Annotated in this window: 51 protein-coding genes and 1 riboswitch; of the genes, 15 read left to right on the forward strand and 36 right to left on the reverse strand. The window is 31.8% G+C overall.

Annotation, left to right across the window (positions count from 1 at the left end; genetic code table 11):
* Nucleotides 1-151: 151 nt before the first annotated feature.
* Nucleotides 152-511 carry a tetratricopeptide repeat protein gene (locus tag AB8U03_RS14830; RefSeq protein ID WP_369705342.1) on the forward strand — a complete coding sequence of 120 codons (360 nt, stop codon included), beginning with the start codon at nt 152-154 and terminating at the stop codon, nt 509-511.
* Between the two features lie 44 nt (nt 512-555).
* Here the strand turns inward: AB8U03_RS14830 and AB8U03_RS14835 are convergent, their stop codons facing one another.
* The 3 genes from AB8U03_RS14835 to AB8U03_RS14845 are packed head-to-tail and all read right to left on the reverse strand — an operon-like array spanning nt 556 to nt 3881.
* Complete coding sequence (locus tag AB8U03_RS14835) at nt 556-1743, reverse strand: transglutaminase-like domain-containing protein (protein WP_369705343.1); 1188 nt, start codon at nt 1741-1743, stop codon at nt 556-558.
* 14 nt (nt 1744-1757) lie between these two features.
* Nucleotides 1758-2597 (reverse strand): recombination regulator RecX, encoded by an 840-nt coding sequence (gene recX, locus AB8U03_RS14840; protein ID WP_369705344.1) that lies wholly within the window; start codon nt 2595-2597, stop codon nt 1758-1760.
* A gap of 51 nt (nt 2598-2648) precedes the next feature.
* Entirely contained in the window at nt 2649-3881 is a 1233-nt protein-coding gene (locus AB8U03_RS14845; RefSeq protein WP_369705345.1) for a M16 family metallopeptidase, read from the reverse strand.
* A 153-nt stretch (nt 3882-4034) separates the two neighbouring features.
* On the opposite strand from AB8U03_RS14845, the gene AB8U03_RS14850 reads away from it, so the two are divergent.
* Both AB8U03_RS14850 and AB8U03_RS14855 read left to right on the forward strand, forming a co-directional pair.
* Nucleotides 4035-5615 carry a DEAD/DEAH box helicase gene (locus AB8U03_RS14850; RefSeq protein ID WP_369705346.1) on the forward strand — a complete coding sequence of 527 codons (1581 nt, stop codon included), beginning with the start codon at nt 4035-4037 and terminating at the stop codon, nt 5613-5615.
* 201 nt (nt 5616-5816) lie between these two features.
* The gene (locus tag AB8U03_RS14855) at nt 5817-6398 is read left to right on the forward strand and encodes a flavin reductase family protein (protein ID WP_369705347.1); all 582 of its coding nucleotides are present in this window, start codon (nt 5817-5819) and stop codon (nt 6396-6398) included.
* Nucleotides 6399-6466: 68 nt separating this feature from the next.
* On the opposite strand, the gene AB8U03_RS14860 is transcribed toward AB8U03_RS14855, so the two are convergent.
* The 4 genes from AB8U03_RS14860 to greA all read right to left on the reverse strand — a co-directional run bounded on the left by AB8U03_RS14860 (nt 6467) and on the right by greA (nt 10618).
* Nucleotides 6467-7168, reverse strand: coding sequence for a TMEM165/GDT1 family protein (locus tag AB8U03_RS14860; RefSeq protein WP_369705348.1), 702 nt, complete (start codon nt 7166-7168; stop codon nt 6467-6469).
* 363 nt (nt 7169-7531) lie between these two features.
* Complete coding sequence (locus AB8U03_RS14865) at nt 7532-7993, reverse strand: YbaK/EbsC family protein (RefSeq protein WP_369705349.1); 462 nt, start codon at nt 7991-7993, stop codon at nt 7532-7534.
* Nucleotides 7994-8067: 74 nt separating this feature from the next.
* Nucleotides 8068-8169: riboswitch (SAM riboswitch) on the reverse strand.
* Between the two features lie 79 nt (nt 8170-8248).
* Nucleotides 8249-9985: a phosphoenolpyruvate carboxykinase (ATP) gene (locus tag AB8U03_RS14870; RefSeq protein WP_369705350.1), complete on the reverse strand. Its 1737-nt coding sequence runs from the start codon at nt 9983-9985 to the stop codon at nt 8249-8251.
* A gap of 168 nt (nt 9986-10153) precedes the next feature.
* Nucleotides 10154-10618, reverse strand: coding sequence for a transcription elongation factor GreA (gene greA / locus AB8U03_RS14875; RefSeq protein WP_369705351.1), 465 nt, complete (start codon nt 10616-10618; stop codon nt 10154-10156).
* 406 nt (nt 10619-11024) lie between these two features.
* On the opposite strand from greA, the gene AB8U03_RS14880 reads away from it, so the two are divergent.
* The 3 genes from AB8U03_RS14880 to AB8U03_RS14890 all read left to right on the forward strand — a co-directional run bounded on the left by AB8U03_RS14880 (nt 11025) and on the right by AB8U03_RS14890 (nt 12945).
* The gene (locus AB8U03_RS14880; RefSeq protein WP_369705352.1) at nt 11025-11873 is read left to right on the forward strand and encodes a YitT family protein; all 849 of its coding nucleotides are present in this window, start codon (nt 11025-11027) and stop codon (nt 11871-11873) included.
* Between the two features lie 138 nt (nt 11874-12011).
* Complete coding sequence (locus AB8U03_RS14885; RefSeq protein WP_369705353.1) at nt 12012-12656, forward strand: undecaprenyl diphosphate synthase family protein; 645 nt, start codon at nt 12012-12014, stop codon at nt 12654-12656.
* A gap of 127 nt (nt 12657-12783) precedes the next feature.
* Nucleotides 12784-12945, forward strand: coding sequence for a CDIF630_02480 family spore surface protein (locus AB8U03_RS14890; RefSeq protein WP_369705354.1), 162 nt, complete (start codon nt 12784-12786; stop codon nt 12943-12945).
* Between the two features lie 86 nt (nt 12946-13031).
* Here the strand turns inward: AB8U03_RS14890 and nifJ are convergent, their stop codons facing one another.
* Complete coding sequence (gene nifJ / locus AB8U03_RS14895; protein ID WP_369705355.1) at nt 13032-16556, reverse strand: pyruvate:ferredoxin (flavodoxin) oxidoreductase; 3525 nt, start codon at nt 16554-16556, stop codon at nt 13032-13034.
* 410 nt (nt 16557-16966) lie between these two features.
* Between nifJ and AB8U03_RS14900 the strand changes: the two genes are divergently transcribed.
* Nucleotides 16967-17875: a cation diffusion facilitator family transporter gene (locus AB8U03_RS14900; protein WP_369705356.1), complete on the forward strand. Its 909-nt coding sequence runs from the start codon at nt 16967-16969 to the stop codon at nt 17873-17875.
* Nucleotides 17876-17909: 34 nt separating this feature from the next.
* Here the strand turns inward: AB8U03_RS14900 and AB8U03_RS14905 are convergent, their stop codons facing one another.
* The 6 genes from AB8U03_RS14905 to cobC all read right to left on the reverse strand — a co-directional run bounded on the left by AB8U03_RS14905 (nt 17910) and on the right by cobC (nt 21628).
* Nucleotides 17910-18104: a DUF1858 domain-containing protein gene (locus AB8U03_RS14905; RefSeq protein WP_369705357.1), complete on the reverse strand. Its 195-nt coding sequence runs from the start codon at nt 18102-18104 to the stop codon at nt 17910-17912.
* A 45-nt stretch (nt 18105-18149) separates the two neighbouring features.
* Entirely contained in the window at nt 18150-18344 is a 195-nt protein-coding gene (locus tag AB8U03_RS14910; RefSeq protein WP_369705358.1) for a DUF1858 domain-containing protein, read from the reverse strand.
* 143 nt (nt 18345-18487) lie between these two features.
* On the reverse strand, nt 18488-19555 hold the full coding sequence (locus tag AB8U03_RS14915) for an FAD:protein FMN transferase (protein WP_369705359.1): 1068 nt from the start codon (nt 19553-19555) through the stop codon (nt 18488-18490).
* Nucleotides 19556-19596: 41 nt separating this feature from the next.
* Complete coding sequence (cobU, locus tag AB8U03_RS14920) at nt 19597-20145, reverse strand: bifunctional adenosylcobinamide kinase/adenosylcobinamide-phosphate guanylyltransferase (protein WP_369705360.1); 549 nt, start codon at nt 20143-20145, stop codon at nt 19597-19599.
* Between the two features lie 31 nt (nt 20146-20176).
* Complete coding sequence (gene cobS, locus AB8U03_RS14925) at nt 20177-20938, reverse strand: adenosylcobinamide-GDP ribazoletransferase (protein ID WP_369705361.1); 762 nt, start codon at nt 20936-20938, stop codon at nt 20177-20179.
* Between the two features lie 96 nt (nt 20939-21034).
* A complete protein-coding gene (gene cobC, locus AB8U03_RS14930; RefSeq protein WP_369705362.1) occupies nt 21035-21628 on the reverse strand; it encodes an alpha-ribazole phosphatase in 594 nt (197 codons plus the stop codon).
* A gap of 188 nt (nt 21629-21816) precedes the next feature.
* On the opposite strand from cobC, the gene AB8U03_RS14935 reads away from it, so the two are divergent.
* Nucleotides 21817-22236: a Fur family transcriptional regulator gene (locus AB8U03_RS14935; RefSeq protein ID WP_369705363.1), complete on the forward strand. Its 420-nt coding sequence runs from the start codon at nt 21817-21819 to the stop codon at nt 22234-22236.
* A 61-nt stretch (nt 22237-22297) separates the two neighbouring features.
* Here the strand turns inward: AB8U03_RS14935 and AB8U03_RS14940 are convergent, their stop codons facing one another.
* A complete protein-coding gene (locus AB8U03_RS14940; protein WP_369705364.1) occupies nt 22298-23521 on the reverse strand; it encodes an ABC transporter substrate-binding protein in 1224 nt (407 codons plus the stop codon).
* 165 nt (nt 23522-23686) lie between these two features.
* Here AB8U03_RS14940 and AB8U03_RS14945 point away from each other — a divergent pair, with 165 nt between their 5' ends.
* The gene (locus AB8U03_RS14945; protein ID WP_369705365.1) at nt 23687-24628 is read left to right on the forward strand and encodes a VCBS repeat-containing protein; all 942 of its coding nucleotides are present in this window, start codon (nt 23687-23689) and stop codon (nt 24626-24628) included.
* A 170-nt stretch (nt 24629-24798) separates the two neighbouring features.
* Here AB8U03_RS14945 and AB8U03_RS14950 read toward each other — a convergent pair whose 3' ends face one another.
* Nucleotides 24799-25752, reverse strand: a complete 954-nt coding sequence (locus AB8U03_RS14950) for a helix-turn-helix transcriptional regulator (RefSeq protein ID WP_369705366.1) — start codon at nt 25750-25752, stop codon at nt 24799-24801.
* Nucleotides 25753-26002: 250 nt separating this feature from the next.
* Between AB8U03_RS14950 and AB8U03_RS14955 the strand changes: the two genes are divergently transcribed.
* The gene (locus AB8U03_RS14955) at nt 26003-26386 is read left to right on the forward strand and encodes a hypothetical protein (protein WP_369705367.1); all 384 of its coding nucleotides are present in this window, start codon (nt 26003-26005) and stop codon (nt 26384-26386) included.
* A 79-nt stretch (nt 26387-26465) separates the two neighbouring features.
* Here the strand turns inward: AB8U03_RS14955 and AB8U03_RS14960 are convergent, their stop codons facing one another.
* The 19 genes from AB8U03_RS14960 to AB8U03_RS15050 all read right to left on the reverse strand — a co-directional run bounded on the left by AB8U03_RS14960 (nt 26466) and on the right by AB8U03_RS15050 (nt 45417).
* Nucleotides 26466-27161: a CPBP family intramembrane glutamic endopeptidase gene (locus AB8U03_RS14960; protein WP_369705368.1), complete on the reverse strand. Its 696-nt coding sequence runs from the start codon at nt 27159-27161 to the stop codon at nt 26466-26468.
* Between the two features lie 24 nt (nt 27162-27185).
* Nucleotides 27186-27785: a ribosome biogenesis GTP-binding protein YihA/YsxC gene (yihA, locus tag AB8U03_RS14965; protein ID WP_369705369.1), complete on the reverse strand. Its 600-nt coding sequence runs from the start codon at nt 27783-27785 to the stop codon at nt 27186-27188.
* An 11-nt stretch (nt 27786-27796) separates the two neighbouring features.
* Nucleotides 27797-30118, reverse strand: a complete 2322-nt coding sequence (lon, locus tag AB8U03_RS14970; protein ID WP_369705370.1) for an endopeptidase La — start codon at nt 30116-30118, stop codon at nt 27797-27799.
* 198 nt (nt 30119-30316) lie between these two features.
* Nucleotides 30317-31606, reverse strand: coding sequence for an ATP-dependent Clp protease ATP-binding subunit ClpX (gene clpX / locus AB8U03_RS14975; protein ID WP_369705371.1), 1290 nt, complete (start codon nt 31604-31606; stop codon nt 30317-30319).
* A 19-nt stretch (nt 31607-31625) separates the two neighbouring features.
* The gene (clpP, locus tag AB8U03_RS14980) at nt 31626-32210 is read right to left on the reverse strand and encodes an ATP-dependent Clp endopeptidase proteolytic subunit ClpP (protein WP_106008376.1); all 585 of its coding nucleotides are present in this window, start codon (nt 32208-32210) and stop codon (nt 31626-31628) included.
* Nucleotides 32211-32327: 117 nt separating this feature from the next.
* A complete protein-coding gene (tig, locus tag AB8U03_RS14985; RefSeq protein ID WP_369705372.1) occupies nt 32328-33620 on the reverse strand; it encodes a trigger factor in 1293 nt (430 codons plus the stop codon).
* 266 nt (nt 33621-33886) lie between these two features.
* Nucleotides 33887-34675 (reverse strand): sugar phosphate isomerase/epimerase family protein, encoded by a 789-nt coding sequence (locus AB8U03_RS14990; RefSeq protein WP_369705373.1) that lies wholly within the window; start codon nt 34673-34675, stop codon nt 33887-33889.
* A 201-nt stretch (nt 34676-34876) separates the two neighbouring features.
* Nucleotides 34877-35674 carry a hypothetical protein gene (locus tag AB8U03_RS14995; protein WP_369705374.1) on the reverse strand — a complete coding sequence of 266 codons (798 nt, stop codon included), beginning with the start codon at nt 35672-35674 and terminating at the stop codon, nt 34877-34879.
* 209 nt (nt 35675-35883) lie between these two features.
* Entirely contained in the window at nt 35884-36456 is a 573-nt protein-coding gene (gene pyrE, locus AB8U03_RS15000; protein ID WP_369705375.1) for an orotate phosphoribosyltransferase, read from the reverse strand.
* A gap of 10 nt (nt 36457-36466) precedes the next feature.
* Nucleotides 36467-37357, reverse strand: coding sequence for a dihydroorotate dehydrogenase (locus AB8U03_RS15005; protein WP_369705376.1), 891 nt, complete (start codon nt 37355-37357; stop codon nt 36467-36469).
* Between the two features lie 36 nt (nt 37358-37393).
* Entirely contained in the window at nt 37394-38167 is a 774-nt protein-coding gene (locus AB8U03_RS15010) for a dihydroorotate dehydrogenase electron transfer subunit (RefSeq protein ID WP_369705377.1), read from the reverse strand.
* Between the two features lie 28 nt (nt 38168-38195).
* Nucleotides 38196-39056: an orotidine-5'-phosphate decarboxylase gene (pyrF, locus tag AB8U03_RS15015; RefSeq protein WP_369705378.1), complete on the reverse strand. Its 861-nt coding sequence runs from the start codon at nt 39054-39056 to the stop codon at nt 38196-38198.
* Between the two features lie 25 nt (nt 39057-39081).
* Nucleotides 39082-40269, reverse strand: coding sequence for a dihydroorotase (locus AB8U03_RS15020; RefSeq protein ID WP_369705379.1), 1188 nt, complete (start codon nt 40267-40269; stop codon nt 39082-39084).
* A gap of 36 nt (nt 40270-40305) precedes the next feature.
* Nucleotides 40306-40737 carry an aspartate carbamoyltransferase regulatory subunit gene (locus AB8U03_RS15025; RefSeq protein ID WP_369705380.1) on the reverse strand — a complete coding sequence of 144 codons (432 nt, stop codon included), beginning with the start codon at nt 40735-40737 and terminating at the stop codon, nt 40306-40308.
* Between the two features lie 12 nt (nt 40738-40749).
* Complete coding sequence (pyrB, locus tag AB8U03_RS15030) at nt 40750-41670, reverse strand: aspartate carbamoyltransferase (protein ID WP_369705381.1); 921 nt, start codon at nt 41668-41670, stop codon at nt 40750-40752.
* A 242-nt stretch (nt 41671-41912) separates the two neighbouring features.
* Nucleotides 41913-42812: an SDR family oxidoreductase gene (locus tag AB8U03_RS15035; protein WP_369705382.1), complete on the reverse strand. Its 900-nt coding sequence runs from the start codon at nt 42810-42812 to the stop codon at nt 41913-41915.
* A gap of 152 nt (nt 42813-42964) precedes the next feature.
* Nucleotides 42965-43741, reverse strand: coding sequence for a hypothetical protein (locus AB8U03_RS15040; protein WP_369705383.1), 777 nt, complete (start codon nt 43739-43741; stop codon nt 42965-42967).
* Nucleotides 43742-44036: 295 nt separating this feature from the next.
* On the reverse strand, nt 44037-44360 hold the full coding sequence (locus AB8U03_RS15045) for a FlxA-like family protein (RefSeq protein WP_369705384.1): 324 nt from the start codon (nt 44358-44360) through the stop codon (nt 44037-44039).
* Nucleotides 44361-44466: 106 nt separating this feature from the next.
* Nucleotides 44467-45417 (reverse strand): 4Fe-4S double cluster binding domain-containing protein, encoded by a 951-nt coding sequence (locus AB8U03_RS15050; protein WP_369705385.1) that lies wholly within the window; start codon nt 45415-45417, stop codon nt 44467-44469.
* Nucleotides 45418-45545: 128 nt separating this feature from the next.
* Here AB8U03_RS15050 and AB8U03_RS15055 point away from each other — a divergent pair, with 128 nt between their 5' ends.
* Entirely contained in the window at nt 45546-46100 is a 555-nt protein-coding gene (locus AB8U03_RS15055) for a CGNR zinc finger domain-containing protein (RefSeq protein WP_369705386.1), read from the forward strand.
* A 5-nt stretch (nt 46101-46105) separates the two neighbouring features.
* Here the strand turns inward: AB8U03_RS15055 and AB8U03_RS15060 are convergent, their stop codons facing one another.
* Nucleotides 46106-46633, reverse strand: coding sequence for a cysteine hydrolase family protein (locus tag AB8U03_RS15060; RefSeq protein WP_369705387.1), 528 nt, complete (start codon nt 46631-46633; stop codon nt 46106-46108).
* A 179-nt stretch (nt 46634-46812) separates the two neighbouring features.
* Between AB8U03_RS15060 and AB8U03_RS15065 the strand changes: the two genes are divergently transcribed.
* The 4 genes from AB8U03_RS15065 (at nt 46813) to AB8U03_RS15080 (ending at nt 52229) form a co-directional block, all read left to right on the forward strand.
* Complete coding sequence (locus tag AB8U03_RS15065; protein ID WP_369705388.1) at nt 46813-47550, forward strand: hypothetical protein; 738 nt, start codon at nt 46813-46815, stop codon at nt 47548-47550.
* 280 nt (nt 47551-47830) lie between these two features.
* The gene (locus AB8U03_RS15070) at nt 47831-49276 is read left to right on the forward strand and encodes an anion permease (protein WP_369705389.1); all 1446 of its coding nucleotides are present in this window, start codon (nt 47831-47833) and stop codon (nt 49274-49276) included.
* Between the two features lie 23 nt (nt 49277-49299).
* On the forward strand, nt 49300-50553 hold the full coding sequence (locus tag AB8U03_RS15075) for a nickel-dependent lactate racemase family protein (RefSeq protein ID WP_369705390.1): 1254 nt from the start codon (nt 49300-49302) through the stop codon (nt 50551-50553).
* 35 nt (nt 50554-50588) lie between these two features.
* Nucleotides 50589-52229, forward strand: coding sequence for an NAD-dependent malic enzyme (locus AB8U03_RS15080; protein WP_369705391.1), 1641 nt, complete (start codon nt 50589-50591; stop codon nt 52227-52229).
* Nucleotides 52230-52464: the final 235 nt, after the last annotated feature.

The raw sequence follows: 52464 nt of genomic DNA on the forward strand, positions 1-52464 counted from the left end.
TAGGGCTTAGGAAAAACCACCAGCTAAGCTGGTGGATATTTATTAATTCAAAAAATAATTTGCCCTGAAATCCTTTGGAATATTTTCTCTAAAAGTGGATATAAATCTATTAAGGGACTATAAAATATCATATAATCTGAGGAGGAGTAAAATGAGCTACTTTCAAAAAGCCAATGAGTATTATAATTCCAAGAATTATAAAAGAGCTATTGATATGTATGAAAAAGCAATAAGAATAAAAGATAATGAGTCATCTTCGTTATATAATTCAGCCGTATGTTTTATAAAACTGAAAGAATACCAAAAAGCAATTGTCTTATTAAATTCTGCAATTAAATTAAAGAGGGAAAGTAAATATTTTTTTAATCTTGGATATTGTTATACTATGTTGAAAGATAATAAAAAAGCTCTAATATATTTTAATAATGCATGGTGCTTAAATAATGAAGACTCAGATTGTGAAAAAGCTATAAATACTATACTTAAAAATTACATAGCAAAATCAAAATAGATAAATACCACTCTCATTAAACCAGAGTGGTATTTATCTTATTTCTACCATTCCCCTACTATCTGGGCATTTTTATGATCAACTAGGAATCTCTTACTGTTAAAATAGTTTCCTCCTTTGTAAAAGGTGGTATCTACATTTATCCACTTATTTTCATCTGGAATATAAACTTGATTCCAGGCATGACTTACCCAACTTATACCATTAAATCCTTCACCTGTTATTAATCTCACCTTTATGTTATTTGCTCTGGCCATAGCTACATATAAACAGGAATAATCAAAACAAATTCCCTTTTTAGAATAAAATGTTGGAATAGCCCCTGACTGTACATTAAAATCGTTATTTAATACCTTGTTGGCTTTTTGATTATCATAATCTATATTGGTCCCTATCCAATTATACAACATCTCTGCCCTCTCAGTGGTATTGCTCCCTTCTGAAGCAAGATCTCTGGCAAAACTATTAATTTCTCCATTTGATTTAACCCCTTCATCCAACGTAACTCCATTATAATATACTATGGTGTTTCCATTATTCTTTACCCTGTTTAAGTCATTTACTTCTTTTACTTCATTTGAATTTGGTTCTCTTATAACTACTTTGAAAGAATTGTCTATTACATTGGGTAATTGTTTTGCAATAGTTGAATTGGTAACTGGGATTATTATCTCCTTGCAAATAGCATTATATGGTTTTGAACCTTCCATGTACTTATTTAATTTTGAATTTATATTAAATATGGACATTATATTCAATATAAATGCAATTAAAAGTACATAACATATTGCCTTGGGCAGCTGAAAAATCATTCCCAATGCTCTTTTAAACCCATTGCTTTTAGATCTTAACAATCTGTCTATACTGTCAAGTATAGGATAAAAAGTAAAGTAATTAAATAAATCAAGAAGTAATTTTATAATTTTGTAGCATATAAATACAAAAAATGGAATTACAGCTGCATATATTATAAAATTATTACTCTCAAAATATTGTGAAAAATTTTCAGGTATTAAATTGTATATGTTCCTATATATTCCATTATCATGCTGTATAAATATTTTTTTACCTAAATATGTGCCCATTATTAAAGATATTATAAATGAAATACTTCTACTCACATCATTTATATCTAATTTTAAAGCATTAGAAGAGAACTTAAATAGAAATCCCTTTATAAGGGGATATAAAAATATTAATCCTATCATCAATGTTATAGGATTTACATTCATAATCATACTCACCTCTAAACAATAAAAAGTTTTAAAACTTTCTTTATATCATCCCATAAATATCCTTTCCGCAATAGATATGACCCCAGTTTTCTATATATCTTATTTTTATCTTTTTCCGACTTTATTATTATCTTATACCTTTTTTCTGCAATATTGTACAACTCGCCTTTATCATTTTCTTTTAAATACATACTCTCTTTTTTTTCATTGCAGTCATCACATTTTTTCAGTATCTTTTCAAGTACGCTTTTAACTATACTAAAGTCATATCCTCTATTTATCAAATAATCTCCTAATCTTTTATATATCTTTTTTACATTATTTTCACTTTTTACAATAACAGAATACTTTTTTTGCGCAATATTTAAAGCAGCCTTTTCTTCAAAAGAACTATCTATTAAATTCAATTTCTCATCTAAAAAGCTTTCATCTATTCCTTTTTTTATTAAAGAATATTTAATTTTATTTTTACCTTGAGAATTAATTTTTTCTTTTACATAGAGTTCCACAAATTTATTATCATCTATAAACTTGTATTTTTTCAAAAAATCCATAACTTTTTCAATAACATCTTCATCATATTGTTTTTGAACCAGTTTATCCTTCATTTGTTTTTCCGTCTTATAGGTTTTCTCTAATATTTTAAGAGCAGAGTTTTTACATTTCATATAATTGTTTTCATTTATTACACTTTTCAAATACTCTATATCTAAAACTTTTCCCTTCACTATATTAAATTTATATACAAGTTCCAAATCACAGGAAAAAGCAAATTTATTATCTATATATATATTAACTCTTTCTTTATTTTTCTTCTGAATTTCAATTTTAGTGACTATATGTTTATCCACAATCTTCTCCCTAAATTTATATAAATAATTGATGAAAATCAGCAGTACCCATTAAGGTTTTCTTTTCAATATATGGATAGTGGGATTTTTAAAGACAATTCTAGCTACTCCATATATATCCTCTTTCTTTATATCTTCAATTTTCTCTATGTCATAAATGAATCTATATATATTATCTTTCTTCATAGATTGATGTAAAACATAATTTCCTATATCTGTTGGATCTTCTAGTGTAAATACTACTGCAGTCTTTAATACTTTTTTCATTAAACCAATTGTATTATCATCAAAAGCTATCTTTTCATTCTTAACCTTGTTTATACAATCTTCAATAACACGGATGGCATCTTCTATATTTTCTTCTTTTACAGAAGTATATATGTATAAAGTTTTCACCAAATCCGACAAGTCCAAATCGGTATATATATCATAAGCAAGTCCTTTTTCTTCTCTCAATTTCCTGAATAGAATAGAATTACTGCTTTCTCCAAATTTATGGTTCAATATTCTAAGAGCCATTTCCTCTTTTTTACTCAATCCATAAAAGGTAAACAAGTATATTATTGTGCTCTGTTCTATATCTTTTTTATAAGAAACCTTTTTGCAGGAAAGGTTTTTTTCAATTATAACATCATTTCTGTTAAATTCTCTATATTTCCATGTTCCAAAATATTTTAGGATCAAATTATAGATCTCCTCATGCTTATAAGAGGAAACTACTGATATAAAACAATTATTGGGTACATAATATCTATTATAAAATTTAATTAAATCATTTCTTTTATATTTACTTACCTTTTCTTCATTTCCCGTTATATCATACCTAAGTGGACCCTTTTTAAATGCCAATTGATTTATTTTTCTAAAGCTACAATCCTCTATATCATCTTTGCTGGTTCTTATTTCCGAAAGTATCACTTCTCTCTCCCTTTCAATTTCCTCCCTGGGGAATGTAGAGTTCATAAGCATATCGGAAACAATATCTATAGACTTTTCTAATTCTATCCACAATGATGTAATGCTATACACCGTAGAATTATTATCAGTATAAGCATTGTATTCTCCACCTAAATCTTCCAAATCCATATTTAGTTTTTTATTATTTCTACGCTCTGTGCCTTTAAAAAGCATATGCTCAATAAAATGAGATATGCCTTTTTCATCGATATCTTCATATATAGCACCAATTTTAATACCAGCATGAAAAGCCGCTATTTGGGTATCTCTCTTTATAGTAACAAGTTTTATACCGTTAGGCAGGATACTTTCCTTAGCATCAAACATATGAAATTCTCCTTTAAATTTATTAGTATATTCTATTATAGTTTATATTATTGTAAATAAAAAGAGCTGAAATTAAATTAAAATTTGATAATATGTATATACTATGATATGATAAACTTTGCTTTGTAATATAAAAAAGAAAGAGGAATTTTAATGAAAAATATTAATTTTAACGATTTAGACTTGGATCCTAAGATCCTCCAGGCCATAGATAACATGGGATTTGAAGAACCATCACAAATCCAAGCAGAATCAATTCCCATAATATTAGAAGGAAAAGATGTAATAGGTCAGGCACAGACAGGTACAGGAAAAACTTTAGCCTTTGGAGCACCAATGCTAAGCAAGATAAATTCCAAAGATAAAAAAATCTCATGTATAATAGTGACACCAACCCGAGAGCTCGCTATTCAGGTAAACGATGAATTGTCTCGAATTGCTAAATTCAAAAGAACATCACTACTCCCAATATATGGCGGTCAACCTATAGAAAGACAGATTAAATCTTTAAAAAGAGGTGTAGATGTAGTTGTCGGCACACCTGGAAGAATACTGGATCACTTACACAGAAAAACCCTGGATTTAAGCAACATACAGTTTTTAATAATAGATGAAGCAGATGAGATGTTGGATATGGGTTTTATAGATGATATAGAGGATATCATCAAATCATGCAATTCAGATAGACAGACACTGCTCTTTTCCGCTACTATGCCAAATCAGATAAAAAGATTAGCTTCAAAGTATATGAAAAACGATGTAAAATATATAGAAATAGCCAAGAACACACTGACTGTCGAAAAAACAAAACAATACTATTATGAAATAAAAAACAAGGATAGATTTGAATCTTTGTGTAGAATTTTAGATGTGGATGAACCTTCAAGCGCTATTATATTTTGCAGAACTAAACGTGGTGTGGATGAATTAGTGGAAGGCATGCAATCAAGAGGATATAACGTAGAAGGTATGCACGGTGATATGGGACAAAATCAGAGATTAAATACCTTGAGAAAATTCAAGGATGGTTCTCTAGACTTCTTAGTTGCCACAGATGTAGCTGCCAGAGGTATAGATGTGGAAAATGTCTCCCATGTTATAAATTATGATCTTCCTCAGGACACAGAATCCTATGTGCATAGAATTGGAAGAACGGGAAGAGCTAATAAAGAAGGAATTGCTTATTCTCTAGTAACTCCTAAAGAATATATACTGTTAAAACAAATAGAAAAGTTTACTAAGAGCAAGATAAAGAGAAAAGAAATTCCTACAGTAGATGATATATTCGAGGCTAAATATAAAAATATAGAAAAAGAGATAAGAGATGTTATATCTGAAGAGAATTATAAAAACTTTATTCCAGTGGCAACAGAGTTGGATGAGGAATATAATTTAGTGGATGTAGCTGCTGCCCTTATGAAAATAATTTTCGAGAAGGAATTGAGTTTTAATTACAAGGAAAATTCCATAAGTACAGAAGAGGAAAACATAAGACTATTCTTTTCCATAGGAAGGATGGATAATATAACTCCAAGAAAGTTATTGAAATTTATAACTGAAACATCTTCAGTAGAAACTTATGAAATAGGCGATATAGATATATTAAATAAATTTACTTTTATAAGCATACCGGAAAGAGTTGGAAATATCATACTAAAGAAATCCAATGGTAAAAGACTTCAAGGAAGAAGAGTTTCTGTAGAGCTGGCAAAAAGTAAAAAATCTAATTCATAATCTTTATTTTGAACAGTCAAAATTATTTTTTACTTTACTTTTCTCAGATTAATTTACCTCATAATGACTAAATCAAGGCCCTATAAATACCATGAAATACGTCCAATGGTTCCTTAGGGCTTTTTGCTTAGTATTAAATATCATTTATAGGGAATGCAGCTCAAGCATAAAGTGTATTTAAAACAAGTTGGAGGCTACAATATGAATAAATTAAATTTTAAAGGTAGTGCAATGTTAAACCCTACTCCAGTAGTTCTTGTTACTTCTAAGAGCAAATCTAACAAATTAAATATTTTTACAGTTGGGTGGATAAGCACTGTCTGCACCAGAGAGCCAATCATTTCCATGGGAATAAGACCTGAAAGGCTTTCTTATGAATATATTAAGACAAGTGGAGAATGTGTCATAAATCTTCCTACAAAAGATATGGTTAAGATTGTAGACTATTGTGGTGTTATTTCTGGAAGGATAGAAGATAAAATCAAACACTTTAACCTGCAGCTTAATAAAGGTGTATCCATTTCTACTCCCTCATTACAAAAATCCCCAATAGCTTTAGAATGTAAAGTAAAATCAGTTACACCTCTTGGAACCCATGATTTATTCCTACTTAAAGTTTTAAATGTTAAAATAGATGAAAATTTATTGGATTCAAATAACAAAATACATTTTGATAAGGCAAATCTTATTTGCTACAGCCACGGAGAATATTATAGTTTGAATTCAAAATCACTTGGTTCTTTTGGTTATTCAATTAGAAAGAAAAATAAAGCCCCGAGATAAGGGCTTTTATTTCAGCTTTGGAAAATAATAATGCACCGGCATTTATAATTGCGGCAGCTAGATAAGTATTAAATTAATTTATCTTTTGGATCATTTTTATTCGGCAAAGCTATATTACAGACCTGACTATGATGTGAGAATTTAACACCGAATAAATATATTAATACCATAAGTATTAGTATGTATAAAATTATATATACAGGTGACCAGAAAGAAACAGCGTTGTAAATAGTAACTGATCCAAAGAATATAAATATAATTCCTGCTATCCATTTTATGTATATTTCCGGGATATGCTTGCACATCCATGCCCCGCCTATAATACCTATACCATCAGCAATTAACATGCCTATTGTAGTTCCCATTAATATAAATATTGGTTGATTACTTTGTGCAGATATTGTTATTGTCATAAGTTGAGTTTTATCACCCATTTCTGCTAGGAAAAAAGCTATTGCTACTGTAACAACTGGACCAAATTTATTCTTTTTTTCATCCACTTCATCAATTTTATCTCCTCTTAATGTCCAAAGTCCAAAGATTAGAAATAATACTGCAGCTACAATTTTTACTATGTTCATTGGTATAATGGAATTCAGATAACTTCCCGCTGCTACTGCAAGAGCATGATTGAAAATTGTAGCAACAAGCACCCCCATCAATACTTGTTTTACTTTGTACTTACCAGCCATAGCCATAGCAAGCAGTTGAGTTTTATCACCCATTTCTGCCACAACTACAAGTAATAATGCTTTAATAATTATTGTCATTTAGTAACCTCCTTTTAAAATTTATATATAAAAATAAAAAGGCTTCTAACACAGTGAATTTCTATCCTGCTTAAAATCTTTTTTAGCATAAATAATCACACTAAAAAAGACTTTATAGCACAATGATAGAACCATTGTGTTAAAAGTCTCGCTTGACTGAAATCAGCCACGACAAAGCCAGACCCAAAGGTCAGTATGTTGACTTTATCACCAATATAGGCAGTTACTCCCTTTTAACATTCAAGTTTTTATTTTTCTTTAATGACATTAATTTTACCATATAATCTACACATAAGCAATATAAAATTTTAATCCTGCCTGTCAATCTGTTTAGAGCACATATCATACTTACCCTAAATTCATTCAACTTTCACAAACATCTATCCACTGTCCATTAACTAAATTGCTAATTGTTTCAGGCTCTATTTTAAGAGCAAATTCCCTTGAACCAGCGGCAGGGTATACGTATTGAAAATCCCTTATAGATTCATCTAAATATACTTTAATAGGATTTTTTAACCCAAAAGGACATAGACCTCCTACAGGATGACCTGTGACTTCCAATACTTCATCGTGATCCAGCATCTTTGCCTTGGTTTTAAAAAAGTTTTTAAATTTTTTGTTGCTAACTCTTAAATCACCCCTCATAACTATTACTATATCCTCATTTTTAAGCTTAAATGCCAATGTTTTTGCTATATATTTGGGATCTGTATGTATGGTTTCTGCAGCCTGCTGTACCGTGGCACCACTATGTGGAAGCTTAAATACCGGATTCTCAATACCCCTATCTAAAAAATAATTAACTACACTTTCTACACTCATCTTCAATTCCTCCAATTTTTTTTAATAAAAAATCTTCTTATAGATAAGCTATAAGAAGATTTGCGTACTTCTATATCTTATCTTCCAGGTATTACCTGCTGGAATTAGCACCTTAAAATATAATTTTAGGTTGCTGGACGTCATAGGGCCAGTCCCTCAGTCTCTCGCGATAAGAATTATAATATTTAATTAAATAAAGGATATCAAAACATTAACTTTTTGTCAACTTATGTTTTTGATAAATCACAATATTTTTTACAGATTCTTTATTTCTTCTAATAATTTTAAAGCAGCCTTTTTAGGCCCTTCCTTTTCTTTGCCGCTTATACCTAAACAAGTTCTAAGCTGACCAACTTTTATACCTGACTTAAAAAACTCATCCAGATATCTGCGCAGTATTTTATCTGTTTCCTCTTCCTTTTGCACGGGTCCAAATGGATTGGCAAAATAAGTACCCACAAGTCCTTTTTCAGTAGTCGTTCCCTTGGCAATTCTCTTTCCGGCCCTAAACACTTCTATAGCTTCATCTGTAGATTTAAAAAATTCCAGTTCATCACCATCTTCATAATTGTTTGCATATAAAAATAAATCTATAGGATATCCCTTTGTAATCTCCGTATAACTGGCAACTGGAATGACCAGCCTGGCATTTATCTTGTCAGGGTTCATAAATATACTTCTATCTATCTGTCTAAATGCATATCCCGTATCCAAGTCGTCTAGCCTCACAAAAGCTCCTATCTCAGTACCATAAGCCAATGGTTTATTACCTTCTTCAATTTTAACCGTACCCATATCATCAAAAACTACAGTCATATCACTTATATACTCTTCTCCCAATTCCCTAAATGCCTCCAGGCTTTCTGATTTTCCTGCACCACTGTCTCCCATTATAATTATGTTAGCTACCTTATTATCCTTTGTTACTATATTTACCATAGCTCCATGTATTGGTAAATATCCTCTCTTTATCATTATAAGATTATGAAGAGTCAATGTCATTTTCTTCATATAACCAAAATAATCTATATCTTCACTATAATTTATATATCCAAGCATTATATTGTTTTCTGCATCATCATAAAAAATAGTCTTTATATTCTCACAATTATCTCTAGCCCCAAACACATAAATTATATCCGGCTTCTTTCCTCTATATTCTTCTTCACTTGCCATTTCAAATAAATTACACAACGTAACCCCATGGGCCATAAAATCCCTGTGAAAATATATATATGCCAAAAGGTTTCCCACCTTTGCCGGGTAACAAAACCAGTGATTTGGATTTAAAGAGCACCCTATTAGAGGATTGGATTCACATTCGCTAAAAAATCCATCTCTTTTATTTTTCCTCGGATAAATTATAAAAGGAGGATCTAATATTATAGATTGAATAAAGGGTATCTGGTTAAGGCATCTATAATCTTCCGGGCAAGGCCATGCTATATTATTCAATATTAACCCGGCATTTCCACCAGCAGGAAGTTGCCTGTACACCTGAGGTTTATATCCCAGTACACTTTCCTCTATCTTTCTATAAGTATCCAATATCAATTGTGAAAATTCATTATTGGCTTCTATAAAACTTACATTTTCAAGCCCGTCCCCAATTTTATTATTTTGCACAATAGTATATCTCTCTAATTTTCTCCAAAATCCATATAAATCCTCGATAAATAATATAAATTCATCCCTGTTTTCCAGCAAAATTTTATAGTTTTTATCAAGTTTCAATACTTCTTCTCCCTTTAAGACCATTAGAAGTTTAAACATGGTAATTATCGTATTTAACATTTCCGCATCATCTTTAACAGCTATATTTTTACAAATATACTTATAAATATTTGTATCTTTATTCTTTATCTTCATAAAATAGTCCTTTAAAACACGTTTAAAAACATTGCTGTCAAATAGCTTTTCTGCGGTATTGCAATACTTAGCTGTAAAGTTTACCATAACCTTGCCATTATTTAAATAAAATTCTTTTTCCATAATGAGCCCCCTATAGGTTTATCTTTTTTAATAGATATATATAAAGTTTTATCACTTTTAAATTAATTAATCAATATTTTAAAACAGAGAACCTGAAGTTTTAAGTTTTGTTCATATATAATTTTTAGTAAAAAAATACTCCGCCAGATAAAATATCCAGCGAAATATTTATAAAATCTTTTCTACTTCAACATCATAGTTTCCATCTGGAGATACAACCGTTGCCCTCTCCCCTACTTTCAATCTAAATAAGACCTTACCCAGAGGTGATTCTATACTTATCTTCATTTTCTTCACATCTGATTCTACAGAACTTACAAGAGTAACTTGTTCAACTTCATCTATATCACAAAATTTTACTTCTGCTGTCTTATTTATATCGAACACACCTTCATCCTGTGAGCTCTCTATTATTACAGCGTTTTTAAGTTGATTTTCCAGTTCCTGTATTCTGGTTTCGGTCATGGACTGATCATCTTTAGCTGCACTATAATCAGCATTTTCACTAAGATCTCCCTGGGCACGGGCAGCTTTTAATGCCGCTTTTATTTCTACCCTTTTAACTGTTTTTAAATATTCCAACTCCTGCTCAAGTTTTCTTTTGCCTGACTCCGTCAAAATTACATCTTGCATAAATAATTCACCTACTATTCTAAATTTTCTATAACGTCATTATAAAATTCGTCATTTTCTATAAATTTAATGCTTTTTTATATATTAATTTACTTTACTACTTTATTATAATATTACTAATTGAATAATACAACCCAAACAAGAAAAACACGGACTAATGGGATATTTAGATGAAAAATTTGTAATAATCTATTCCCTTCAAAGGTAATATTAAAAACATATTGACATAAGAATATTTACCATTATATAATCTTATTAGAAGTATTTTAAAAGACGTACACGCAATGTTTATAATTTGTATGTATGAGAGCATATAAATCTAAGAGAACCTTACTTGGATTTCATATGCTTTTTTTAGTGGATAAATTTAAAATCCAATAATAATTATATAGGAGGGGGACTATTTATGAAGATAAATCTAAAAAATATTTTTCTCATGTTAATAGGAACATTTTTAGTAGCCTTTGGAACTTATTTCTTTCTAGCTCCAAACCACATTGCAGCTGGTGGTACAAGTGGTATTGCTATAATTATAAACAGTGTATTTCCAAATCTTCCAATTGGCTTATTGATGATGGGAATGGAAGGTATATTATTCACCATAGGGATTATAATAATTGGGCCTGTATTTGGAGGTAAAACCATATTTTGCAGCTTTTCCATATCTGCACTGATACTACTGCTTGAAAAAATATATCCTAATATAAAACCTTTTAGCAGTGATATTTTAGTACAACTTATACTTGGAATATTAATATGTGGAATAGGTATGGGTATAGTATTTAATCTTAATGCTTCCACTGGTGGGACAGACATAATTGCAAAAATAATAAATAAATATACAAAAATAAGCATAGGTAAATCTGTATTAATAGCTGACATAACAGTAACTATAGCTGCCACTATAATACTTGGAATAAATAAAGGAATGTATGCAATTCTAGGAGTAATATTAAATTCCACTATAATCGACAAAGTTATAATAAGTTTAAATTCTTACAAACAAGTTGCCATAATAAGTAATAACGGAAAAAATATAAAAGATTATATTGTAAATGAGTTGGAAAGAAGTGCAACCATTTATTATGCCAAAGGTGCTTACAAAAATGACAAAAAAGAAGTCATAACCACAATTTTAGATAGAAAACAATTTTTAAAATTAAAGGATTATATAAGAACTTTAGATGATAAAACCTTTATAACTGTAAATGACATAAATGAAGTTTTAGGGGAAGGATTTAGCAGTATAATGTAGAGGATATCCAAAGGGCATTCGATGTCCCTCTGGATATCCTTACCTATGTTACAATATAATTTATTTTATATATTTTAGAATACTAGTTTAAATTATTGGCAATAATCTAAATTAGTATTAAATAAGGGGGATATGTGTATGACATTGCCAAATCACATAGGTATAATTCCAGATGGGAACAGACGATGGGCTGTAAAAAACAAACTGGGCAAAGAAAAAGGCTATGATTTCGGTTTAAACCCTGGTATGAAATTATTTAAATTATGTGAAAAATTAGGAATAAAAGAATTGACCTATTATGGTTTTACTACGGACAATACAAAAAGACCGTCAGTTCAAAGAAAAGCTTTTACTGAAGCCTGTGTAGAAGCTGTGAAAATGCTTTCTAAAGAGAATGTTTCTCTGTTAGTAGTGGGAAATGTCAACTCTGCCATGTTTCCGAAAGTTCTTCTACCCTATACAGTTAGAAAAAATTTAGGTTGTGGTGGTATACGGCTTAATTTCCTGGTAAACTATGGTTGGGAATGGGATCTAGGGAAAACAATGAATTCTCAATCTACAAACAGACATTCTATTATTTCAAACTTGAATTCCCATGACATATCAAAAGTAGATCTAATAATACGATGGGGAGGTAGAAGAAGACTCAGCGGTTTTTTACCTGTTCAATCGGTATATTCAGATTTCTATATAATAGATGATTACTGGCCGGATTTTAAAAGTGAACATCTTATGCAGGCTCTTAAATGGTATAATCATCAGGATATAACCCTTGGTGGTTAACAATTTTAATCCCATATCATTTGCAAAATTTTCCTAGGTAATATAACTAAAATCTATATTACCTAGGAAAATTTTTCACTTATATATTATGGTTTTTGTAAAATACTAAAGTTGAGGTGATAAAACTATGTTAAAGAGCAAAAAAAATCATAAAGAAAAGATCATAGAAAATCACGAAACTGCCTCCTGGGCAAATATTACCGAAACCAAACCAGTTTCCAAGGTGCCCGTTCCAAGTAAAGATGAGGCTAAAAACTCCAAAGAATGGGTAGATACTAATGAAAAATGAGATCTTGCAAATATATATAACAGATAGTTATATTATAGATTGAAAATTGAGGATCGCTTATAATGCAGCGATCCTCAATTTTTAATTTAATATTGTATTTGGGATAGTTTTTTATATATATCATACCTATCCATAGCATTTTTTTCTGACAATTTGAACAACTCATCTGCTTTTTCTGGAAATATATTTTTAATGGATGAAAACCTTATTTCGCCCTCTATATACTCCCTGAAAGGCAATTTTGGCGGTTGAGAATCTAAAACAAAAGGATTTTTATTTTCCAACTTCAGTAGAGGGTTAAATCTGTATAAATGCCAATATCCGGATTCCACAGCCTTTTTCTCCTCAGCCATACTGGTTCCCATGCCAGTTTTTATACCATGATTTATACATGGAGCATAGGCTATTATAAGTGAAGGGCCTCTATAATTTTCAGCTTCTGTTATAACTTTTAATGCATGGTTCATGTTTGCACCCATAGAAATTTGTGCTACATATACATAACCATAACTCATTGCCATAAGTCCTAAATCTTTCTTTTTCAGGACTTTACCCGAAGCTGCGAACTTTGCCACAGCGCCAGTTTGAGTTGCCTTGGAGGATTGCCCTCCTGTATTTGAATACACCTCCGTATCCATTACAAACATGTTTACATCTTCCCCTGAGGCCAATACATGGTCTACACCTCCAAATCCAATATCATAGGCCCAACCATCTCCACCTATTATCCATTGAGATTTTTTTACCATATAATCCCTTTTATCCATTATTTCTTTTAACACAGGATCTTTTGTATAATCACAAGCTTCAATAGCCTTTACTACTTTTTCTGAAGCTATCTTAGACAAGCTTCCATCCTCCATAGTATTCAGCCATTCATTAAAGGCATTCTTTATATTATCCTGCTTACAATCTTTCAAATATGAAGTCATAAGAAGTTTAAGTTTTTCTCTCATTTGTTTTACTGCTAAAAACATACCATAACCATACTCTGCATTATCTTCAAACAGTGAGTTTCCCCAAGATGGCCCTTTTCCGTTTAAATTTTTAGTATAAGCCATGGATGGAGCACTTGCACCCCATATAGATGAGCATCCTGTAGCATTTGCAATCATCATTCTTTCTCCAAAAAGTTGAGTGAGCAATCTTACATAAGGAGTTTCACCGCATCCAGGGCAAGCCCCATTAAACTCCAAAAGTGGTTTTATAAATTGGCTTCCTTTCAAGGTGTTTCTATTCATTAAATCCTCTTTTGGAATTATACTAACTGCATAATTCCAATTTTTTGACTCAACTTCCAACTTTTCTTCAAGTGGTTTCATAATAAGAGCTTTTCCTGGTGCAGGACATATATCCGCACAATTTCCACAACCTGTGCAGTCCATAGGACTCACCTGTATACGGAAATTCATTCCTTCCAGTCCCTTGCCAACAGCTTTTTTGCTTTCAAAACTCTCAGGGGAATTTTTTATTTCATTTTCATCTAAAAGGAAAGCCCTTATAGTAGCATGTGGACAGACAAACGCACACTGATTGCACTGTATACACTTGTCGATCTGCCATTCAGGTATTGTTACAGCTATGCCTCTCTTCTCATAAGCTGTTGTTCCAACGGGATAAACTCCATCTGGCATATTTAAAAATGCACTTACAGGTAAATTATCTCCTTCATTTTTTGCCATAGGTCTCTGAATGTTTTTAACAAAATCCGGTTCGTCCCCCACTACATCGCTTTCAGGCACTTCATCCGCCCAGTCTTTAGGTACATCTACCTTTATCACAGCTTCTAACCCTCTGTCCACGGCCTTATCATTCATTTCAACTATATTTTTTCCCTTACGTCCATAAGTCTTTTCTATAGATTCCTTTAAATATCTAATGGCATCATCTATTGGTATAACATTGGCCAATTTAAAAAATGCTGCCTGCATTACCATATTGATTCTTCCACCAAGGCCAATTTTTCTGGCAATTTTAACTGCATCTATAATATAAAATTTTATATCATTTTCAGCAATATACTTTTTCATAGAAGCTGGAAGATTTTCATCCAACTCTTCCAATTCCCATGGACAATTTAATACAAAAGTTCCACCTTTCTTAAGTCCTTTTAATATATCATAATTATTTATAAAGGATTTGTTATGACAGGCTATATAATCTGCACTGTGTACAAGATAAGGTGATTTTATTAAATTTTTTCCAAACCTTAAATGAGATACTGTAGTTCCTCCAGATTTCTTACTGTCATAAGAAAAATAGGCCTGGGCATAAAGATCTGTATTGTCCCCTATAATCTTTACAGCAGATTTATTGGCTCCCACTGTACCATCAGAACCCAATCCCCAAAATTTACAGCTTATAGTTCCCTTGGGAGTGGTCTCTATAATACCATGCTCCTCCAGGGAAATATTAGTAACATCATCTACTATGCCAATAGTAAATCTTTCTTTTGGCATATCCTTTCTCATGTTTTCAAATACGGACAATATCTGCGAAGGGGTAGTGTCTTTAGATCCAAGTCCATATCTTCCACCAAATATTGAAGGTGCATTTTGTTTTCCATAAAATACCTTGCATATATCCAGATACAGTGGCTCTCCAATAGAGCCCGGTTCCTTAGTTCTGTCTAAAACTGAGATTTTCTTCACAGTAGAAGGCAGTACATTTAAAAAGTGCTCTTTTGAAAACGGTCTGTAGAGATGTACTTTTATACAACCTACTTCTTTTCCCTTTTCCATTAAATAATCCACAGTTTCATCTATGGTGTCACATACCGATCCCATAGCTACAATTATACATTTTGCATTTTTATGCCCATAGTATTCAAAAGGTTTATACTGCCTTCCCGTTATCCTATTTATTTCTTCCATGTATCTCTCCACAATTTCAGGAACTTTTTCATAAAATTTATTGGACACTTCCCTGCTCTGAAAATATATATCTGGATTTTGGGCAGTTCCTTTAATCGTAGGATGTTCAGGATTTAAGGCCCTATCTCTAAATTCCTTTATGGATTTATAATTCACTAGGGGCTTGATATCTTCATAGTCCATGACTTCTATTTTTTGATATTCATGAGAAGTTCTAAATCCATCAAAGAAGTGTAAAAAAGGGACTTTTGATTCTATGGCACTTAGATGTGCAACAAATCCCAAATCCATTGCCTCTTGAACATTAGAAGATGCCAAAAGGGCAAAACCTGTTTGCCTGCAGGCCATTACATCTTGATGATCTCCAAAAATTGAAAGAGCATGAGCAGCAACTGCACGAGCACTTACATGAAACACCCCCGGTAAATGTTCCCCTGCTATTTTATACATGTTTGGAATCATGAGCAAAAGTCCCTGGGATGCAGTATAAGTAGTAGTTAGTGCTCCTGCAGCCAAAGAACCATGTACTGCTCCTGCAGCTCCAGCTTCCGATTGCATTTCAGCCACTTTGACAGTCTGACCGAAGATATTTTTCTTACCGTGAGCCGACCATTCATCCACACCCTCAGCCATAGGAGTGGACGGAGTAATGGGATATATGGCGGCTACCTCAGTAAACGCATAAGAAGCATAAGCTGCAGCCTGATTTCCATCCATAGTCTTCATATTCTTAACCATAAAACTTGTAATCCTCCTTTATTATTTATAGATAGATATGTATAATGTTTGTAGAGCATATTTACATTACAAACTCTCTCCACCTTTATTTTCTTCTAAAATAAGTCATTTCTTTCACCTTTAAGGCAGAAAGTATATCTTCCCTAACTTATTATTTGAAATATAAAGATTCTCATACATAAAAATTTCAAAAATATTAGGTTTTTCCCAATGAACAAATTTAATTATTATTGTATATAATAATAGATGGATTAACTTGGATATTGACAAACTTTAAAATCGATTCTCTTTATCAATTGATAATGCTTATTATTTTATGTTTCTATTGACTTATAAAGCATTTTAGCCTATTATTATAGGTATTATGATTTATCATTTGATAATTATTGAATTTTAGGAGATGTTTTTTAATGGATGAAAGAGTAAAGACTGCCAGACTTTCTATAATTTCTAATAGCAGTTTAATAATTATGAAATTAATAGTTGGGGTAATTACAGGTTCAGTGAGTATTCTATCTGAAGCCATACATTCCACTATGGATTTGGCCGCATCCATAATATCATTTTTTTCTGTGAGAATATCATCCAAACCCGCAGATAAAGAACATCCTTATGGTCACGGAAAATTTGAGGATGTATCTGGTGTACTGGAATCAATATTGATTTTCACAGCATCTATATTTATAATAATAGAAGCTTCCAAAAGACTCCTCAGTGGAAAAGAAATAGGTTCATCTACCCTGGGTTTTTTAATCATGTTTTTATCAGCAATTATAAACTTTTTTGTATCTAAAAAACTATACAAAGTAGCAGAGAAAAATGATTCTATAGCTTTAAAGGCAGATGCTCTTCATCTTAGGACAGATGTGTATTCCTCCCTAGGAGTTGGTGTCGGATTATTTTTAATATGGATTACCAATCTTCATTTTTTAGATCCTCTTGTAGCTATATTCATAGCTCTGTTTATTTTAAAAGAAGCTTTTAATCTTTTAAAAACTGCCTTTGATCCACTGGTAGATGTAAAATTATCTGATGATGAAATATCCATTATAACCAATGCTATATCTAAATATAGTTCTGGATACTGTGGTTTTCATAAATTAAGGACTAGAAAATCCGGTAATAAAAGATATGTAGATCTTCACCTGGTATTTCCCGGGAACATGCATATGAAAAGAGCCCATGATATTTGCAATAATATAGAAGCTGAAATGAGCAGATCCCTTGAAAATACAGAGGTAATGATTCACCTGGAATCCTGTGATAATGATTGTATAAATTGTGGACTTCCCAATAAATCAAAATGCAAAAATAGATAGGAGTACCTCCTATCTATTTTAAACACAATTACTTTTATTCTACTTCATTTAGTGCCTTAACCAATTTTTTTACATTTACACCATGTACCATAGCTGCTTCTTCTACTGTTTCAGCCAATGATGCAGGACAACCTATGCATCCCATTCCAAAATCCATAAGTATTTCAGCATATGTGGGATTTATTTTTACTACATCCCCTATAGTCATGTCTTTAGTAATCTTAGCCATAATATTAACCTCTCTTTACAATTTTTTATAAAACCCATTCATCCACTAAACAAGTGCATTTAATGCCCTCAACAGATTGTCAACATCTATTCCATGTACCATAGCTGCCTCCTCTAAAGTTTCTCCCTGAGATGCAGAACAAGCTACACATCCCATTCCAAATGTCATCAATGTTTCAGCATGCCTCGGATGTAATCCAATTATTTCACCTATAGTCATATCCTTGGTTATCTTAGACATATTTTATACCTCACTTTACATTATTAACATACTGATTTAGTATGCCTATATATTATTACTTACTAATAAGTATCATAGAATAATTTTAATACTAAAATCATTTCATAGCAAGCTTTACATAAATTAAAATATTATTACTTAATTTATTTAATATCATGAATCAATTTAAAACTTGAATTAGTGATCTGGAAATCATTTTTTAATGATTCTGTAACATAAACCTCTTTATTTTTAGTAATAAATATGGCACTTAATCCTGGTACCTTTTTCACATATTCCGCACCTTTATCCAATCCCAAATAAAATATATTTTTTGTCATGGCATCAGCATCTATGGACACATTTGTCACCAGTGTAACACTGGCTAGGTTATTATCCATAGGATACCCAGTAAAGGGATTTAGTATATGATGATATTTTTTGCCGTTTTTTTCAAAATACCTCTCATATATACCTGATGTGACCACTGTTTTATTGGTAACATCTATGGTACCAACTACACTCCCCCTTGATTTGAATGGATCCTGTATTCCTACGGTCCATGGATTGCCATCAGGATTGTCATTTATAGTCAGAACATTTCCACCTAAATTTACAATGGCATGTTCAACTCCATTTTCCTTCAATATCCTTGCTGCTTCATCTGCTGAATATCCCTTGGCAATTCCCCCTAAGTCCAAAGACATTCCAGGTTTTGTAAGCATTGCCTTTTTATCCTTTTCATCCAGCAGAAGATCCTTATAATTGACCAGTGATTTTTTTTCATCAATTTCCTGCTGAGAAGGAACTCTGGCATGATCCGTTCCTATTCCCCACAGCTTTACTAACGGTCCAATAGTTATATCAAAAGATCCCGAGGATTGCCCTGAATAATATTTACCCTTTTTCAGCACATAGAAAGTGTCATCCGACACTTTGACAAAATTCTTGCCTGCAGCATTTGCCACAGCATCAACTTCTGTTCCCGATTTATTTACACTCATTTTATTTTCAATTTCTTTAATTCTTGCAAAAGCCTTATCTATAGAATTATCTATAACTGTTTCAGACTTGTTGTCATATACCGTTATTGTACATATAGTTCCCAACATGTATTCAGTCTTTGATATAGGTTCTGAATTGCCATTGTTATTTATACATGAAGATAATGGAATTACAGACATTATTATTATTGCACTTAAAAAAATACGTATTTTTTTACTGTAGTTCATTTCATTTAACCCCTTTTAATAAAACAGACGGTTTAAACCGCTTATTTTAATTTTAACGGCAGACCACAGGCTATCAAATATACCTCATCACTTGACTGAGCTATAAATTGATTTACCCTTCCTAAAATATCCACGAATATTCTACCCAGTTTATATTCCGGCACTATACTTAAACCCACTTCATTAGTTACAATTAAAATATGTTTGGAACTTATATTTATTGAAAAAATTATACTTTTAACTTCTTCCATAATATACTCTTCCAATTCTTTTATTTCATCAAAAGTAATATTATCAAAATCAACTTTCTTTTCAAAGATTATGTTGGTTATCATAGTGCCTATACATTCCAGCATTATATATTGGCATTGGCTGTTTCTTATTACATTACCCAATCCCCTATATCCTTCATGGGTTATCCAATTTGGATTTCTCCTCAACTTGTGATTTTCTATTCTTTTTTTCATTTCATCATCTGTAACTACAGCTGTAGCTATATAAAGGACTTCTTCCTTATCCTTTAAAAGTTTTTCAGCAAAAGTACTTTTCCCACTTCTGCTTCCTCCCGTTACCAAAATTATTTTTCCCATGTTTTTACCTCCAAACAAGTATCATAACCTATTATAAGTGCATCATTGCAACAGATGCTATAAGCATTGTAATTATTTCTACCATCTCATTATCTGCTCCAAATAGATCTCCTGTAAGTCCTCCTATCTTTCTATTACAATACAGATTAAATATAAATGGTACAATAAAAGCGGCCAATATCAATATAATCACATATCTGGGATTCATATTAACTACAAAAAGCAAAATAATCATAGTTATACATGTAGTAAGAAACATTTGGAGTTTTCCTATATTACCTATAAATAGATTTCCCGATCCTGTACTTTTAGCCGTTCTGCCTATAAAGGCTATAAAGACTATAGAGAATCTGGCTATAACAGGTGCTGCTATTATTATAAGAGAGAACTTGGGCAATATAAAACAAAGCAGGCTATATTTTAAAAGCAAATCCATCACTATGGTGACGCAGGCATAACTTCCTATTCTGCTGTCTTTCATTATCTCTATTATCCTGTCATTGCCCTTAAAAGCAAAAAAACCATCACACATATCTCCTAACCCATCTACGTGTAATGCACCAGTCAATATTATTCCCGCTAAGAGTACAATAACTGCAGAAACATTTACTGGCAGTATAAGTATAGCTAATTTATATATTATCCACTGTATTCCCCCCACTATGAGTCCTATAACGGGCATAAAAATAGATGCTCTTCTAAAATTTTCTTTTCCACAGGGTAAACTTTTATTTACCGGAATTCTAGTTAAAAATTGAATCATCAAGAGAAAATTATTAATAAATTCTCGCACAAAAAACCCTCCTAATATTTTAAAGGCATTAACATTCACTGCTTGATTTGATAAATACTATATAAAATGGTCCAAGTCAAATTTTACATATAAGTACTAAATGCCAACATGAGTTATGCTATCTATGTACAAATTATGGTATTCATATTTCACCAGGGTAACATCACCATTTTTTGATGCAAACTTCCAAAAAAAATCCAAATTCTCATCTAAGATATAAGAATAAACAGATCTTATAACACCACCGTGGGTAACTATGAGAATATTTTCTCTGTTTAATTTTAAAATATCATCCATGAAACCATGTATCCTTGAATAAAATTCCACATAACTTTCTCCACCTGGAGGTGATTCATTTTTCCAATCGCTACACCATCTGTCATATTCCTCTGGATATAATTTTTTTATATTCTCATAACTTTTACCTTCAAACTTTCCAAAATTTATTTCATTTATTCTCTTATCTACATTAAATTTTTTTGAATTATTTCCTAAAATTATATTGGCCGTTTCAGCAGTTCTCTTTCTCTCACTTATATAAACTTCATCAAATCTTATATGGTTCAAAAATATGGCCGCCTTTTCAGCCTGGTCTAAACCCTTTTCATTTAAACATACATCCATTTTTCCATAATAATATTTATTATTATTTTCATCAGTTTGTCCATGTCTTACAAAATAAATATTCATACAAATTTTATACCTCTACTTAGTTAATTGTCTTTATTATATAGTATTAATATAAAATATACAAATCAAAAACCATGAGTTTTATAACTTATTATCCATATAACGAAATAATTACTATAAAATTACTTTTGACAAGTAATAATTTTTATTATATAGTTATAATTGATTATGAAATAAGGATGGTGTCTATGGATAACTTAACTAGTATTTTTAGAAATAAAAAATTGAAACTCACTCCTCAACGTATTGCAGTATATAAATATTTACAATCTACTAAAGAACATCCTTCAGCAGAAACAATATATAAAACTCTGCAGCAAGATTATCCAACTATGAGCTTGGCAACCGTGTATAAGGCCCTAAAGACATTGGTTGAAGTAAATCTAATACAGGAAATCAATGTAGGAGAAGGCAATTTCAGATATGATGGAAATGTTCAACCTCATTCTCACATTCAATGTTTAAATTGTGGGAGAGTAGATGATATAGACGGGGTTTGCTTTACAGCTCTAAATGATAAAATTAAAAATTACGTTGACTACGAGGTAATAAGTAATCAGGTTTATTTTTATGGCATATGTAAAAATTGCAAAAAGGATATTTATTAAATCAATGTCAAGATGATGGCAGTTACAATTGAATTAATTGCGACTGCCAATTTTTTATATTTTAATATGACTCTTCAACTACTTCATTCCATTCATTTCCCGTATATTTTCCTGAAAATATATGATCTATTTTAAGAGATATATTGGATCTGAAATTTTTAGGTACATTATATATAAAGGCTATATTATCTTCTGTGCTATTTTTCAAGTGCATTATTACATTTTTGTTTACATCCCCTTTTGAAATATTCGCCTTTTTATCCCCTGTTATAAAGCCCTTTTTATATAATTTTTTTTGAGTATTATCACTCAGTACAAATTTTGCAAAGTCACTCATTTCATCCGTATTTTTACCACTTATGGGAATGCTCATTATAGTATCTGCCATAACAGGAATGTTAACATTATTAGATGTTGAACTATAGGATTCCAAACATTTTATTCTGGAATTTTTAAGATCATTTAAATAATAGGAAGATGCTATTAATACAGGTATGTCATCTCTATCAAATTTTTGTACAGTATTTTCATTGCCAATTTCAAAAGTATCTTTATTTATATATCCGTTTTTTACCATATTCTCTAATCTGTCAAAGCATCCCTGTATCTCGCCTAATGCCTTATAAGCTGAAGGCCCACTATCATATATGCTTTCCAGCTTTCTCATTGGAACCAAACTGTTGGACATAATAGAAAATAAAGCTATACTTATATCCATGTCCTCATTTAACACTACAGGTATTCTTTTTTGTAAAGAGTTAAGAATTTTTAAAGTATCTATAAATTCATTCATTGTATTTGGTGTTTTTAAGTTTAATTTATTAAAAGCCTCTTCATTACATAATATTTCTATAGTATAAGGAGCTAACGCAATACCATAATATTTATCGTTAAATCTTCCATAGGATTTTGATATACTATAATACCTATTATTTATATCGTCTTCCTTATATAAGTTCCTTATATCAGATAAAGCACCTTTTCTAATTAAGCTTAACATATCTGTTCTGGAAGTAAATATGACATCCATATTACTATTATCATTTATATCTTCATCTATTTTTTCTCCCATGGCATTATTTATATTTAATTCAGTTTTAGGATTTGCTTTCTTGTATTCGTCTGTCAAATATTTTATCATATTTAAAGATTCCTTGTCTTTTACTCCTATATATATTTTTATTTGTCTATTATCAGCCATCTGATTATTTTTGCCGCATGCAAATAAATTAAACACCAGTATTAATGCTAAAAAAGATATTATTATCCTTTTTTTATAAAGCATAAATTTTCTCATCTCACTTTCAATATAAGCACCTGAAAAAACTACTTATGCTTATTATTCTTATATTAAACTTATTTCTTATAGAATTAATATTTTATAAATTTATTTTGTACATAAATAATTAAATATATAATAAGTTCATATAATTAAATGGGGGTGAAATTTATGAAATTTAGGGTAATATTCCTAAGTAAAAGACATATTTACTTTTTAATATTGTTATTGTTAATTATTTTTCTATCTATAATTTTTATAGTATCCAGGGATTCTTCTCCTTCATTTAACACTATTTCCAGTACTAAAAAAATAAAAGCTGATCTTAACGGCGACGGTAAAGATGATATATTGTCCATCCTGAGAAAGGAAAATAACTATTCAATGAACGCAACTATAGATAATAGAACTTTTATCTTGAACACTAATAAAAATTCATCAATAATTGAAGACTATTCTCCACACTGGCCTTTGAGGATAACCCTTATGGATATATCAAGGAATAAAATACCTGAAATATTCATACAGGGTTCAATAAAAAATAAGCCTGTCCAACGCATTTTTATGTTTAACGGCAATAAATTTGAAAATATTATCTCAAGTTCCAACAACATACTTGGGTTTATGGATTGCAAAAATAACAAGACTCCAAAAATTATATCAGGTAAATTAAGTGAAAATACTACGTCCATTTCTAAATACATATTTTTAAATAATAAATTTAAAAATTATGATTATGAATACAACAGTACTTTAATGGGCCAGGATACTATCTACTCATTTGTAAAGTTTATACAAGGCCTTCCTGAAAGTGAACCCTATAAACCCAAAAATATATTTTCGCCTAACATATCCAAAGAAAACTTGTCTTTAATCGGCAACTTAACGGGAGAAAATAATTCTTATGTATTCCAAGATGGTTTCTTCATGGAAAATAAGTGCGATAAAGATGGCAATGTTTCTGAAGTTTCCTGGACTTTAAATTTTAAAGGTATTTCTAATGCAGATAATAATATAATAAAAAATTACACATTGGATTTAATTCTCATACCAGATAACAGCGGTACTAAAAATTATTATTTTAAAATTATCTCTATGTATAGAAGCAGATAATTAAAAAGGGACCGTATACGCGGTCCCAAGGGGGATGGGGGGTTATTGCATCAAGCAATACTAATACTTAATACTTTGTATTATTTGATGCTAAGGAGATTTTTATATCTCCTAATTACATTTATTATATTGTCCTAATATGAATAAATTATTCATATTAATCAAAAATTTTAATATTTTTTATATAACTCCTCTAACTCCAATTTTATATTTTTTCTTAATCCTTCAGGTTCAATTATCTCTGCACTTTTTCCAAAGCCCATTACCCATTCCTTTATATCTTCAATGTCATCTACATATAAGCTGAGAAGTATATGCCCATCTTCCAATTCATCTATATGCTGATTTGAGTTCCATTTTATATCTTCTATAAAATGAGACATATTTCTACTAAACTTTATTACTACCTTTATTTTATCACCCATAAACAATTCCCAGTGATCATTTAAATAGTCCTTCAGTGAAAACGTATGTGGTCTCATGTAAATATCATTGCTTACCTTTAAGCTTTTTATCCTATTCAATTTAAAACTTTCCACATCATCTTTCATATGGCAATACCCTATTACGTACCAATCTCCTTGTTTAAATATTAAGTTATACGGATCTACCTTTCTCATAGTCAGATTATTTTTATTTATTGAAAAATAGTTTATGTTTAAACTTCGCCCTCTGCTCATGGAATAGCTTACCTGTGATATCTTATCCTCTAAATTTCCTGTATTACCTATAAAATCTATTGAAAAGCTTCCTGTATCATCCATTTCATTTAAGTTCATATCTGAATTTATAGAAACACCTTTTATTTTATAAACTGCATTTTTAAGCTCTTTTTCATATATAAATCCATTTTGTTTTGTAAGTACTTCTGAGGCCATAAGAAGTGCACTAAGTTCTTCTTCAGTTAAATTTGCGGGCTTCATATAAAAATTCTTATCTATATAAAACCCGCCATATCTTCCTTTTTTAGTGTAGACGGGTATATTAGCTTTATTCAGACTACTTATATATCTATATACGGTTTTCTTATCCACTCCTAAAGTTTGAGCTAATTCCGATGCAGTAGTCAATCCCTTATACTGTATTATCATTATTATTTCTAATAAGTTAGAAATTTTAGACATACTCTTTACCCCCAGTGTAAAATTATAGTAACATTTAATTATATCGTTATTTTCTATAATTTTTTTAGTAAAATTTTATATAAAATTAAATTGCGCTCATTATCTACAATATTTCATCATACGTTTTCCTTTTTGTATCAAATTTATTCATTTTGAATAGTATATAGTATAAATTGAATTTGGCACACACATATAAAAGTACAAACTCTATTTACTAAATAGAGAACATTAAAAATGAGGTGAATATGATATGTCGAAACACCATCGAAACTATAATAGTGGTTTTAATATAGCTGATATTTTAAATAATATAGATATAACTCAGCTTCTGTCCATAATATCTTCATTGGGAGGAAATAAAGGCATTGGTAATGATCAGCTGAGCTCACTTATGAACAATTTGAATTCAGGAAATTCATCCAGGGAACCCGCTGCGTCAGGCTTTAACAATTCCAATATAAAATCCCAGCTGTCTGAACTGGAAGATAGATTATCAAAAATAGAAAGCGGAGGAACTATAAAAGAAGACCTACTCCGTGCAGTAAAAGAGTTGCAGAATTCCCCAGATGCAGCTAAAATATTAAATGACTATATGAATTCCAATAATTCTGGTAGAGATACACATAGAAAGTAATTAAAATTACATTTAAAAAGCACTATCAAAATTTTCCATTTCGTTTTAATCTTGATAGTGTTTTTTTTTATTCATAAAATCACCTTAATTTTTGCAGTAACAGTGCAACTACAGTTATTGAATTAAATGTAAAATGATTAAATACCGCATACCAATAACCTTTTTTATTTATTAAGTAACAATTATACAGCCCGATCCATAATATTATTGGAAATGCATTTAAACTAAAATGAATTATTGCAAATAAAAAGCTGCTTAAAAATGCTCCCAAATAAATTCCCATTCTCTTTTTAAATATCTTCTCAAATATAAGCCACCTAAACACGAATTCTTCCAATATAGGTGCAAATATTATAACTATAGGAATCATTATTAAAAACTTCCCTAAAGGCATGCTCGCCATATTGGTAACTATGTCCTGCTGCTTTAATTCCACCTTAAAATTAGAAAGCACTATTGTCTCTATTGCTGATATAAAAATAGTAGCCAAATAAAATATAAATACCATTTTTAAAGCTTTAAAAAATTTAAAATTTTTTAGATCAAATTCGTAAAATTCATCTGTACGCCTTATATACCACAAGTTAATAATTACAAATATGAATGGAATAAGGTTTTCAGTAAATAGGGAAAGTGCCATATATGATATACCAATAAGAATCAAAACTACATTATTCCTCTTACCTTCCCTCCAGAACTTTGCAAATACTAAAAATGGCGGTATATAAACAATCATAAAGACTAGAATGTTTTTTATAATATTCAATCCAAACATTATTAATTTCTCCTTGTTTAATTCTTAACCTTTAGGAATAAAATTAACCATAGAATCCAGAGTATCCAAAATTTCTTCCTTACCCTGTTTATTTAAAGAAGAAAAAGTTAAAATTCTATCATCTTCTTCTAATTTTAGGGTATCCCGTATAATTTTTAAATTATTATACAATTTACTTTTAGAAACCTTGTCAATTTTAGTAGTTACAATAATGGTTCTATAATTATAATGTTTTATCCACTTATACATAATTATGTCATCAGCGGTTGGTTTATGTCTGCAATCTAGAATAAGAACTATTACCTTCAACTGTTTTCTATCATGCAAATATTCTTCTATTACCCCTCCCCAGCTTTCCATTTCTTTTTTTGAAACTTTTGCATAGCCATAACCTGGTAAATCCACAAAATAGAACCCTTTGTTTATCAAAAAAAAATTAATTAACCTGGTCTTGCCTGGAGTACTACTTATTTTAACTAACTTCTTTCTATTCACAAGTGAATTTATAAGGGAAGATTTTCCAACATTGGATCTTCCCACAAAAGCTATCTCTTCTCTATTATCTTTAGGATACTGATTTGAACGTACTGCTGAAATTACAAATTCTGATTGCTTTATTTCCATAATAATCCCACCTAATCTTTAGTTAAAAGTGCATTTTTTAGTACGACATCTATATTATCCGCCAATATATATTTCATCTTGCTTTTAACTGTATTCGGAATCTTCAGTAAATCATTTTTATTCTTTTCAGGAATTATAACTGTATCTATGCCCGCCCTATATGCTGCAAGGCTCTTTTCTTTTAATCCTCCTATAGGAAGCACTCTTCCTGTCAAAGTTATTTCTCCCGTCATAGCTACATTATGTTTTATCTTTCTTTTACTCAGGGCAGATATCATAGCGGTTACCATGGTAACACCTGCAGAAGGTCCATCTTTTGGCACTGCACCTTCTGGAACATGTATATGTAAATCATAATCCTTATAAAAACTACTTTCAATTCCATATTTGTGTGAATTTGCCCTTACATAACTATATCCAGCTTTAGCGGATTCTTTCATCACATCTCCAAGTTGACCTGTCAATTGTAATTTCCCACTTCCAGGCATAACACTTACCTCAACAGGAAGAGTATCTCCTCCATATCCTGTCCATGCCATTCCCATTACTACTCCAACCTTATCTTCTTCATTTGCCTTATCATAGATAAATACTTCAGAACCAAGATAGTATTTTACCTTAGTGACAGTTATACTTATACTCTTTTTATCTTTTTCCATCATCTCTGATATGGCTTTTCTTATAACAGCAGCAACTTTTCTTTCCAGACTTCTAACTCCAGATTCCCTTGTATAATTATCTATCAATTTATATATGGATGAATCTGAAAAGGTAATTTCATCATTTTCTATTCCATTTTCTTTTAACTCTTTAGGTATCAAATATTTTTTACATATATGAAATTTTTCCTCAACAGTATACCCAGATACCTCTATTACTTCCATTCTGTCAAAAAGTGGCCTTGGAATAGTTTCCAGAGTATTTGCAGTAGTTATAAACATGACATTGGACAAATCAAAATCCAATTCAATATAGTGATCTCTAAACGTACTATTTTGTTCACTATCTAAAACTTCTAAAAGTGCATCAGCTGGATCTCCTCTGAAATCATTACTCATTTTATCTATTTCATCCAATAAAAATAGTGGATTCTTTGACTTTGCCTGCCTTATTCCATATATGATTCTCCCTGGTATAGCTCCTACATAAGTTTTCCTATGCCCCCTGATTTCAGCTTCATCTCTTACTCCTCCAAGTGACATTCTAACAAAATTTCTATTTAAAGCATGAGCTATGGACTTTGCAATAGAAGTTTTTCCTACACCAGGAGGTCCTACAAGACAGAGTATAGGTCCCTTAAGAGAATTGCTCATTTTTTTAACTGCCAAATATTCAATTATTCTATCTTTAACATCTTTTAGACCATAATGATCCTTTTCAAGTATTTCTCTAGCTAGTTTTATATCTAAATTATCTTTAGTTTCAATACTCCAGGGCAAACTCAATATCCAATCCAGATAAGTTCTTATTACTCCTCCTTCCGAGGAATAAGAACCCGTATTTTTAAGTCTATCCAATTCATATAATGCCTTATCTTTAACAACTTTAGGCAGTTTAGCCCTTATTATTTTATTCTTATACCTTTTTATCTCTTTTTTATCCTCGTCGTCTTCTCCAAGCTCTTCCTGTATAGCCTTTAATTGCTCCTTCAAATAATATTCTTTTTGAACTTTATCTATTTTATTTTTTACCTTAATTCCTATCTTTCTTTCCAATTTCAGAATTTCTATTTCATTTGCCAGTATGGAAAGCACTTTTTCAAGTCTTTTTTCTATATCATAACATTCAAGAAGTTCCTGCTTTTTTTCCTGTTTAAGCATTAAGTAGGAACTTACAGTATCAGCTAATCTTCCAGGATTATTTAATTCATCCAGTGTAATTATAGTTTCCACCGGTATATTACCGGATAATTTTATATATTCATCAAAATTTTTTTCTATAGCACGTGCAAGTGCCTCACAATTTTTATTTTTATCATAATCCTCATCTTTTATCACTTCAATTTTAACTTTAAAAAAAGGTTCCTCACTAATATATTCCCTAAGTATTGCCCTGGATTCACCTTCTACAAGTACTCTAACTGTATCTCCAGGCAATTTTAATATCTGTTTTATATTACAAATTGTACCTATCTTAAATATGTCTTCTTCACCGGGATCTTCAGTTTTTGCTTCCTTCTGTGCAGTTAAAAATATTCTTTGTTCTGCAAGCATAGCCTCTTCTAACGCAAGTATTGATTTTTCTCTACCTACATCAAAATGCAAAACCATATATGGAAATATAGTAATACCTCTCAACGGAATTAGAGGAAGAATTCTTAAATTTTTATCCATATCTCTCTCCTCCTTTTAAAAGATTTTATAGTATGGCAACAATTTTACTAATAAATAGATCAATCTATTATAACTGTAAAACATATTTTTTTCAATTGCCATATACTTTGTTGATAATCATTTTGTTAAATTAGACGTAAATAATCTAAAATTTACTTAAAAAAGAGTACCGAAATCAGTACTCTTCTTTATACGAACTTATGCAGTTTCAGGCCCTTTTCGTGTCCTTGATTTTTTTAATTTAATAGGAGTTCTCTTCCCATTCTCAGCATTTATAACCTCAGGCTTTCCTGTTGCAACTGCATTTTTATCTATTATTACCTTGGCTATTTCTTCTTTTGAAGGAATATCAAACATAGCATCCTTCATAGTTTCCTCTATAATAGCTCTAAGACCTCTTGCACCAGTGTTTCTCTCCAATGCCTCTTCTGCTATTGCATCCAATGCATCATCCTTAAACTCAAGCTCCACATCATCAAATTCAAAAAGTTTTTTGTATTGTTTGACAAGTGCATTTTTAGGTTCCTTTAAAATACTTATCAATGCACTTTTATCCAGTGCATCCAAGGTCACTATAATAGGAATTCTTCCTACAAACTCAGGTATAAGACCATATTTCAAAAGATCTCCTGGCATTATTTCCTTTAAAAGTTTTCCTATATCCTTTTCCTTTTTAGACTGTATATCTGCACCAAAACCAAGTGTACTTATCCTAGTCCTTCGCTCTATTATACTATCTATGCCATCAAAAGCTCCACCGCATATAAACAATATATTAGTAGTATTAATCTGGATAAATTCCTGATGGGGATGTTTTCTTCCTCCCTGAGGTGGCACTGAAGCAACGGTACCTTCCAATATTTTCAAAAGTGCCTGCTGTACACCCTCTCCAGATACATCCCTAGTTATAGATGGATTTTCTGATTTTCTAGCTATCTTGTCTATTTCATCTATATAAACTATTCCATGTTCAGCTCTTTCTATATCATAATCTGCATTTTGTATGAGTTTCAGCAATATATTTTCTACATCCTCGCCTACATATCCGGCTTCTGTAAGCGTAGTAGCATCTGCAATAGCAAAAGGTACATTTAAAAACTTTGCCAGAGTCTGAGCCAAAAGTGTCTTACCGGATCCTGTAGGTCCAAGTAAAAGTATATTACTTTTTTGAAGTTCTATATCATCACTTTCCTTATTGGAATTTATTCTTTTATAGTGATTATATACCGCTACTGATAATGATTTTTTTGCACTCTCCTGACCTATTACATACTGATCAAGATAATTTTTTATTTCTATGGGCTTTGGAATTGAAGTCATATCTATTTGAACATCTTCCTCAAATTCATCGCTTATTATCTCGGAACAAAGTTCTATACATTCATCACAGATATACACTCCTGGTCCTGCAATTAATCTTCTAACCTGATCTTGTGTCTTACCGCAGAATGAGCATTTAAGTTGCTTTTTTTCATCATTTTTTGCCATTTCTACACCTCACTAAAGGTTATTTCTTTTTTGTAATAACTTCATCTATTAAACCATAATTTTTAGCTTCTTCTGCCGACATAAAGTTATCTCTCTCTGTGTCATTTTCAACTTTTTCAAGTGGTTGACCTGTTCTTTCACTTATTATAGTATTCAGCTTCTTCTTTATTTTCAGTATTCTATTGGCATGAATTCCTATATCAGTCGCCTGGCCTTGAAATCCACCAAGAGGTTGATGTATCATTATCTCTGCATTTGGAAGTGCAAATCTTTTTCCCTTTGCACCAGCTGTAAGCAAAAATGCACCCATGGAAGCTGCCATCCCTATACATATAGTGGATACATCCGACTTTATATACTGCATTGTATCATAAATTGCCATTCCAGAGGTTATGGATCCTCCTGGGCTATTTATGTAAAGATATATGTCTTTATCCGGATCCTCAGCTTCTAAAAACAGCAATTGTGCTACCACAAGACTGGCCGTTACATCATTTACTTCCTCACTTAACATTACTATCCTATCTTTCAAAAGTCTAGAATAAATATCGTAAGATCTTTCCCCTCTATTTGTCTGTTCTACAACTACTGGTACTAAACTCATAAAGCTCTCCTCCTTTTATATAACCATCTTTTATAATTAGTATACATTAAAAATAATTTATATTATATTTTGAAATCAATTGCTGGAAAAAATTCTAACAATTGATTGCCTATCATATTAATCTATTACTTTGCTGCTATCCACTAACATCTTTATTACCTTCCCATTTATTACATCCGTCCTTAAGTATTCCTTCTGGCTGTCAAAGATTAATTTTGACATCTTCTCAATGTCCTTGCTGCTATACTGTTTAGCCATGCTTTTTGCTCTCTCTAAAAGTTCCTCATCTTCTGCTTTTATGTCTTCTACCTTAGCTATCTCTCCAATAACCAAGTCTGTTTTCACCCTTTTTTCTGCTGTTTCCTTCATATAATCTCTAACTTTTTCTTCAGTGTTATTTGTATACTGATAATAAGTTTTAAGATCCAATCCCTGGTATTTCAATTTCATCTCCAAATCTTTAAGCATATTATCTACTTCTTTTTTAATCATAGCTTCCGGTATATTTACTTCTGCCTTTGAACAAACCGCATCCAAAACCGCTTCTTCAAATTCTCCTTCAGCCTTTAATTCATTTGCTGCCTGCTTTTTATCTCTTATATCTTTTTTTACTTCCTCTAAAGTGTCAAATTCAGATATTTCCTTTGCAAATTCGTCATCAAGTTCTGGTAACTCCTTAATTTTTATCTCTTTAACTGTAACTTTAAATAGGGCTTCTTTTTCATTTAAATCTTCTCTTCCATATTCTTTAGGGAATGTTACATGAACATCCTTGGAATCACCTGCTTTTAGTCCTATTAACTGATCTTCAAAATTATCTATGAAGGTTCCTGAACCAATTTCTAATTGGTAATCTTTTCCTTCTCCACCTTCAAAATCCTTGCCATCCACAGATCCCTTGAAATCTATTATGGCAATATTTCCTTTTTCTACACTTCCATCTTCCTTTGTTTCTATTCTAGCATTTTTTTGCTGCATTGTCTTCAATTCTTTTTCTACTTCTTCATCTGTTACATTATATGTATTTTTTTTCACTTCAAGATCTTTGTATTCTCCAAGTTTAACCTTTGGGAATACAGTTACAGTCGCTGTATACACGAAATCTTTATCATTTCCTATTTGAATTATATCAATTTGAGGATAATCTACAGGTTTTATATTATTTTCTTCCAATACTTGTGGATATGTATCGTCACAACAGAAATTTATGGCATCTTCATAAAAAACTCCTTCACCATAATATTTCTTTATTATATTCATAGGGGCTTTACCCTTTCTAAAACCCGGTATATTAAATTTTTTGGCATTTTTGGCAAATGCCTTTTTCATTGCTTCATCGAATTTTGATGATTCTACAGTTATTTCTAATTTTACAACATTTTCTTCTATCTTTTCCTTCTTAACATTCATTATAAAATTCCTCCCACTAATTACTCTATATGCTTATATCAACTATGCTATTATATCATATATCCATTCACATTTATACATCATACCTGTCACTTTTACTCCTTGATTATAATTTAATTTCAATATTGAAAACTGAAAGTGTTCCTTATGAGAAATCTCCCCCGTACCTAGGAACCACTTGATAACCTTATTATATATATTTTACCACTAAAATTATAATATTCGTATTACAATTTCACATCAGGCAGATAAAATTTTATAGTTTTTTAACTGTTACATATATTATAAATATAATCTTTAGCTTCCTTCAGCTGGCAATAGTTTTTATAATTGTCACTATATACTTCAATTATACCCACTTTATTATATCCTATTTCCTTTAATTTACAAAGTATTTTTTTATAATCTACATTTCCTTTACCCGGAAGCAAACAGGAATTTTCACCGTCCCTGTCATTTACATGCAGATTTTCCACAGCACTACCCATAACATCTATATATTCTTCAGGTGTTTTACCTGCTCTATAAGCCTGTTTTATATCCAGGGTAAAATATATGGGTTCAGTACATTTTTCTTTAAGTTCATACAAAAAATCAGTATTACTGGATAAACACCAGAATACATTTTCCTGACATAATTTTATACCCTGCTCGCCTGCTGTATATGTCAATTTATTATAAATATCGAAAATAAAATTGCCGTGAATTTCATGCAACTTTCCACACCTCATGCCGTGAAAGGTATAACATCTGGCTCCCAGCAATTTTGCCAATTTACATACTTTCTTAAACTTCAGGAAAGCATCATCTCTTCTTCTTTTATACCGGTCAAACAAATAAGGTTCAAAAGAGGAAGAAAAAGCATGAATGGAATTAATGATAAAATCATTTTCTAATTTTTGCTGCAAAAGTAACTTTCCAAAATCTTCTTCATATTCACTGTCACTATTTAAAAATATCTCTCCAATTTTAAATCCTAGATTTTTCATTAAAGCTATACTGTCTTCCGTATTGACATGTGGATAAAAACTGGCAGATGATAATCCTATATCCATAATACCTCCAAATTCATATTTATCTCATGACTGACATTACTAGACTCACTCCTCTCCGAAACGGGAGATAAGCACTGTCACACCCGATTAGTTTTTCTAAGGTTCGTAAAAGAAAAGTATTCCCTATCAGAAAGTTAAACCTAACCTTAGAGCAGCTTTATAATTCACTGTGAAAATACCCAGTAGAAGTCCATAAACCTTCTACTGGGTAACAGAACCCGATGCATTTACATAAACAGTTGTGCCATCTTCAACTACCGTAAGCCCTTTATCAGTCAATCCCTGAAATTTTATATTTTCTCCTTGTATGTTCTGAACCATAACATGATTTTTATCTTGTAAACTCTCTATCCAGACATATTTTGCAGTCTTGCCAATCCAAGGCAGTTGACTTATATATGCAATATTATTATCATCCAAAAATTTTGGTGAAGAGCACCATATATAATTTGGATTGCTGGCTATCTGAGCATCTTTGGTTATTACCGTACCAGTAGTAGATACATATTGTTGATTTGTCATATCCTGCTTATTTCCATTTATGTCCACTAACAATATACTTTGAGATTTATTATCGAATAATACTACATTTTTAGCAGATGGGCTTATATCATAAGCTACGCTTCCATCTCCAGGAGTAACACTTTTAAATTTCTTATCATTTCCTTTACCCTCATATATTAAATTTACATTCTTACCATCACTTAATTGTATTTTATAGTTATCTTCTTTTTTTACACTCTTGTCTGTTGATTGGGTTTTACTATCTATTGAAGATGCTTTTGTACTCTGATTATTACCCTTTACTTGTTTATTTTCAGCAGAAATATTGCTTTTTATTTTATTTGTTCCATTTATCACATCTTTAAATGCTCCCCTTATGTAAATTACAGCTAGAACTATTACCAATAAACACGCTATCACAAGTATAACTATATTTCTCTTGCGTCGTCGCATTTTCTTTCCATACTCTTTGCTAAAAATACTTGGCTTACCCACTCAAAAACTCCTCCTATACTCAGTATTAAAATTATAAATTCAAATAATTATTTATAAATATAAATCATATATAGTTATAAAACTATCTTAATTCTTTATATTAATAACATGAATACTCGTTACTTATTATAACTCAAAATTCTAAGAAATAGTACTAATTTTTTGTGAACCTTCCCAAATATATTTCAATGAATACATCATCTTCGAACTTATTTGAACACCCTGCTTCCAGGTTTTATATAATCCATCCCATTTCTACACATAGGACAATCTTCCGCATTATAAGTACTTATATTTAATTTTACTGCACTATACACAGGATATGGTATCCTAATATCTTTTGATTTTCTATCCACTATACAACATATACCTACAACTTCTCCTCCCAGATTTTCTATTACTTTGGCAACTTCTAATGAGGATTTTCCTGTAGTCACTACATCTTCTGAAATTATGATCTTCTCCCCTGGATTTATCTCAAAACCTCTTCTTAAGGTCATATTTCCATCTTGCCTTTCTGCAAATATTCCAGGCTTTCCAGTCTGTCTTGCAAGTTCATAGGAAACTATTACCCCTCCCATTGCAGGGCCCACTATTTTATCAAAATTTACATCTTTTAATTTATCCGCAATCACCGCTAATACCTTTTCAGCTTTATCCGGGTATTGCAAAAGCTTGGCACACTGGCAATATTTATTGCTGTGCTTACCTGAAGAAAGTAAAAAATGCCCTTCTAAAAGTGCTCCTGCCTGTTTTAAGATATCTATAACTAAATCATCCATAATTTCCCTCCTAAATTATTCCTCTTATTTCTTCTAGATCCTTTATATTTTCATCTGCCATATATTTTTCTATGTTATCTATTATATCCAAACATATATCCGGCTTAATAAAATTTGCGGTTCCAACCTGAATTGCACTTGCTCCTGCCATAATAAACTCTAAGGCATCCTCCCAGCTGCATATTCCCCCTATTCCAATTACAGGAACCTTTACAATTTTTGAAACCTCATATACCATCCTGAGAGCTATTGGCTTTATTGCGCCACCAGAAAGTCCTGCAGTCACATTGTCAAATACCGCTCTTTTATTTTTTATATCCACTGCCATAGCTTTAAATGTATTTACAAGGGATATACTGTCTGCTCCGGCTTCACAGCACCTATAGGCCATATCCACAATATCTTCTGCATTTGGAGACAACTTCACCATAAGTGGCTTCTTGCATGCCGCTCTAACAGCTTTCACTACTTTATAAGCTATTTCGGATTTTATCCCAAAAGCCATGCCTCCGCTCTTTACATTGGGACAAGATATGTTAAGCTCTACAATATCCACATCCGAATCACTTAATTTTTGTGCAGCCTCAACATATTCTTCTAAAGTACTCCCCCCCAAATTGGCTATAATGACTGTATTGTATCTTTTCATTTTTGGAAGTTCAATATTTATAAAATGTTCTATGCCTGGATTCTGAAGTCCCACACTGTTCAATATGCCTCCTGTAGTTTCAAAAATTCTCATGCCCTTGTTTCCTTCTCTTTTATTCAAAGTAATTCCCTTGGAACATATTGCCCCCAATTTGGATACATCATAAATCTCATTGTATTCTTCTCCAAATCCAAAGGTTCCCGATGCAGCAATTACAGGATTCTTCAAGTTTACACCACATATATTCAACAACTCAATGAACTCCTCTCCAAATAATGACTTTTAAATTTACCATACTATTTCTTCACCCGAAAAAACCGGACCATCTTTGCATACTCTTTTATTTCCAGAAGTGGTATTGCAGGTACATACCAGACAAGCTCCAATTCCACATGCCATATGTTTTTCCATAGATACATATACTTTTACTTTCTCTTTCATACATTTTTCTACCACCTTTTGTATCATGGCCTCAGGTCCACAGCACAATACCATATCATAAATTTCAGGTTTGAATTCATCTGTAACATAACCTTTTATTCCACGGCTTCCATTTTCCGTTGATATATATATATTATCCACAAAAGGCTGAAACTTTTTTATGGAATATACATCATCCTTAAATCCTGCATACAAATCTACCTTATACTCTTCTATACTTCCTTTGGCATTTAAACTCTGATCTTTTATATCCCTTGCAAGATAAAACATAGGAGCAATACCTATTCCGCCGGTTATTATAGCAGTTTTCCCCTTCAGGTTTCCCCTGCTGAATCCATTTCCCAGAGGACCTAAAAGTTTAATTTTATCTCCTCTTCTTAAATTGTACAGCTTTTCAGTTCCTCTTCCCACCACCTGATATAAAAAAGTTATCTTGTCTTCCTCCAAATCATGTATACTTACAGGTCTGGCCAATACAGGATCCGAATCCCAGCATCTAAGCATATAAAATTGCCCCGGTATTCCCTTAAAATTGCCCCTTATTTCAAGTTTGTATATATTATCAGTTACTTTTTTATTTTCATATACTTCCTTAACCACGTAGTTTAACTTACTCTCCACTACATTTCTTCCCCATTTCTAAAAATTATTATCTGAATTTCCATATATTATTTCTTATTTTAATACACTCTTCTCTTGCACATTCCCCATAGTTTTTTTCACCATTTCCTCTGGTTTTATAGGCAAGTAATATACCTCTTGAAGAATTAACCACACCGCCATTTCCATCTTTAAGATAAATTGAAATATCCCCTGCTGTTCCACCTTGAGCTCCATATCCAGGTATCAAAAAAAATGTGGTATTTAAATTACTCCTCAGCTGAGCCCCCTCTTCCTGATGGGTACAGCCTATTACTCCCCCAAGAGCGCTGTAGCCGCAGTTTCCAAGATACATTTTGCCAAGTTCGTTTATTTTTTCACCCACTATATCATATAATTTTTTATTTTCTGCTGTATCTACATACTGTATATCTTTTGCTCCCCTGTTTGAAGTCCGTATAAGTATAAATAATCCTTTATTTTCATTTGTCACATAAGGTAAATATGGCTCTATTGTATCAAAACCCATATATGGATTAAGTGTTATGAAATCACTTTCAAAATCCCCCTGAAAATGAGCCTTGGCATACATTTCTGCTGTCTTTGCTATATCTCCTCTTTTAATGTCCGCAATAGCTATGGAATTTTTACTTTTTATATATTGTAAAGTTTTACTATAAGCCCTAATTCCTTCAATACCAAGTGCCTCATAATATGCAATTTGTACTTTGTAACAGGCAGCTATATCACAGGTACTGTCTATTATGTTCCTGTTAAATTCAAATATGGCATCTTCTGCATTTTGATGTGAGTCTAATACACTTTTAGGTATGTATTCCAAAGCCGTATCCAAACCCACACACACATTTCCCTTTTCAGCCACTTGGGAATACAATTTATCTATAATCATAAATAACCTCCTCCAACCAAAAGTATCAGATTTTCTGCTGAAACACAATTTTTCCGGCTTTTATGGTCCTAAGCACCCTTCCAAATACCTTATGTCCTTCAAAAGGAGTGTTTTGACCTTTGGATTCAAATTCACGTCCCTGTATTATATAATCCCCATTTAAATCTGCTAAAATCAAATCACCGTCATATCCGGGAGTTATACGACCTTTTTTTATCTTCAATATTTCAGAAGGATTTTTAGACATTAATTCAGAAAGTTTATTTAAAGTTATATATCCACCCTTTACAAGTTTTGTATAACACAGGCTAAAGGCTGTCTCTATGCCCGATATGCCTGCTGCACCCTTATCCTTGTCTTCTTTAGTATGCGGAGCATGATCCGTACTTATAGCATCCACCCATCCTTTTTTTATGCTGTCTATGAGATAACTTACATCCTCTTTATCCCTAATTGGTGGGTTTACCCTGTAATTGTCTCCTGAAAGTATTATATGATGTGGAGTAACTTCACAGGTTACATTTACTCCCTTGTTTTTTGCCCTTATTATATATTCCATAGCCTCTTTAGTACTTACATGAGCTATGTGTACAGGGCACCCCGTGAATTCTGAAAATGCTATGTTCCTCCAGGTCATTATATTCTCCGCCAGCCTCATATCTATATTTGAAAGTGAATGTTCCTCTGAATGGCACATTACTATTTTTCCTGATTTTTTAGCCTTCATCATGGCTTCCAACATTATTTTACCATCCATAACATCTTTTCCATCTTCAGATATTATTTTTACATTTTCATCAAGCTTATCTAAATGGCTTATATCCTCTCCATTAAAATTATTAGTTATGGATACACATTGATGTGCGTCTATTAGTCCAACTTCCCGAACCTTTTTTAATACATAATCTACAATCTTCATATTGCTGCAGGGAGGATTTGTGTTTGCCATAAGATTTACCATGGTATATCCGCCTCTAACTGCAGCCCTGCAGCCGGTTCTTATATCCTCTTTATCTGTAAATCCCGGTTCTCTAAAATGTACATGTAAATCCACCAAAGATGGCATAAGTGAAAGCCCTTTGGCATCTATGGTTTCACAATCTTCCTCTAGGCTTTCTCCAACTCTGCTTATAATTCCATTATTTATATAAACATCTCCCAGAAAATCTTGAGAACAGTCCACTATCCTGGCATGTTTTACGAGAAGCTCCATTTATATCATCCTTTCAAAATTTCAGCCCTCTCTTATTTACAGAGATAAATTTTCATATATCTGATCACAGTATTCACACCTGTATTCTCCTGTTTTTTCATCTACCAGGTTAAAAATATGAGGTATATTTTTTTCTACAGAAGTTACACACCTTGGATTTTTACACTCTATTATATTTTCTATTCTATTTGGTAATTTTAATTTTATCTTCTTATATATTTTTTCATCTTTTATAATGTCAATTGTTATATTGGGATCTATAAATCCCAATACAGCAAAATCCATTTCCAGATTATTTTCTATTTTAATTATATCCTTTTTCCCCAGCTTGCTGCTTTCTGCATTCATTATAAGAGCTACAGAATAATCAGCTTTATCCAGTTCCAGATACTTATATATTTTCATTCCATATCCAGCTTTTATATGATCAATTACAATTCCATTTTTTATACTATTTATAGTAAGCATTATTTCTCCTCCTTATTGAATTCCAAGTAATTTCACTATAAGTGCCATTCTGACATACATACCGTATTTGGCCTGTTTAAAATAACAAGCTCTAGGATCACTGTCAATTTCATATGAAATCTCATTTACCCGGGGCAGCGGATGTAAAACTATCATATCGTCTTTTGCCCTGGATATCTTTTCCTTATCCAATATATAGCTGTCTTTTAATCTTATATAATCTTCTTCATTAAAAAACCTTTCCTTCTGAACTCTGGTCATATAAAGTATATCCAGAGATCCTATAGTACTTTCCAAATTACTGGTTTCGCTGTACTCAATTTTTTTATTATCCAATTCTTTTTTTACATAATCTGGGATTTTTAATTCTTTGGGAGATATTAATGTAAAACTGTTGTTTTCATATCTAGACATGGCTTTAATAAGTGAATGCACTGTTCTTCCAAACTTTAAATCTCCACAACATCCTATCCTTAGATTAGACATTGTTCCTTTTATAGATTTAATGGTTAAAAGATCCGCAAGAGTTTGAGTAGGGTGCTGGTGTCCTCCATCTCCTGCATTTATAACAGGTATGTTGGAATACATGGATGCAATTTTAGGTGCTCCTTCTTTTGGATGCCTCATGGCAGCTATATCTGCATAGCAGCCAATTACCCTTATGGTATCTGCTATACTTTCACCCTTAGAAACAGAACTTGAACCCGCATCCGAAAATCCTATGACTTTTCCGCCTAACCTCATCATGGCAGATTCAAAACTCAATCTGGTTCTGGTACTGGGCTCATAAAACAAAGTAGCCAGTAACTTACCTTCACACAAATGAGAAAATTGTTCTTCTTTTGAAATTATCTGATTGGACAATTTAAATATTTCATCCAGTTCCTCTATTGAAAAATCCATTATGTCAATCAAGTGTCTTCCTTTTAACATTTCTATTCCTCCTTCTCAGTATCTCTGTACTAAAATTTAAAGGTTCAAAAAAGTGCCTTCACATTTGAAAGGCACTATTTTATACTATAATAACATTTAAATTTCTACCAGGCCTTCCCAGCTTCTCAGAACTAGTTTTAAAGGGCTTTTAGTATTTAATTTTACTGTAGTCTAGAATATCATAACTTTAATTTAAAGTCAACAGTTTAATTTGTTATTTGTGGACTTGTAATTATATCACCTTAGGAACTTATAAAGCTTCCCCCATTTACATGAAGAATTTGTCCTGTGACATAGGTGGAATCATCAGATGCCAGATAAACATAAGTAGGTGCAAGTTCCACAGGCTGTCCTGCTCTTCTCATAGGAGTATCCGTTCCAAAGGTTGTAATATATTCTGCTGGATAACTTGCAGGTTGAAGTGGAGTCCAGATAGGTCCCGGAGCTACGCCATTAACCCTTATATGCTTTGATACAAGTGAAAGGGCCAGTGATCTGGTAAAGCTTACAATGGCCCCCTTTGTTGCTGAATAATCCATGAGGATCTTATTCCCCCTGTAGGCATTAATTGAAGTTGTATTTATAATTGTACTTCCAGCTTTGAGATACCTGATGGCAGCTTTTGTAACATAAAACATTGCAAAAATATTTACACGAAAAGTATCTTCAAATTGTTCGGAACTAATATCTTCAAGCCTGCTCTGAGGAAATTGCACACCTGCATTATTCACCAACACATCCAGATGTCCAAAAGCAGAAATGGTATCCTCAATTATTTTTTTACAAAAGGATTCTTTTCTCAAATCCCCGGGAATTAAAATACATCTTCTTCCCTGCTCCTCCACCAGATCTCTAGTTTCTCTTGCATCCTCGTGTTCATTTAGATATACAACAACAATATCTGCACCTTCTTTGGCAAAAGCCAGAGATACAGCTCTTCCAATACCGCTGTCACCGCCTGTAATCAGTGCAACTTTATCTTTCAATTTGCAACCTCCAGTATAATCGGGGTTATCAAATATTGGTCTCGGTTCCATAATATATTCAAGTCCAGGCTGCACAGATTGATGCTGAGGTGGAAATGCTATTGGAACCTTTTGGCACTGTGTTTTATAGCCATAATAGGGATAAGAAAAAAACAAAGGTATTCCTCCTAAAAAATTATCTTTTATAGTATATGATTGTATACTGCATATATTGAATGAAATGTTTTTCATCAAATCTATTTAGATATACTGTAAAGAGCCATGAAGTATAAAATTTCACTTCATGGCTCTTCAATTAATAAGTATTATTAGTTTGGGAAAGGTGGTTCCTTGGCAACAGAACGTATTATATCAGATGCAGTTAAAAGTTGTGCATCTGTCCCGGTAACCGCAATCCAATAACTACCTTCTGCACCGTAAACGCCTCCTGCAGCAACAAGTTCCCCGGAAGCTCCCGTAAGAATTTCAATGGCTTCAAGTTCCGTTATTATGTTGCCGCTTATAGGAAGCAGTCTCAATCCAGTAGTAGATGGAGAATTCACCTTTGCTGCAATTTCCCCTATATTTCCGAAAACTCGTTTTTCCAATCCAACAGGAATTATAAGTTCTGTACGTCTTCCCATAACGGTTTGCAGAATAGGTCCGCTTGTCCCAAAAGTTGGGTTTGCAATCTGGATACCAGCCAATTTTCTTTCAGCATCAATGGCATTAGCACCTTTAAGTATAATATCTCCAAGCCCAAGATCTTGTACCACATCAAATATGGTCTTTCCCCTAATCCATTTTCCCTTTTCAATAACTATATCCATATTAAAATAAAATTCACCTTGGGTATTTATTTTTTTACCTGTCCCCAGGTTAACTCCACGGAAAAAGAATTCTTTGGAGAAATCTCCCTTTTGTCCGATTAATGATAATAATTCCTCGGCAATATAACCATTTGTAGTTCCTCCGGCAATAACAATAATATTGCTTTTCAATGCTTTTTGTATTTGTTTAAGAGAAATCACTGCCTTGGCAATCAATCTCTTGCCGGCAGGGACTGTAATTAGAAATTGTTTTGTCTTTAATTCATAACTTGACATCTTCATCCTTCTTTCCATTTATATTAATTTTAAAAAACAGAAACCGTATATTTATAAATACCCTCTAGATTGTTGGAATTTTATATTCACAAGGTACGTTTACATTACATTTGTCGCAACCATATCTTGGAGCAAATCTGAACAAATTTCTCTGTCAATATAATCATTACAGAGTTGATTGTTCTTACTTTTTTATTTATTTCAAATAGAATGTTAGTATAAGGTATAAGCTATTTTACTAACAAATATAGCATATAATTTATTGCATGTAAATGAAAAGAATTGAATTTTCTATCTAAGCAAATATATCAATTATGTTGTCTGAATTCTTTGAATTAGCTTTATCCTCAGAGCTATTTTTCGAATCTTTAACCTGACTGCCAGAAGTCTGCTCTATTTTTTGTGATTGACTTTGTTGAATTTGAGCTTGAATCTGTTCCAATCTAGCCTGTAATTGTTGTATTTTAGCTTTTTTTGTCTGTTCATCATCCTTACTTGAATTTTCCTGTTGTATTTGCTGCTGAATAGTTGCTATTTGTTTTTCAAGCTGACTTGTATCATCACCACTGTTTATTGATATACCCGCATTTGGTATGGAAGAAATTGATGAAATTCCCATTTTAAAGCCTCCTTTTAAAATTATACACAATGATTTTAAAACAGCTTTCTTAATATTTCCTTAAAATTATAAGATTTCCAAATTTATTTTATATATAACATTGATTCTATAACAATCTACTACTTATTAAAGCTTTTAAATTACGGGCAAGTAAGTTATAATCCTCTATAAAATTAATTGACTTTAATTTTTTATAAGTTGTTTCAGGTAATTCACTTAACGGAGTTTTTACCAATATCATTTTCGTTTCATCATTATCGAATTCAGCAAGATCTTCTATATTTCTAATATAATTTTTATTTACGGGACAAATCATTTGACATTTCATACAACCTATTATTGAATTATGACAATTTGAATCCATCCATTTGGGAAAATCTCCTTCACATTCATTATACAAGGTGATGCATTTATTTGCATGTATTATAAACCTGTCATCTGCTATTGCGCCCCTGGGGCAATTTTTCAAGCACAAGCTACAATTTCTGCATGCATTCATAATACTATTTTTCTGCCAGGAATCATCTTTACAAGGCATATCTGACATGTATACGCCAATCCAATAGAAACTGCTTTCATTATCTATATAGCATATATTATTTCTGCCATATACACCTAGACCACTTCTTGCTGCCAAAAGCTTGCATGGAAGATTAGTTTTTATTGCCTTAAAATTTTCATTAGAAAGTATTTTTTCAATAATGGAGGTCACTTCAATTATTTTCTTCTGCTTTTTCTCAAGTTCATTGCTTGTATTTAACAAATACATTGGAGGCATGATAGCAGCACACCTTTTCATTCCAAATGTAAAATGTATTCTGACTATTGGCTGTGGAATCGCTATAATTATAATTGACTTTGCTTTTAGAGAATTTTCCCAGATCCCATAATTAAACTTGTCTATATATTTTCCTATGTAATTATCAATATCTCTATGAATTCTTCTTGTATTTTCCATATCTGATTGTATTTCTTTAATATGTTCAATAGAAACAATCCGTGCTTTAAAACCATATGACTCAATATGCTTTATAAAGTTATCTGTTACTCTTCCCATATGTCCAATATTCTCCTTAATATATTTATTATGTAACTGTCATTTTGACATAATACAGTTACATTGATATAATTAATCATAGCATTGAATTAAGTAACGGTCAATACTATGATTGGAGGTTACGAAAATTGGATTTTTTATGCATTGATTTTATTAATAGCCAATGGTATAAAACACATAAATTCTTTAAAGATCCATTAAAGGATAAAAATTTGATGGAAAATTTTTGTAAAAAATGGAATGTTTCTATTGTTGATGTTTCTGATAGCAAATTAATTGATAAGTTACTAGAGCTTAGAAATTTTTTAAATCATATTATAAATGATTTATGTACGAAAAACACAATCTATGAAAAAGATATTGATAAAATAAACAGATACCTTACATGCTTTTCCTTTTATACGGTTTTAAAAAAAGAAGATAAAAGCTATTATTTGAGTACTGTTCCTGATAAATTTAACTCAAATCAGCTCATCTTTGAAATAATTTCATCTTTTATTGAAATCATAACAGATTATGACATAGAACGAATCAAGCTTTGTAAAAATCCTGAATGTAAATGGATTTTTTATGACGAGAGCAGAAGCCATACACGGAAGTGGTGTGACAATACCTGTGCAACTCTTATGAAAGTGCGCAGATTCAGAAAAAAGCAGACAATAAAGAACAGCAAAAACTTGTAAATTTTTTATCTGTTTATTACTTTTATCTGCATTCCTTCCATGATATCCAAGGTCTTCTGATTCAAACTATCATCATTGCTGGCAGTACAAGAGGCGTCCACTATAATCTCAGCTTCCGGCAATGCAGCTTTTGCTAAAACAGCATTGGATATAACACAGATATTGGACACAACGCCAATCAGCTCAACACTATCATATCCATTTTGTGCAAGGTACTCTGCCAGCCTTAGTGAGCCAAATGTTGCTTTTTCAAAGCATCTGGTGCTCTCATCACATAGATCAGCAACCCTTCCGTATAAATTCCATCCTTCTGTATTTCTTATACAGTGTGGAACAGGTAGATTTTTTCCTTCCTGCGTATGCAGATAATTATCCTTATGGGTGTCAAAGGTGAATACCACTTCATGGCCATTTTCCTTATACTGCTTAATTTTTTGTTCAATTCCACTTTCCAGTGCAACTGCCTTGTCAAACCCCAAGCTACCGTTTACAAAGTCATTTTGATAATCCACAACCACCAATATTCTCTTCACTGAAAATCACTCCCTTATACTCATATAATCTTTCTTTTATAAATAATTATATAATATCCTATAAAAAAATCCTAATTCTAAAATTTTAAAATTCTTTATAAAATTTTTAAAATATCTTTAACGTATTTTTAACCTCAACCACTAGAATCACATTATAAATAAAATTTAGGAGGGTATACATGAATAAAATTAAATTTATCTATGATTTAATAGGTTCAGTCAAACAAAAAGAAGATATTAAAGGCAGCTTTAATATGTCTGGAATAAAGGGAGGCAATAAAGTATTTGAAGTAAATAACAACTTTGAGAAGGAAAATACTAAAGAAAAACTCAAATCCAGTTTCAATCAGGAAATTCTATTTGATGGTAAAAAATTAAGGCGAAACTTTTGCACTGAATTAGAAGGTTTTTCCCAAGATGAAAAAAAGCTTCATCATTCATTTATGTCACATATTCACAACGGATTTCACATTCACGAACACAATGAATTTCATATTCATGAATTAAATCACGAAAACAAACTAAATAAAATTAAATTGTTATTTGGAATGTTAAATGACATGGAAATTGAAAAAGATCAGGAAAATGGGTATACTCTTTCCTTAATTTCAGATAAAGTCTCTGAAGATGTGAAGAAACTATTACTTGAAATTATAAATAACCATGCTAAAGAAGATAGTAACTGTATTCATAATAACCCAATTCATCATCAACATCATAATTTACATGAAAATTGCAACTTTGGAGACACACATGATAAATTTCATGATTTCATGAAACAATTTCATGAATCAAAGGATTTTAGATTCCAGATCAAAATGTCTATAAATGATAACTATGAAGTAAAAAAATCTATTATGAAAATAGAAAGTCACCAGTCTCAAATGGAGCTCAATGTGAATGTGAATTTAGCCTGACTTGAAAACTTATGAGAAAATAGTATAATAAATATGTAACTTATATGTAGGCTGTTGCAAAATAAATTTGCAACAGCCTACATATTTTTTATCTAAAATCCTCTTTAATAATAATTGTCATAAAATGTAGTATTCATAGCAATAACAGTAATTAAAATATTAAGAACTTATAACCATTACTTATAAGTAAATAAACAAACAATATTTAACATGTAAACCTTTTGAATATATAATATAAGTAAATTTTAAAATAAATTGTAGAAGGAGGATAAAATTTGTTATGGAAGTAAATTCTTTAAAAGGGAAAACATCTTTTTCTAATTCTAAAAGTATGTATGTAAAGCTTCTCATAGCTGTTGCTGTGGGAGTGGTAATTTGGTTTATACCAACTCCTGCAGGTGTTAAAGCTAAAGCATGGCATATGTTTGCTATTTTTGTTGCTACTATAATTGGATGTATACTAAAGCCGCTCCCTATTGGTGCTGTATCTATGATGGGTTTAACTATGACGGCTGTTACCAACACTACAACTATCAAGGTAGCCCTTTCTGGATTTAGTCAAAGTAGTATATGGCTTATAGTTATGGCTTTCTTTATTTCAAGAGGATTTATAAAAACGGGACTGGGTTCAAGAATAGCTTATCAATTTGTAAAATTGTTTGGTAAAAAAACACTGGGATTGTGTTATTCAATTTTATGCTGCGATCTTGTCATAGCTCCGGCAACACCAAGCAATACAGCAAGAGCTGGGGGCATAGTCTATCCTATAGTTAAATCTCTTTCGGAATCTTTTGGTTCAAGACCGGAAGATGGCACAGAAAGAAAAATAGGATCCTTTCTTATATTTTCTGAGTTTCATGGTGATATAATAACTTCAGCAATGTTTCTCACTGCTATGGCTGCAAATCCACTGGCCCAGACCCTTGCAGGAAGCTTAAATGTCCACATAACATGGTTTGGCTGGTTCTTAGCAGCACTTTTACCAGGTGTTATATCTTTTATATTAGTTCCTCTTATAATATACAAGATATATCCGCCTGAAATAAAAACAACGCCTAATGCACCTGAAATAGCCAAAGAACAGCTGAAAAAAATGGGACCTCTTACGAAAAATGAAAAGTATATGTCTCTCATCTTTGTTATGACGCTGTTATTATGGGTTACTGGAACTATAACCAAAATAGATGCAACTTTAACCGCCTTTATAGGATTGTCCCTGCTTTTACTGTTCAAAGTACTTGATTGGAATGATATAAAAAGTGAAAAGGGAGCATGGGATACTTTAGTATGGTTTTCAGTTCTGGTAATGATGGCAAATGAATTAAATGAATTGGGATTCATTCCTTGGTTTAGTAAATTAATCGCCGGAAGTGTAAAAGGATTCAGCTGGCAAATTATTCTTGTGGTTTTAATCTTGGCTTATTTTTACAGTCATTATATATTTGCAAGTGCCACAGCTCACGTAAGTGCCATGTACTCGGCATTTCTTGCAGTAGCAATAGCTGGTGGAATACCACCTATGTTGGCAGCTTTAACTTTAGGATTCTTTGGAAATCTATTTGCATCAACTACACATTATAGCAATGGACCTGCTCCGCTTTTATTTGGCTCAGGGTATGTCAGCCAGAATAAATGGTGGAGTTTAAATTTTATACTTGGCATAGTCTATGTAATTATTTGGCTTGGCATAGGACCTGTTTGGTGTAATATAATTGGTGTGTACTAAAAATAGATAAAGGGGTGAAATTAATGGAACAAATTAAACTTAAATATAAAAACTCATATGATACAATAAATATACCCAGTAAAAATCTTTTAGGTGTTTTAAATGCAAAGAATCTACCTTCAGTGTCAGATCCTGAAGGAGAAGTAAGACGGGCTTTAAAAAATCCCATAGAATCAAAAGCCTTAGGTGAACTGGCTAAAGGTAAACACAATATAGTGATACTTGTAAGTGATATAACGCGTCCTGCACCGTCTTATATTTTACTTCCACCAATAATAGAAGAGCTCACTGAATCGGGAATAAATTATGATGACATAACTATAGTTTTTGGACTTGGATATCATAGGAAGCAAACTGAAGAAGAGATGAAAAAATTAGTTGGTCGATACATATATGATAAAATAAGATGTATTAATCACAATATAGATGACTGTGTTCATATTGGAACAACTTCCAGAGGAACTCCTGTAGATGTATTTAAACCTGTAGCTGAGGCAGATTTCATTATAGCCACAGGCAATATGGAATTCCATTATAAGGCTGGTTATAGCGGCGGCAATAAAGCTGTTCTGCCAGGTGTTTGCAGTAAAAGAACCATTGAAACAAATCATATAATGATGATAAGACCAGGAACAATGCCTGGAAAATGTGAAGGGAATCCCATGAGAGAAGATATTGACGAGGCAGGTACTATTGTGGGAGTAAACTTTATGGTAAATGCTGTATTGAATAGCCATAAAGAGATTATAAAGGTAGTAGCTGGACACCCCATAAGAGCTCATAGAGAAGGCACTAAATATATAGATGAAATGTACAAAATGAGGTTGGATAAAAAAGTGGATATTGTAGTTGCATCCTGCGGCGGTTATCCAAAGGATATAAATTTATACCAATCCCAGAAAGGTTTGGAAAATGCCAGTTATGCCGTAAAAGATGGAGGCAGTATAGTCCTTCTTGCAGAATGCAAGGAAGGATTTGGTGAAAAACTATTTGAGGATTGGATGATGAAAGCGAAAAATACCCATGAGCCTGTAAAGTGGATACAAGAAGACTTTAGATTGGGTGCCCATAAGGCAGCTGTCATTTGTACAGTTCTTGAAAGAATTAAAGTGTATCTTGTTTCAGCAATGAGTGATGAAATTGTAAAAGGCATTTTTATGCACCCTGTTAAATCTGCTCAGGAAGGATTGGACGCTGCATTAAAAAAATATGGAGATAATGCACAAGTATTGGTTATCCCATATGCAAATTCGGTTTTACCTTATGTTGAAGATTAAAATAAAGATCAATTATTAAAAAGGAGTGTTTATAGATGAGTACTTTAAAAGGACAGGATTTATTGAGAAATCCATTTTTAAACAAGGGAACTGCTTTTACAAAAGCAGAAAGAGAAAAATATGATTTGACAGGTTTTTTGCCTGATACAGTAAGAACCATAGATGAGCAGGAAAAACTATCTTATGATAGATCCAAGGATTTTGACAGTAATCTTGAAAAACATCTTTATCTTATGAATATATATGATACAAATCGAACCTTATTTTATTACCTGGTCGGAAAGCATATCACCGAGTTTTTGCCAGTAATCTACACACCCACTATAGGAGATGCAGTTATAAACTACTCTAGGAACTACGACACTCCCAAAGATGCAGTTTTCTTGTCAGTGGACCATCCTGAAAATATAAAAAAATCCATTGAATTATCCCTAAAGGATTTAGATGAAATCAAACTTATAGTTGTAACAGATGGAGAAGGAGTTCTTGGAATAGGAGACTGGGGAGTTCAAGGAGTTGATATTTCAGTTGGAAAATTAGCAGTTTATACTGTGGCTGCAGGTGTAAATCCTAAAAATGTCCTGCCTGTGGTAATAGATGCAGGAACCAACAATGAAGCACTTTTGAATGATCCCTCTTATCTTGGAAATAGGCACAAAAGGGTTACTGGCAAAAAATATTATGATTTTATAGATCGATTTGTAGAGATAAGCCTTGAACTGTTCCCGGAAGTACTTCTTCACTGGGAGGATTTTGGCCGTGGAAATGCAAGAACCATTCTGGAAAAATACAGAGATAAAATCTGCACCTTCAACGATGATATTCAAGGTACCGGGGTAATGATGAATTCCGCTATAAATGCCGTAGCCAGGGCTACCAACACACCTGTAAAAAATCACAGGGTAATGGTATTTGGAGCTGGTACTGCTGGAATAGGTGTAACTGACCAAATATTTCTTGAGAAGGTAAGAAATGGGCTATCACAGGAAGAAGCTAAAAAACAGTTCTATCTTGTAGATCGTCAGGGATTATTGACAGAAGATATAGATGATCTTACTGAAGGCCAAAAAAAGTACGCCAGACCAAAGGGAGAATTTAAAAAACCATTAAAGGATCTTGCTGAAATAATAAGGAAAGTTAAACCTTCCGTGCTTATTGGAACATCCGGTGTACATGGCGCATTTACAGAAGAAGTAATAAAATCCATGGCTGAAGTAAATGAAAGGCCAGCTATCATGCCTATTTCCAATCCTACAAAACTCTGTGAAGCAACGGCACAGGATATGATAAAATGGAGCGATGGCAGGGCACTTGTAGTTACAGGAAGTCCATCAGATCCTGTAAATTACAAAGGAGTAACTTATACCATAGGTCAGGCTAATAATGCACTTCTCTATCCTGGATTGGGCCTTGGAATAATAGTTGCAAAATCAAGAATAGTAACTGATGGAATGTTATCTGCTGCAGCACATGGTATTGCATCCCTGCAGGATCTTTCGAAACCAGGAGCTCCTATACTTCCACCTGTAGCTAAATTAAGAGAAGCTTCAAAACTAGTGGCAACTGCTGTAGTAGAAGAAGCCATAAAAGAAGGCTTAAACAGGGTACCTATATCCGATGCTAGAAAAGCGGTAGAAAATGAAATCTGGGAACCTTGCTACAGAGATAATATTTAATATATTTACATGATACAGACAATATAGAAATAAAAAGTTTAAATGGAATACCCGTACTACATATTATTTATATGTAGTACGGATTCAATTTTTATATTTTAAGAGTTACTAGCAAGAAATCCCAAATCAGCATAGTAAACTATATTGGTATTAAAATTTAAGCAAAACATTAACATAAATATATTTTAGAGAGGGATTATAAAAATGAAAAAGGGATATATATTTATTATTTTAA

It is taken from the genome of Clostridium moutaii, assembly GCF_041205085.1.
In the GTDB taxonomy this organism is placed as follows: domain Bacteria; phylum Bacillota; class Clostridia; order Clostridiales; family Clostridiaceae; genus Clostridium_B; species Clostridium_B moutaii.

Excerpts from the sequence above, each read along its gene's own strand:
- pyrB (WP_369705381.1), bottom strand. The coding sequence starts at position 41,670 with ATGTTAAAAGGAAGACACTTGATTGACATAATGGATTTTTCAATAGAG.
- AB8U03_RS14830 (WP_369705342.1), top strand. The coding sequence starts at position 152 with ATGAGCTACTTTCAAAAAGCCAATGAGTATTATAATTCCAAGAATTAT.
- AB8U03_RS14950 (WP_369705366.1), bottom strand. The coding sequence starts at position 25,752 with ATGTCTAAAATTTCTAACTTATTAGAAATAATAATGATAATACAGTAT.
- clpX (WP_369705371.1), bottom strand. The coding sequence starts at position 31,606 with ATGGCAAAAAATGATGAAAAAAAGCAACTTAAATGCTCATTCTGCGGT.
- AB8U03_RS14900 (WP_369705356.1), top strand. The coding sequence starts at position 16,967 with ATGGATGAAAGAGTAAAGACTGCCAGACTTTCTATAATTTCTAATAGC.
- AB8U03_RS14870 (WP_369705350.1), bottom strand. The coding sequence starts at position 9,985 with ATGGAAAAAGAATTTTATTTAAATAATGGCAAGGTTATGGTAAACTTT.
- AB8U03_RS14905 (WP_369705357.1), bottom strand. The coding sequence starts at position 18,104 with ATGGCTAAGATTACTAAAGACATGACTATAGGGGATGTAGTAAAAATA.
- AB8U03_RS15025 (WP_369705380.1), bottom strand. The coding sequence starts at position 40,737 with ATGCTTACTATAAATAGTATAAAAAATGGAATTGTAATTGATCATATA.
- AB8U03_RS14915 (WP_369705359.1), bottom strand. The coding sequence starts at position 19,555 with ATGAACTACAGTAAAAAAATACGTATTTTTTTAAGTGCAATAATAATA.
- AB8U03_RS14885 (WP_369705353.1), top strand. The coding sequence starts at position 12,012 with ATGACATTGCCAAATCACATAGGTATAATTCCAGATGGGAACAGACGA.
- AB8U03_RS15070 (WP_369705389.1), top strand. The coding sequence starts at position 47,831 with ATGGAAGTAAATTCTTTAAAAGGGAAAACATCTTTTTCTAATTCTAAA.
- AB8U03_RS15045 (WP_369705384.1), bottom strand. The coding sequence starts at position 44,360 with ATGGGAATTTCATCAATTTCTTCCATACCAAATGCGGGTATATCAATA.
- yihA (WP_369705369.1), bottom strand. The coding sequence starts at position 27,785 with ATGGAAATAAAGCAATCAGAATTTGTAATTTCAGCAGTACGTTCAAAT.
- AB8U03_RS15065 (WP_369705388.1), top strand. The coding sequence starts at position 46,813 with ATGAATAAAATTAAATTTATCTATGATTTAATAGGTTCAGTCAAACAA.
- clpP (WP_106008376.1), bottom strand. The coding sequence starts at position 32,210 with ATGAGTTTAGTACCAGTAGTTGTAGAACAGACAAATAGAGGGGAAAGA.
- AB8U03_RS14880 (WP_369705352.1), top strand. The coding sequence starts at position 11,025 with ATGAAGATAAATCTAAAAAATATTTTTCTCATGTTAATAGGAACATTT.
- AB8U03_RS14850 (WP_369705346.1), top strand. The coding sequence starts at position 4,035 with ATGAAAAATATTAATTTTAACGATTTAGACTTGGATCCTAAGATCCTC.
- AB8U03_RS14940 (WP_369705364.1), bottom strand. The coding sequence starts at position 23,521 with ATGCTTTATAAAAAAAGGATAATAATATCTTTTTTAGCATTAATACTG.
- pyrF (WP_369705378.1), bottom strand. The coding sequence starts at position 39,056 with ATGATTATAGATAAATTGTATTCCCAAGTGGCTGAAAAGGGAAATGTG.
- AB8U03_RS14855 (WP_369705347.1), top strand. The coding sequence starts at position 5,817 with ATGAATAAATTAAATTTTAAAGGTAGTGCAATGTTAAACCCTACTCCA.
- AB8U03_RS14835 (WP_369705343.1), bottom strand. The coding sequence starts at position 1,743 with ATGAATGTAAATCCTATAACATTGATGATAGGATTAATATTTTTATAT.
- AB8U03_RS14960 (WP_369705368.1), bottom strand. The coding sequence starts at position 27,161 with ATGTTTGGATTGAATATTATAAAAAACATTCTAGTCTTTATGATTGTT.
- AB8U03_RS14955 (WP_369705367.1), top strand. The coding sequence starts at position 26,003 with ATGTCGAAACACCATCGAAACTATAATAGTGGTTTTAATATAGCTGAT.
- AB8U03_RS14845 (WP_369705345.1), bottom strand. The coding sequence starts at position 3,881 with ATGTTTGATGCTAAGGAAAGTATCCTGCCTAACGGTATAAAACTTGTT.
- AB8U03_RS15040 (WP_369705383.1), bottom strand. The coding sequence starts at position 43,741 with ATGTCAAGTTATGAATTAAAGACAAAACAATTTCTAATTACAGTCCCT.
- nifJ (WP_369705355.1), bottom strand. The coding sequence starts at position 16,556 with ATGGTTAAGAATATGAAGACTATGGATGGAAATCAGGCTGCAGCTTAT.
- AB8U03_RS14860 (WP_369705348.1), bottom strand. The coding sequence starts at position 7,168 with ATGACAATAATTATTAAAGCATTATTACTTGTAGTTGTGGCAGAAATG.
- AB8U03_RS15075 (WP_369705390.1), top strand. The coding sequence starts at position 49,300 with ATGGAACAAATTAAACTTAAATATAAAAACTCATATGATACAATAAAT.
- AB8U03_RS14910 (WP_369705358.1), bottom strand. The coding sequence starts at position 18,344 with ATGTCTAAGATAACCAAGGATATGACTATAGGTGAAATAATTGGATTA.
- AB8U03_RS14865 (WP_369705349.1), bottom strand. The coding sequence starts at position 7,993 with ATGAGTGTAGAAAGTGTAGTTAATTATTTTTTAGATAGGGGTATTGAG.
- AB8U03_RS14990 (WP_369705373.1), bottom strand. The coding sequence starts at position 34,675 with ATGGATATAGGATTATCATCTGCCAGTTTTTATCCACATGTCAATACG.
- tig (WP_369705372.1), bottom strand. The coding sequence starts at position 33,620 with ATGAATGTTAAGAAGGAAAAGATAGAAGAAAATGTTGTAAAATTAGAA.
- greA (WP_369705351.1), bottom strand. The coding sequence starts at position 10,618 with ATGCAAGATGTAATTTTGACGGAGTCAGGCAAAAGAAAACTTGAGCAG.
- AB8U03_RS15020 (WP_369705379.1), bottom strand. The coding sequence starts at position 40,269 with ATGGAGCTTCTCGTAAAACATGCCAGGATAGTGGACTGTTCTCAAGAT.
- AB8U03_RS14935 (WP_369705363.1), top strand. The coding sequence starts at position 21,817 with ATGGATAACTTAACTAGTATTTTTAGAAATAAAAAATTGAAACTCACT.
- cobU (WP_369705360.1), bottom strand. The coding sequence starts at position 20,145 with ATGGGAAAAATAATTTTGGTAACGGGAGGAAGCAGAAGTGGGAAAAGT.
- AB8U03_RS15080 (WP_369705391.1), top strand. The coding sequence starts at position 50,589 with ATGAGTACTTTAAAAGGACAGGATTTATTGAGAAATCCATTTTTAAAC.
- pyrE (WP_369705375.1), bottom strand. The coding sequence starts at position 36,456 with ATGGATGATTTAGTTATAGATATCTTAAAACAGGCAGGAGCACTTTTA.
- cobC (WP_369705362.1), bottom strand. The coding sequence starts at position 21,628 with ATGAATATTTATTTTGTAAGACATGGACAAACTGATGAAAATAATAAT.
- AB8U03_RS14890 (WP_369705354.1), top strand. The coding sequence starts at position 12,784 with ATGTTAAAGAGCAAAAAAAATCATAAAGAAAAGATCATAGAAAATCAC.
- AB8U03_RS14945 (WP_369705365.1), top strand. The coding sequence starts at position 23,687 with ATGAAATTTAGGGTAATATTCCTAAGTAAAAGACATATTTACTTTTTA.
- AB8U03_RS15050 (WP_369705385.1), bottom strand. The coding sequence starts at position 45,417 with ATGGGAAGAGTAACAGATAACTTTATAAAGCATATTGAGTCATATGGT.
- lon (WP_369705370.1), bottom strand. The coding sequence starts at position 30,118 with ATGGATAAAAATTTAAGAATTCTTCCTCTAATTCCGTTGAGAGGTATT.